Here is a 56,727-nt window from a genome sequence, read left to right on the forward strand (position 1 = left end):
CGGGCCTGGACATCGCCGGTATGGGCGAAGGCGGCGTGAGTGCGCTGGAGGGTGCGCTCGGGCTTCGTCCGACGTGGATCAACGGCGGCATGGACACGTTCGGTCCCGGCGGCTCGGTGATCGCGGCCATGATGGCAGTCGCCACCGGAATGGCCCGCCATGTGCTGTGTTTCCGCACGCTGTGGGAGGCGACATTCGGCCAGCTGGTCAAGGAGGGCAAGATGTCCCCTCCGATGGGCGGCCGCACCAACAGTTGGCAACAGCCGTTCGGATCCACCTCTGCGGCACATACATTGGCCCAGAACGCCGGCCGGCACTTCGACAGGTACGGCACCACCCGGGAGACACTCGGATGGATCGCACTGAACCAGCGGGCGAATGCCGCGCTGAACCCGACCGCGATCTATCGCGATCCGATGACCATGGACGACTACCTGTCGGCGCGCATGATCACGACACCGTTCGGCCTCTATGACTGCGACGTGCCGTGTGACGGTGCGGTGGCCGTCATCGTCTCGGCCGTCGACGTTGCGCGCGATCTGCCCAAACCGCCGATCCTGTTCGAGGCCGTCGGCACCCAGATCATCGAGCGGCTCGACTGGGACCAGACCACGCTCACCCACGAACCGCAGGTGCTGGGCCAGAGCGCACACATGTGGTCCCGGACTTCGTTGCGCCCCGGCGATGTCGATGTCGCAGAGCTGTATGACGGGTTCAGCTTCAACTGCCTGTCCTGGCTGGAGGGGCTGGGCTTCTGCGGTATCGGCGAAGCCAAGGACTTCCTCGAGGGCGGTCACAACATCGCCCGTGACGGTGTCATCCCGCTCAACACTCACGGTGGACAGCTCTCGCATGGCCGGACTCACGGGATGGGCCTGATCCACGAGGCCGTCACCCAGTTGCGCGGCGAGGCCGGCGAACGCCAGGTCAAGGACGCGCGCGTGGCGGTGGCCAGCAGTGGAGGCCTGACCCCGAGCGGCGTGCTGCTGATGCGCAGGGACGACTGAACCATGCGCACCCGATGAGTACGGCCGATCCGCACCCCAGGGTGGTGATGGTCGACGGCGTCCCGATGTCGGCGTTGGTCGCAGAGGCACCCGACCCCCGCGCGGTTGTGGTTGCGCTGCACGGCGGGGCCACCACATCGGCATACTTCGACTGCCCAGGTCACCCGGAACTGTCCCTGCTGCGCAGCGGAGTTGACCACGGGTTCACCGTGATCGCTCTGGATCGTCCCGGATACGGCGCGTCGGCGGCCTACCCCGACGCCATGATGCGTCCCGACCAGCGGGTTGCCCTCGCGGTCGGCGCGGTCCAGCGCATCGCCGGTGCGGCGGCCCTGTTCCTCATGGGCCATTCGATGGGCTGCGAGCTGGCCCTACACCTGGCCGTGGCGCGACCGGAGGTGGTCGGCGTGTCACTGGCAGGAACCGGCCGCCGGTATCACCCGGCGGCGCAGCAACTGCTGAAGGACGCGTCACCCGTGAACCGGCCACGTGGTCTACGCGAGCTGCTGTGGGAACCGGCCCGGCTGTACCCGCCCGATGTGATCGGCGCGGGGCTGTCCGCAGGCGGCACGGCATACGAGGGCGACGTCATCAAAACCTGGGCGCGACAGGACTTTCCGGCACTAGCCGGGCAGACGACAGTTCCGGTGCAGTTCGTGGCCGGCGAGTACGAGAACGTCTGGGAATCCGATCCCGACGCACTGGCCGCAATTGGTGCGATGTTCACCGCCTCGCCGCGGGTGCAAACCGACGAACTCGCCGACAGCGGACACAACCTCAGTCTGGGGCTGACCGCCGCGAGCTATCACCGCAAGGTGCTGGCGTTCGCCGAACAATGCATGGACGACCGCGACCGCGAGCCGGTCAAACGCACTGTGAATACCGAAGTGGAAGTGGAGGCAGGTTGATGCGAGTCGGATTTATCGGGCTGGGTAGCCAGGGGGCACCGATGGCCCGGCGGATCGTGGAGGGCGGCTTCGAGACCACCTTGTGGGCACGGCGACCAGCCTCCTTGGAACCCTTCGCCGACACCGGCGCGAAGACGGCGGGCTCGCCCGCCGAGCTGGCCGCCGCCAGCGATCTGGTCTGCCTGTGTGTCGTCGGTGACGACGACGTCCGCCAGGTGCTCGACGGTGAGACCGGTGTTCTGGCCGGGCTGGCCCCGGGCGGCGTCATCGCCATCCACTCGACCGTGCACCCGGACACCTGCCGTGAGCTCGCAGAGAAGGCTGCCGCGCAGGGTATTTCGCTCATCGACGCCCCGGTGAGCGGCGGCGAGCCCGCCGCTTCGGCCGGCACCCTGCTGGTGATGGTCGGCGGCGACGAGGAAGTCGTCGAGCGGGTTCGTCCCGTGTTCGCCACCTACGCCGACCCGATCGTGCACCTTGGCGGTGTCGGCGCCGGTCAGGTCGCCAAGATTCTGAACAATCTGCTGTTCAGCGCAAACCTGGGCGCCGCCATGAGTGCGCTGGAACTCGGTGAGGCACTCGGGGTTCCACGTCAGGCACTGTGCGAGGTGATCACCCGCGGTTCGGCTACCAGCAAGGCGCTCAACAGCATCGCCATGTTCGGCGGGACCCTGGACAACCTGGCGCCGATCGCCGGTGCGCTGCTGCAGAAGGACTGCCGGCACGCGGCCAGCCTCGCCGACGACGCGTCGGCCCCCCAAGGTGCAGTGTTTGACGCCGCCGACAATGCGCTCGCCATCATGAAGCACCCGCGCTGATGCGCGTAGGTTTCATCGGGGCCGGCCGGATGGGCGCGCCGATGATCCGTCGCCTGGCCGAGGCGGGCCACCAGGTGCAGGCTCTGGGGCGCGACGACGACAAGCGTGCTGCGGTGGCCGAACTCGGTGCACAGCCGGTGGATTCGGCGAGCGCGGCCGTCGCCGGAGCCGACGTGACGATCGTCTGCGTGTTCACCGACGAGCAGGTGCGCGCTCTCTGCCCCAGTCTGATCGACGAGATGCCCGACGGTTCGGTGCTGGTGGTGCACACCACGGGCAGCCCCCGCACGGCTGAGGCTCTGGCCGAACGCGGCGCGGCACGCCGCATCGCGGTCGTCGACGCTCCGGTCAGCGGCGGGCCGCATGACATCGCGGCCGGCACCGTCACGGTGTTCGCCGGCGGCGACGACGATGCGGTCGCCCGCGCTCGCGAGGTGCTCACGTCCTACGCCGATCCGATGCTGCACGTCGGTCCCGTCGGGTCGGGCCAGCGGGTGAAACTGGTGAACAACGCCTTGTTCGCCGCGCAGATCGGTGCGGTGGCCGAAGGCGTGCGGTTGGGCGGCCGACTCGGTATCGACGAGGCGACGCTACTGACCGCACTCACCCACGGCAGCGCCGCAAGCCGGGCCCTCGGCGGCATCGCCGCCACCGGGTCGGCCGACGCCTTCATCGCCCGGGTCGGCGAGTTCATCGGCAAGGACGTGGCCGTCGTCCGCAGAACAGCCTCTGAACTGGACAGTGACCTCGGTCGACTCGAGGGTCTGCTCGACGCCGCACTCAGCTGATTCAGCTCGACATCCCGACCTGATCAGCACGCATTTCGCGCTTTTCAAACGATCTCAAACGGACTACTGTTAGCGTTACAGTTCCACACTTTCCCGTAACGTGTCACAACACTTCCGGCCCAGCCCGCCGCGAAGGAGGAGCCCGCCAATGACCAAGGCCCAGGTGGTTTTCGATCCGTTCTCCGAGGAGTTCTTCAACAACCCGTTCGACATGTACCGGCAGATGCGTGAGGAGGCCCCGCTGTTCTACAGCGAGGAGCAGGACTTCTACGCCCTCACCCGTCATGAGGACGTCGCGGCAGCGTTGAAGGACCACGAGGCGTTTTCCTCGTCGCGCGGCTGTGATCTGGCCATGGTGCAGAGCGACGAGCCGCCGCAGAAGTCCATCATCTTCATGGACCCGCCCGATCACCGGCACATGCGCAGCCTGCTGAACAAGGCGTTCACCCCGCGCATGATCCAATCTCAGCGGGACACCGTCGTCGAGCAGATCGAGCACCACCTCGGATTGATCGACTCCGACGAATTCGATGTGGTGCAAGACTTTTCCGGTCCGTTCCCGGTCGAGGTGATCACCCGCATGGCCGGCGTCGAGCCCGAGTACCGCCAGCAGGTCCGGCACTGGATCGATACCAGCCTGTCCCGCGAGCCCGGACAGATGACCACCTCTGAGGCCGGCATGCAGGCCAACATCGATACCGGGATCTACTACTACGGGCTGGTGCAGAAGCGTCGCGAAAATCCGCAGGACGACATGATCAGCCGGCTCATCGCGGCGGAGATTCCCGGTGAGGACGGCCAGATGCGCCGCCTGGACGACATCGAGATCACGGGGTTCGCCACGCTGCTCGGCGGCGCGGGCGCCGAGACGGTCACCAAGCTCGTCGGCACCGCGATGGTGTTGTTCGCCAAGTTCCCCGAGCAGTGGCAGAAACTGCTCGATGACCGCGAGAAGGTCCACGCCGCTGTCGAGGAGCTGCTCCGCTACGAGGGGCCGGTGCAGTACAACGTCCGTTACACCCTCAAGGAAGCCCACGTACCCAGCGGCACCATTCCGGCGGGCAAGCCGGTGTTCCTGATCAGCGCGGCGGCCAACCGCGATCCCGATGCGTTCACCGACGCCGACTCGTTCGACATCGACCGTGATCGCACCGAAGCGCAGAACCTGGGCCTGGGTTACGGCATCCACAGTTGTCTCGGGGCGGCGCTCGCCCGCATGGAGAGCGTCGTCGCCCTTGAGAAGCTGCTCGACTTCATGCCTCGTTACGAGGTGAAATGGGATGGGCTGAAACGCGTTCAGATGCAGAATGTCGCGGGCTATTCCAATGTGCCGGTGCGGGTGTTGTCGCGATGAGCAAGAAAGTGCACGTCGACTTCGAGATCTGCGAGAGCAACGCCGTCTGCATGGGGCTGGCTCCCGACGTGTTCGACCTCGACGATCAGGACTATCTGCACATCCTGCAAGAGGATGTGACACCCGAGAACGAGGCGCTGATCCGCGAAGCGGTGCGTCAATGCCCCCGGCAAGCCATTTCGATCACCGACGAGTAGCCCGTGCGTTTCGTCTTCGTACACGGCGGTTTTCATGCTGCCTGGTGCTGGGAGCGCACGATTGCCGAACTGCGAACTCTGGGACATGACGGCGTCGCCGTAGACCTGCCCGGACATGGTGCGCGGCGGGCCGAGGAGTCCACGCTGGCCAACCGGCGCGCCGCGATTCTCGAGATGATGCAGCCGGGCGATGTGCTGGTGGGGCATTCGGGTGGTGGATTCGACGCCACTCTCGCTGCCGATGCGGCCCCGGAACTGGTGAGCCACATCGTCTATCTGGCCGCGGCGTTGCCCAGGGAGGGCAGGACGTATCCCGAGGCGATGGCCATGCGTTCGGCCGACGACGACTTGGGCACCGAGTTCGACGGAGACGTCGGGGAGATGTTGAGCTATCTGCATTTCGACGAGGAAGGCGCGATGCATTTCGCCGACTTCGAAGGGGCGTGCCGCTACTTCTACCATGACTGCGACGAGGCAACGGCCCGTTGGGCTTTCGATCAGCTGGGCCCCGAGCGGTTCGGCGATACCACGGTCACCCCGGTTTCGGTCAAGCAGTTCTGGGCGGCAGACCTGCCCCGCAGTTTCATCCGTTGCCTGCAGGACCGCTCGATGCCGCGCTGGTTGGCCGACACGGTCACGCAACGCCTGGGAGTCGATCAATTGACCATCGACGCATCGCATTCACCGTTTCTGAGCCGCCCGCGCGAGCTCGCCGAGCTGCTGGTGCACGCCACCACGACCACGCCGGTGTCGGCCCTCATCCCGGCCTGAGACCGTTGACTCTGCGCTGAGGGCGCGAAAGTGCGTGTGCACAACGCCCTCACCGCAGTGTCAACGGGACTAAGCCGCGGCGATGACCGTCTTGCCGAATTTTTCGGTGGCCTCCAGCGCATGGGCCAGGCTGTCGCCGGGCAGCGTCACGTGCAGCCAGGTCACGCCCAGCGCCTCGAGCTTGTCCACGCCGGCCAGGTATGCGTCGGCGGCGAAGTCGTCGTCTCCCGGGTTGCCGCCCTCGAAGTTGTTGAACACGATGTCGATTCCGTCAGGATCGCGGCCGGCTGCAGACATCCGGGTCCGCAAATCCTCGATGCCGGCAGCCAAGGCGTCCAGTGAATCGATCGCCGCGGTGCCCGCGGTCTTCGCCAGGCCCGGCGGCGCGGCGAACGGGCACCACCCGTCGCCGTGTGCGGCCACCCGCGCCCGAGCGGCAGAGGTGTTGCCACCGACCCAGATCGGCGGATGGGGGCTCGCCGCCGGCCGCGGGTGCGCGGTGATTCCGCGAGCATTGAAGTGCTTGCCTTCGAAGCTGTAGTCGTCGGTGGTCCAGATACCGCGGATCACCTCGAGTGCCTCGTCGAACAGCTCGGCACGCTCGTCGTAGGACACCCCGAGCGCGGCGAATTCCCGCTTGAGATAGCCGACTCCGACGGCGAGCGTGAACCGCCCGCCCGACAGCATGTCCAGGGTGGCCCCGGATTTGGCCACCACGAAAGGGTTTCGGTACGGCAGCACCACGATGTTGGGCACCAGGCGCAGCGTCGTGGTGTGTGCCGCGGCGAATGACATGGCCACGAACGGATCCACCGCGTCGTGACCGCCGGCATCAAGCCAACGTTGTGACGGCGCGGGATGGTCGGTGAACCCGAATCCGTCGAAGCCCGCCTTCTCGGCCGCAGCCGCCACTGCGGCAATCCCGCTGCCGCTCACCAGATCCGGATGATACGGGTGAGTGTGCATCGGATGCGTGATGCTGTAGCGCACTGCGGCCGCCCCGGGTCAGGAGGGGAAGCCGGAGAGGATGACGCCGTTGCACTCCGCGGCGCCTTGACGGACCTTGGCGGCCGCCTGGTAGGCATCGGAGTAGTACCACTCGCGCGCGGCGTCGACGGACTCGAACTCCAGCACGACGGTCTGGGTGCCGTGCCAGGAACCCTCGATCACCTCGGGCTTCTGGTCCACGGCCACGATCTTGGCGCCGCCCATCGCCTTCGAGGCCAGCTTGGCGTACTCGCCCATGCCGGCCGGATCCTTGATGTCCTCGGTGATGACGACGTAGCCCTTAGAAGTTCCAGCTGCCATTACGAATCTCTTTCTCTAGTTGCCGATTTCGCTGATCGCCCGTTCGGGGCAATTCTCTATCGCCTCGCGCGCCGCGCCTTCGAGTCCGGCCGGGACATCCTCCGGATCGGCGACAGCCCAACCATCGTCTGACATCTCGAAGACCTCGGGGCACAGCGTCAGGCACATGCCGTGGCCGGCACAACGGTCCTCGTCGACCTTGACCCGCATCAGCTGTCGAATTCCAGGTGCAGCTCGGTCAGGCCGCGCAGGATGAAGGTCGGGATGTAGTTGTAGCGCCGGTCGCCGTCCGAACCGTGTTGGGCCTCGGAGATCCGGATATCGGTGGTCCGGTCCAGCAGCCGCTCGATACCGACCCGGGTTTCGGCACGCGCCAACGGCGCGCCGGGGCAGCTGTGGATGCCGCGTCCGAAAGCCAGGTGCTGGCGGGCATTCTTGCGCGCCGGGTCGAAGGTGTCGGGATCCTCGAAGCGCCGCGGATCGCGGTTGGCCGCACCGTTGAGCACCATCACCGTGGTTCCGGCATTCAGCTCGGTGTCACCGATGGTCACGGGGCAGCGCGACAGCCGGAAGTCGCCCTTTACCGGGCTTTCGATCCGCAACGCCTCTTCGATGAAGTTCGGAATCAGGCTGCGGTCGGCACGCAGGCGCTGCTGAATCTCCGGCTGTTCACACATGATCTTCAATGCGGTGCTGAGCAGGCGCACCGTGGTCTCCTGCCCGGCCGAGAAGACGTTGGTCGCCACTCGTGCGACATCGCCGACGTCGGGAATGCTGCCGTCGGGGAAGGTGGCCTCGGCCAGCCCGGTGAGGACGTCGTCGCGCGGATTGGCGCGACGATCGGACACGTAGTCGGAGAACTGGCCGTACAGGAACTCCAGCGGGCTGTGGGACAGCGATTCCTTGCCGGTGCTTCCGACACCGCCGCCGGAATTCTGTTTGATGCCGTCGACGAAGGCTTCGCGGTCATCGGCCGGGATACCGAGCAGGTCGGCGATCACCAGCAACGTGAACGGTCCGGCGAAGCCCTTGATGAACTCTCCCCCACCGGGCGCGAGGTAGCTGTCGAGCACCTCGTCGGCCAACTGCCACATGGCGTCCTCGTTCTCCTTGAGGCGCTTGGGGGTGATCAGCCGCATCAACAGCGAGCGATGGTCGGTGTGAGTGGGCGGATCCAGCGTCGGCAGCTGATCGCTGAACGGCAGCTCGTCGCGATGCTTGTCGATGAGCTCGGTGACCTCTTCGGCGCTACGCCCCTCCAGCGGGACCGGGAAACCCGGGAAGGGTCCCGTGACCGAGAGGCAGGACGAGAAGGTCTCCTCGTCGTTGTAGACCTGGACGGCCTCGTCCCAGCCGGTCACCATGGTGACGTTGTAGTGATCCTCACGAGTGACCGGGCACTTGTTCCGCAGGGCCTCGAAGAACGGATACGGATCATCGACCAATCGTTCATCGCGGAAAAAATCGATACCGGTTGGGTCGATCGCCATCTGCTGCTCCCGTTCCAGCCGCACATATGAGAATGCGGCTCTCATCTATGAATAGCAGATTTCCATAGCCCCGGTTAACCGTCAACGCCGGCCCGTACCGAACTGCGGCAAGTGACAAGAATTGGATTCTCGTACGTTTCGCCGTGCGTCGGCCGACCAGGAAGCCGTCGTCACCCGGCTTTTCCGCATCATGAAAGCTAGTTAGACAGACGTCAACTATTCTCAACAGTCCGGCCCACTGTTACAGTGCGAATATGCCCAGAACAGCAGTGGCCGCTACTGCTGACAACAGTCAGCGCCGCGCCTCGTTCCAACGGGCCCGGTCGCACCAGACCAAGCGCGATCTGGTGCAGGCCGCGATGGCGCTCTGGCGTACCAACGGCTACGCCAAGACCACGGTCGCCGACATCTGCCGCGCCGCGGGGGTGTCCCGGGCGCTGTTCTACTTCTATTTCCCCGCCAAAGAGGACATCCTGTTCGAGGTGGGCCTGACCTCCACCCGTCTGGCACAGAAGCGGGTGAAATCGCTGCTCGTCGGCGATTACGACATGATCGCCGTCATCACCGAGGCACTTCGCAGCCTCGAACGGTCGATGGCGCGCAACCCACCCGAGTTGATCGTCGAGACGATCCTGGAGGGCTACCGGCACGAACACCGGATCCTGGCCGGCGATGTCGACCCGGAGGCCCGGGACGCCGACATGTTCGGCGAGTTGTTCGCCCGTGCCCAGGCCAACGGCAAGCTCGGCGCCCACGTCGACGTGACCCACCTGTCTCGGCTGGCCCAGATCCTGGTCAGCGAAGGCGTCCGGCACTGGGCCGGCGGCAGTTTTGGCGACCGCTCGTTCACCGACGTCGTCGCACGCGACATCGGTGCGCTGATCACCGGCTTCAACACCACCACCAACTAGATCGGAGGGCCCACGATGGCGTGGGATTTCGAGACCGACCCCGAATACCAGGAACTGCTCGACTGGGCCGACAACTTCGTGACCGAGCAGGTCGAGCCACTCGACCTGGCCTGGCCGCACCTGCAATTCACCCAGCTGGAGGGCAAGCGCCGGGAAGCGATCGACCCACTGAAGGCCCAGGTGCGCGAAAAGGGCTTGTGGGCCACGCATCTCGGTCCAGATCTCGGTGGGCAAGGCTACGGCCAGCTCAAGCTGGCATTGCTCAACGAGATCCTCGGCCGCTCACAGTGGGCGCCGATCGTGTTCGGCTGCCAGGCCCCCGACACCGGAAATGCCGAGATCATCGCGCACTACGGCACCGAGGAGCAGAAGCAGCAGTACCTGCATCCGCTGCTCGAGGGCGAGCTGTTCTCCTGCTATTCGATGACCGAACCGCACGCAGGCGCCGACCCGACCCTGTTCACCACCAGCGCGGTCCGGGACGGGGACGACTGGGTCATCAATGGCTGGAAGTTCTTCTCCTCCAACGCCGCAACCGCGTCGTTTCTGATCGTCATGGTGGTCACCAATCCTGAGGTCAGCGCCTACCAGGGCATGTCGATGTTCTTGGTGCCGACCGACACACCGGGCGTCAAGATCGTGCGCAATGTCGGCCTCTACGGCGAACCGGACAACGCGGGTTCTCATGCTCTCATCCACTACGACAACGTCCGGGTTCCTGCCCAGGCACTGCTGGGCGGCGAGGGCCAAGCCTTCGTCATCGCCCAGACCCGGTTGGGCGGCGGCCGGATTCACCACGCGATGCGCACCATCGGCCTGGCGCAGAAGGCGCTGGACATGATGTGCGAACGCGCGCTCAGCCGCGAAACCCAGGGCAGTCGCCTGTCCGACAAGCAGTTCGTGCAGGGCTACATCGCGGACTCCTACGCCCAGTTGCTGCAATTCCGGCTGATGGTCCTCTACACAGCGTGGGAGATCGACAAGTACAACGACTACAAGAAGGTTCGCAAGGACATCGCCGCAGTCAAGGTGGCCATGCCCACCGTGTTGCACGACATCGCCTGGCGGGCAATGCAGATCCACGGTGCGCTCGGCGTCACCAACGAGATGCCCTTCCTTGGCATGGTCACCGGTGCCGCGGTGATGGGCCTGGCCGACGGCCCGACCGAAGTGCACAAGACCACCGTCGCCCGGCAGGTGCTGCGCGATTACCAGCCGACCACCGACACCTGGCCCTCCGAGTGGATACCCCGCAAGCGCGAAGCCGCGAAAGCGAAGTACGCGGAATATCTGGAGGCTGAGGTGGGCAATCTGTGAGTGAGATAGACGTTGCGCGCCTTGCCGATTGGATGGACAACGCGGGGCTGCCCGGCAAAGCCGAGCCGCTGGAGGCTCGGTTCCTCTCGGGCGGCACTCAGAACGTCATCTACGAGATCCGCCGTGGTGAGCACACCTGCGTGCTGCGCATGCCGCCACCCGGGGCCCCACCGGACCGCGACAAAGGCATCCTGCGGGAGTGGCGCATCATCGAGGCGCTCGACGGGACAGAGGTCCCGCACACCGCCGCGGTCGGGGTGTGCGGCGATCCTGACGTGCTCGGCCGCCCGTTCTATCTGATGGGCTTCGTCGACGGCTGGTCCCCGATGGATACCCATGGCCGTTGGCCCGAACCCTTCAACTCCGACCTCAGCCTCCGCCCCGGACTCAGTTATCAACTCGCCGAAGGCATTGCGCTGTTGTCAAAGGTGGATTGGCAGGCCAAGGGCCTGAGTGATCTCGGCCGGCCCGACGGCTTCCACGAACGTCAGGTCGACCGCTGGATCGGCTTTCTCGACCGAATCAAGAACCGTGAGCTGGCGGGGCTTGAGGTGGCCACCGCCTGGCTGCGGGCCCACAAGCCGCTCGATTTCGTCCCCGGGCTGATGCACGGCGACTATCAGTTCGCCAATGTCATGTACCGCCACGGCGCCCCGGCCACGATGGCCGCGATCGTGGACTGGGAAATGGGCACCGTCGGCGATCCGAAGCTCGACCTGGGCTGGATGGTGCAGTCGTGGCCGGCCGACGTGAACAACCCGGAGCCGTCCGAGATGGGCTATGTCGACATGCGTGGAATGCCGTCGCGCGACGACGTGGTGGCCCACTATGCGGAGGTATCGGGACGCCAGGTTGATGACTTGGATTACTACCTGGTGCTTGCCAAGTGGAAACTGGCGATCGTGCTGGAGCAGGGTTTCCAGCGGGCCGGAGACGACGAGAAGCTGTTGGCCTTCGGGCCGGTGGTGACCGACCTGATGGCCTCGGCCGCCGAACTCGCCGAGTCCAGCGACTACCGGTGAAGGCCGCGGTATGCCCGGAGTACGGGCCACCGGAAGTGGTCGTCATCGAGGAACTTCCCACTCCCCCGATCACCGGCGGCCAGGTGCGGGTGCAGGTCGGCGCGGCCGCGGTTAACTTCCCAGACGTGCTGCTGGTTGCCGATCGATACCAGATTCACGTACCGGTGCCATTCGTACCGGGAAGCGAGTTCGCCGGCGTCATCACCGAAGTCGCGGAGAACACCGACGATTTCGCCGTTGGTGACCGGGTGACCGGCACCGGTTTGTTCGGGGCGTTCGCCGAGCAGGTATGCGTCCCGACGGCCGGACTGGCCCGGATCCCCACCGGTGTCGACGATCAGACCGCGGCCGCCTTCGGCGTCGCCCACCGCACCGCGTATCACACGCTGCGATCGGTGGCCCGGATCCAACCCGGCGACGACGTGATCGTACTGGGCGCCGGCGGCGGCGTGGGTCTGGCGGCGGTGCAGCTCGCGACGGCGTTGGGCGCGCGGGTGACCGCGGTGGCGTCCTCAGAGGAAAAGCTCTCCACCGCAGCACAATACGGTGCTGTCGCCCTCGTCAACCACGCCCAGGGCGATCTGCGGGCCGCCCTGCGAGAAGCGCTGCCCAACGGGGCGCATTCGGTCCTCGACCCGGTTGGTGGGGACCTGTCCGAGCCGGCCTTGCGGTCGCTGCGCCGTGGCGGCCGGTTCGTGACCATCGGCTATGCCTCGGGCGTCATCCCCCGCATCCCGCTGAACCTGGTCCTGGTCAAGGGGATTCAAGTGCTCGGATTTCAGTTCCAGGACATCGCCCCGGACGAGTTCACGCGTAACGAGGCCGAACTGCGGGACCTGTTGGCCACCGGCGCCGTGCGGCCCCACATCGGCGCGGTCTACCCGCTGGCCGACGCGCCCGCCGCACTTCGGACGGTGGCCGACGGACGGGCGGTCGGCAAGGTGGTCATCGCGGTTGGTTACGCGGAATCCGACGCAAGATCCTTGGGCGGGTAGAAGTACTCCCGCCAGGCCGTGATCTTGCCGTCTTTCACCTCGTAGGCGCCCATCACCGGCCAGCTCATCTGCTTTCCGTCCACGAGCCAATGATCGCTGCGCTCCATCAGCACGACGTCCCCGTCGACTGCGAGATACCGGATTTCGAGATCGACGCACGTGCCCCCGGCGAAGAACACCTTCATCATCTCGTGGATCGCCTCGCGTCCGGCCAGTTTCGGCCACTCGGGGCCGATGTCGAAGGTGGCGTCTTCGGCGAAGTGGCTCATGATTTCGTCGACGTCGTTGTTCCCCCATGCGGCGATCTCGGCACGCACGATCTCCTCAGCGGTCATCGTCTTCCCGTCGGCATGTTGTGACAGCATATTGACACCTTTCTTCGAAATTGTAACGAGGTTCTGGTTCACGACACCACCATGGGCAGTTGTTCCCAGCCGCGCACGGTGGAGGTGGGCGACAGGTTCGCGGCCTCGAGATCGACGTCCCATTCCGGGAACCGGGTCAGCATCTCCTCGAGCGCGATACGCCCCTCGAGCCGGGTCAGTGCCGCACCCAGGCAGAAATGCGCACCCATCCCGAAGGTGAGCGGCGAGGAAACCTTGCGGTGGATGTCGAAGCGGTCAGGGTCGGCATAGACGCGGTCATCACGATTCGCCGCCCCGGCCACGAAAAGGATTGCGCTGCCTGCTGGAACGGTCCGGCCGTGAAATTCTGCGTCGCTCGCGACATATCGGCCGATGTGCGGCGCGGGCGTCTCGTAGCGCAGGATCTCTTCGATGGCGTTGGGGATCAACGAATGGTCCTCGACCAGCTCCCGGCGCTGATCGGGATGTGCGGCAAGCACCTTGGCCGTCCAGCCGATCAATCGCGTGGTGGTTTCGTTGCCCGCACCGGCGACAACCTGGACATAGGCGAGAATCTCGTCTCGGGTCAGGCGCCGCTGGGTACCGGTCTCGTCCACGAACTCAAGGTGCAGCAGTTCGCTCATGATGTCGTCGGACGGATTGTCCACCCGCCAATCGAGGTATTCGGCGAACACCCCGCCGCGAACGAGAGTGTCCTGCTTGAACTTCATGGCCTTGCCGGGCGCGACCCGTAAATTCGCGTCGCTGCGGTCACGGATCTGCTCTTGATCCTGCTCGGGGATGCCGAGCAGCATGCCGATGACCCGCATCGGCATCTTGGCGGCGAACTCGGCGATGAGGTCGAACCGATTCGACCCCACCAGCGGGTCGAGACAGGCCGCTGAGAAAGCCCGGATCTTCGGCTCAAGGGATGCCACGGTCTTCGGCGTGAACATCTTCGAGACCAACTTGCGGTGGATGGTATGCGTGGGCGCGTCCTCGTAGATGACCAGACCGGGTGGCATCTCGATCCCCGACTTGATCAACTCGAGAATGTTGCCGCGGCCCGACTTGAACGTGTTGCGGTCCGACAGCCCCTTCGCCACATCCGCGTGGCGGCTCACCGCGTAGAAGTCGTGCCGCTCGTTGTGGTACAGCGGCGCCTCGTCCCGCAGCCTGCGGAACGTCGGGTACGGGTCCCGGTTGATCTCCAGGTCATACGGGTCGTAATACACGTCTCCGGCGGGCACTGACTGCTCAGTGGACACTTGGCTGGACACTTGGCCGTTCCCTTCGGTGGGTCTGCAGGATTTGACGCGGTTCACGCCCCCATACCGCCGTCGACCGCGATCGCCTGACCGGTGAGGTAGCCCGGGGCGTCATCACACAGCCACACGGCGATGTCGGCGATCTCCCCGGCCTCGGCCAGGCGGCCGACAGGGGTTGCGGTGAGCAGGTTTTCGATCACTTCGGGCGACATCGACGCCCGGAACATCGGGGTGTCGACCGTGCCGGGGCAGATGGCGTTGATGCGCAGGCCCTGGCTCGCGTACTCCCGCGCGGCCACCTTGGTCAACCCGACGACACCGTGTTTGGCCGCGGTGTAGGCCGATACGGTCGGCGCGGCCCGCAGCCCGGCCACCGAGGCACAGTTGACGATGGCACCGCCGCCCGTCTCGATGATCGCGGGAATCTGATAGCGCATGCACGACCACGTTCCGGTCAGGTCGACGGCGATCACCCGGTTCCAGTTCTCCATGGTGGCTTCGGCGGTCGGCTTCCCGTGTTCGCCGTCGATGCCCGCGGAGTTGAACGCCGCATCGAGGCGACCGTACGTCGCGACGGTTCGGGCCACCGCGTCGGCGACGACCGCGTCGTCGGTCACATCACATGGGATGAACGTCGCTGTACCCCAATGGTTCAGCTCCGCCTCAACCTTGGCGCCGGCCTCTTCGTCGACATCTCCGAGAGCCACCGCGTAGCCACGGCGGGCGAACGCCTCCGCCGCGGCCCGTCCGATCCCGGAACCCGCACCGGTTACGAAAGCGACCTTCTGATCTCTCACTGTGGACACAGTTCCTCGTTTCTGGAGTGCACGCGTTCGCTCATCCGGTCGATCACCACCGCGCCGTCGCGGATGACGGCGCGCAGGGCTTCGGCGGGACGGGCGAGCAACGAGAGGTCGGCGACGGGATCGCCGTCGACGATGATCAGGTCCGCCAGGGCGCCGGACTCGATCACTCCCACCCGCGCCGGCGAATCCACCAGCAGCTGACCGGCGTTGAGGGTGCCCCAGCTGAGCACAACTTCCGGCGAAAGGCCGTCGATCTGGCCGTAGTACGCGAACTCGCGACCGTAGTTTCCGACCTGATGGTCCAGCGGATCGTCGTCCATCATGTCGCGGAAGACCCCGCTGTAATCGTCACCGATCAGGATGCGCACGCCGGCCTCCTGGGCCGCCGGCAGCATGGCGCGGACGTGGTCGTACTGCTCCCGGCGCACACCGAGGTTCTCGCCGAGGCCGAGCTCGAGCACACTGCGGAGAAAGATGAGGCTCGGCACCCAGAAGGTTCCTGCCTCCACCATGGCAGCGATGACTTCCGCATCGACCTCGTCGCCGTGATCGACGACATCGAGGCCGAGTTCGATGCACTCCATGATCATCGCCTTGTCGGCGACGTGCGCACGGACCTTGGCGCCGCGTTCGTGGGCGGTGTCGATGATCGCGGCGATCTCGTCACGCGACATGTTGCGGGTGGTCCGATTCGGCTGGCCGTGGCCGGCACTGGCGAAGATCTTGATGGTTTCGGCACCGCGGTTGATCTCTTGGCGCACCAGCCTGCGCAGGGCATCGGGACCGTCGGCGCAGACATCGGTTCCCGGTGTCTGGTAGGCCTTCCACCATCGGCCGCCGTTGTTCATGTCACCCGTGGTACCGAGATGGTGTCCGCACGCGCGGATCCGTGGCCCCGGGATGATGTCCTCGTCGATGGCCATCTTGAGTTGCGCGTCGATGTCGTTGGAGCAGGAGGCGCCCGAGTATCCGGTGAACCCGCTCTCCAACAGCACCCGGCAGGTGCGGATCCCGATCGCCATCAGAACCCCCGGCGGGCGTTCCTTGCCGAGCCGGTCGCTGTCGGCGATGTCGAACTTGTAGAAGTCCGGGTGCAGATGGCTGCTGATCAGGCCCGGCATCAGGGTCATGCCCGCAGCGTCGATCACATCGTCGGCCGTGGCGGGCGGGGCGTCGATCGCGGCGATGGTGTTGCCGTCGAGCGTGACACTACGCAGGCCGGAAAGCATTGTGCGGCCGTCGAAGACCTTGGCATTGGTGATCACCAACATGTCTGGATCTCCTAGCGCGCGGCCCGGCCCCGCCGGCTCAGGCGCCAGTCCGGGGGAAACTGACTGTCGTTGTCCTTGACCGTGTCGGTCAGGTTCTCCAGCGTCTCCGAATCCAGTTCCATGCCCCGGGTGTCGGGGTCGGGCCGGAGCTGATCGAGGGTGGACTCCAACAGGCCGGCGACGATACTGCCCATGTATTCACCCTGATGCTGCTTGTAGATCTCGAAGAAGGTCTTCTGGGCGAACACCGTGTCGGTGGGACGACTGCGAGAACAGGCCAGCGCGTACTTGTCGGTCATCGCCTCGAGCTCGTCGAAGGGCACCACGGCGTTGATGAAGTTGCACTCGTACATCTCCTTGGCGGTGAACGGCCGGCCGGTGAACACCATCTCCATGAACTTGCGCGCGCCCATCGTGTTGCACCACTGCCATTGCCGCGCAGCGAATCCCGCGTAGCGCCAGGCGGCATGACCGAACAGTGAATCTTCGGACGCGACCACGATGTCGGCGTCGGCAGCCTGGTAGAAGTGCCAGCCGTAGCAGTACCCACGCACCTCCAGGATGCTGATCTTCTTGAAGTCCTGAAGGCTGCGCATGCCGGCGCTCGGATCGGTGTAGAACTGCACCGTCGACGCCCGGCGGCGGTAGGTCCCCACCGGCGGATAGACCACGTCCGCATCCTCGGGAACCCGAACCGCATGGTTCATGCTGCCGTCACCACGGCCGGCCATGGTGTCCAACAGTTCGGTGAGATCGGCGCCGCTACCCAGGTTGGGTCCGTTCGCTCGGATCACCAGCACCTTCACCTCGTCATCGATGCTGGCGTTGTGGACGAGGTCCGCGTAGCGGTGCTGGGCATCGATCGTCATCGCGTTGAGTTCGTCGGCACGGTCGAGGGTGATCGTGGCGATCTTGGTTTCCGGGTTCTTCTCGTACAGCACAATCTCTTCCGCCGGAGGCCGCTGCTTGGGCTGTGCTTGCTCTACCTGCTCTGACATGTGCCGCGTCTCCTTGTCGGTGTTCACCCGCCGGCCGCAGTCACGTGATGGGTACGTGCCTGCGCCGCGAGGTGGGCTGTGATGAGTTCGGTCAGTTCGGAGAGCCGCACTTTTCCGGTCGGCGTTCTGGGGACGTCGTCGTGGGTGATGAAGACGATCCGGCGCGGGATCTTGAAGCTGGACAGTGTTTCGCGCAATGCGGCACGCAGGCTCGCCTCATCGGGTTCGCTGCCGGCGGCGGGAACGACTGCAGCGGCCACGATTTCGCCGAGTTCCGGATCGGGCAGACCGGCGACGAGAGACAACTCCACCTCGGACAGTGAGTTCAGCGCCGCCTCGACCTCGAGGCGAGACACGTTGGCGGAGTTGGTCTTGATCATGTCGCTGATCCGGCCGACGAAGAAGGCGTAACCGTCGACATCGATCCGGACGAGGTCTCTGGTCGGGAAGAAACCGTCTGCGGTGAACACCTCGTGCCGCGGCACCTTGTAGAAACCCGTCATCAGTGCGCCACCGCGCAGTTGCAGTTCGCCGACCTCGCCGGGCGCCACCTCGACGCCGGTGTGCGGGTCGACCACCCGCCGTTCGATGCCGTTGACCGCACGGCCGGCGGCACCGGCCTTCGACTCGGGCAGGCGCCTGTTCACCGGCTCCGCGCTGTGCGGCGCGAAGCTCTCCGACATCCCGAGCATCCGGGTCTGCAGGTGGCGCGGGATGGGGTCGCCGTTCTCGTCCCACGTCGGCCCGGTGGTGATCTTGACGGCGTCGAGATCGATACCACGAACTCGTGCGGCCGCCTGGAGTTTGGCCAGCATGTGCCAGACCACGATGTTGGTGACCTGATGGCGTTCGATGGTATCGAGCACGACATCGATGTCCGGACTGGTGGAATACACCAATGTGCTTCCGGTACTGAGCACTTGCAGTGCCGCCGAGATGCCACCCATCCAGAAGGCAGGCAGTAGGCACAAGGTCCGATCGGTGGGTTGGACGTCGAAATACGTGGCCAGGACCGGGGGCTGGCGGGCGACTGCCCACTGGCCGTGGACCACGGCCTTGGGTGTGGCAGTGCTGCCCGACGTATAGACGACGAATGCCTCGTCGCCTGGGGCCACCTCGGACTCGACGGCTGCCAGCAGTGCGGCGTCCGGCGCGTCGGGCGTGTCGGCGCGCGCCTGCAGATCGTCAATCGAACGGGCCCAGGGCAGTCCGGCAGCATCGTCGAGCCACACCGACCTCAGATACGGCGCGGCGGGCAGGCGAAGGACCTCCGGCCTCGCGTCTCCGAGCCCGGGCAGGGCTGCTTCGAGGTTGCGTCCGTAGTCACGGGTCAGGAACCGGCGCACGCCGATCAGGATCTGCGCATCGCTGTTCCGAATGATGTGGGCAAGCTCGTTGGGTGTGGTCAACGTGCTGATCGGGGTGACGAGTGCACCGATGCGCAACGCCGCGTAGAACGCAGTGATCAGCAGTGCACTGTCGGGCGCCAGCAGCGCGATCCGGGTGCCTTTCGCGGCGCCGATCGCCAACAGAGCGCGTGCCATTCGCGCCGAACGCTGTTCGAGTTCCCGGTAGGTGAGCGTCTGGCCGGCGAAGATCAGCGCGTCTTGGTCCGCGCGAGCGGCGACCACCTCGGCGAACAGTTGCGGGAACGTCGAAGCCGGTTGCTTGCCGTCAACGTCGTCTGTGTCGTCCATGAGCCGCGTCCGCTTCAGAACCTGGTGATGGGATCGGCGCCGTCCCAGGACTGCGCGGCGGCACGCATCGCGGCGAATCCGGCCTCGCGGGCCGGGCTCGGCTCGAGTAGTTCGACCATGAAACCGAGCGTGGGTGTGGTGTCGACCCAACACGTGCGGCTGTTGCCGATCTGACCCTCGAACGCGAGCTCTGCTCCCGCCTCGATGTACGTGTCACGTTCGGATTCATAGTCGGTGCAGACCAATGCCATGTGGTGCAGCCCGGACTGTCCGGCCTCGAAAACGTCGCGGAACACGCCCGGTTCGTCGTTGTCCTGGCAGACGAGCTCGATCTGAAGGTCTCCCGCGTAGGCGATGGCGGCGGTCACCGCGGGAAACTCGGCGGGCACGCCACGGTGGCGTCCCCCGACGCACCCCACGCCGTCGAACCAGAAGAACGGGCCCACTCCCGCACTACGGGACCAGGATTCGATGGCGAGGCGAAGGTCCGGAACCACCCAGCACACCTGCATGAAGTTCCGGTTGGGAAAGGGGGAAACGGTGCTCAACAACGTGCCCTTCAGCCGATCAGCGGGAATCGCTCGTCGTTCAACGCGGTCCACTGCGCCATGTCCGTGGTGTCGAAGTTGGGGCACGGCGACCCGTTCCAGCAGACATCTTCGGGCTGGACGATCAACAGATATCCCCATCGCGGACGGTCCATCGCGTTCGCGCCGGCGCCGTGGATGGTCAGGTGGGTGTGCACGGTGATGTCGCCCAGCTCGTAGTTCATCTGCTCACTCATGTCGAGTTCGCGTAGCTCCGGGAACACCTCAAGGGCGTCCGCGCCGCCATAGGTGGTGTAGTCGCCGAGCACACCGAGGCGGTGTGAACCACTGACGAACGACATGGTTCCGGCTTCGGGCCCATAAGGTTCCAACGGAATCCAGAACGTCATACCGCCGGTCCGGTCCACCGCAAAGGTAATGTAGTCCTGATGGAACGCCGTCGCTCCGTTACCGCCATGCCGGGAAGACTTCGTGGAAGGCAGCTTCGGCACGAAGAAGTCGTTGTAGTACCTGACTCCGACAGCCGAGCCGGTGTTGGTGCGCCGGCCCAACAGCAGAGTTGCGCTCTTGCCGATCTCTTCGATCAGGGGTCGCAGCACCGGGTTGCCCAGACCACCGCTGCGCTCGGCGTTGAAGTAGGCCAGCACACCTTGGGCCTCCCCGTCCGTGGCCGGCGCCATACCCGCTTTCAACGGGTTGCTGTCCGCATCCTCCCCCATTTTCTCGCGGGCGAGCTCGAGCATCCTGGCAAGCACATCGGGATCCACGAAGCGCTTGAGCTTCACCCAGCCGTGCTCATTGAGATGCGCGACCTCCTCGGGCGTGACCAGGCGGCACGGCGCCTTGAGGCCAGTGGTGTCGTCCATGTTTGGGAATCCTCCTCCGACAGGGGAATTGGCGTTGGGTCCGGACCGGTATCGATCAGACGAAGATTCCCGGCCCGGTCCGGAATGCGTAGAGGCCGACCACGGCGTCTTCGGGGAGCGTGTACGGCGTCGCAACCTGGTCGACCGTGGGACCGATCCGGTCGGCGACCTTCGTCAACTTCTCGCGATCCAATCCGTACAGATCGATGGCCGTCTCGCCCAGGAACTTTCGCGTGTGAGCGGGATCTACATCGGAGAAGGTGAAGCGCATGGCCTCCCGGGTGTCCGGGAAGGTCCCCTCGGCATGCGGATAATCGTCGCCCCACATGACGTTGTCGACGAGATCATGCTCCACGGCCAGTTTGGCTTCGCCATTGGACATGAAACTCGCACCGATGTAACAGTTCCGGCGGAAGTACTCCGACGGCGGCTTGGGCAGCTTGGCCCGGATCGCGGCGCCGGTCGGGCCGTGGTAGAGCCCATCCATGTTCGCCATGGCCTCCGGCGCCCAATCCACCCACTGCTCGGTGAGCACCAGTTTGAGATTCGGGTAGCGCTCGAACACGCCACTGAAGATCATCACCCACAGCCCCCGGCGGGTCCGGAACGGCGTCTCCATCATGTACATCATCTGCGCGCCCTGACCCTCGTACGGGTAGTGCTCACCGCCGCCGCCGTGCGTGTTCACCGACATTCCGGTCTCGTTGCAGGCAGCCCAGATGGGTTCCCACGCAGGATCATTGAGCATCGGGAAATCGCCACGGGGTGCGGGCAGATTGATGCCCTTCAGGCCCGCCCCGGCCGCCCACTCGATTTCCTCCGGGCACGCGCTCAGATCGGAGATCGGTATATGCGCGATGCCGGCGTGCCGTTCCGGGGCCAATGACACGAAGTCCGCCAACCACCGGTTGTAGATGCGCACCCCGACGCGCTCGAGATCGTTGTAGGCGGAGTCCCCCCAGCTGATGAGCCCGGTGGTCGAGAACGGGATCGATTGGCCGTTGAGGCCACCGTGGAAGATGACATCCGCGGCCACACCTTGTTCATCCATGTCGGCGATCCGCGCGTCATGGTCCTGCAGCCCGGGCGCCAGGCTGTGCTCATAGCTGCGTTGCAGGAATCGCGCGCCGACCTGGTCGGCATTGCGGATACCGGCCTGCTTCCCGAACCGCTCAGCCTGGGCCTCGTCGAGCTTCTCCGCACCAGCCTTACCCTGGGCGGTCGGCGCCTTCTCGGCTTGCGCCTTACCCCGTTCAGCCTGGGACTTCCCCAGCGACCAGCTCTGCTTCCCACCGGAATTCGCCTCCGACGACCGCCACGACAAGAGGCCCTGGCTCTCCATCTCGGCCACGAAGCGGTCGAAGTCATCGAGGTGCTTCGCGTCGCAGTACGGGCGCAGCTGGTCTTTGACCGACGGGCCGACATGGCTGTCGATCGACACCGTGACGTAGGGCCGGTCGTCGGAACTGGTGTCGACGAAACCGGGCTGATCTTGCGACATGTCTTCCCCTTGGTCATCGCACAGGTGGGCAGATGTGAGCCGTCGCGGAGCCAGAGTGCCCCGCGCTTCGGGCGGTTCGTTGGGGAGATGTTAAGCACCATCGTGCGGAATTTGCAACGGTGTTGTGTTTTTGCACCAGCGTGGCAAGGTAATGAACAAACCGGCACGTCCGAGTATTGACCAGGGCGTTCAGCTCGCGTTGCGCCATCGTGCAGTGGAATGCGTTGCGCACCAGACTGATCTGGGCGTCAATCCGCCCGATTCCTTGACCCCGCGACCGCTCGTCTGCTAGGCAGGTGCTCAGCACTTTCAATCCGTTCAGGAGATCACCCGTGCCCACATCACGCCAACATCAGCAAACTCTCGTCGCGGCGAAGCAGTCATGACCGCACCGGCCGCGGCCGATCTGTACTACGACCCGTACAGCGTCGACCTCAACATGAACCCCTACTCGGTGTTCGCCCGGATGAGGGAAGAAGCCCCGCTGTACTACAACGAGCAGCACGACTTCTACGCGCTGAGCCGCTACGACGACGTCAACAAGGCGGTGATCGACCACGAGACGTTCATCTCCGGCCGCGGAGCCGTGCTGGAGATCATCAAATCCGGGATGGAGATTCCCCCGGGGACATTGATTTTCGAGGATCCGCCGATCCACAACATCCACCGCAACCTGCTGTCGCGGATGTTCACGCCGCGCAAGGTACTGGCGCTGGAACCGCAGATCCGCGAGTTCACCGCACGCTGCCTTGATCCGCTCGTCGGGGGGAACCGCTTCGACTTCGTCAACGATCTCGGCGAGCAGATGCCCATGCGAGTCATCGGCATGTTGTTGGGCATCCCCGAGGAACGGCAGCGACAGATCACCGACCACGGTGAGGAGATCCTGCAGGGCCAGACGGTCGACGCGCTGGCGACCGGTGAGGTGTTCGCCGAGTTCATCGACTGGCGCGCTGAACATCCCTCCGACGACATCATGACCGACCTACTCAACGCCGAGTTCGAAGACGAGACCGGCACGGTGCGCAAGCTGCGCCGCGACGAGTTGCTGCTCTACCTGACCGTCATCGCCACCGCCGGTTCCGAGACCACCACCCGACTGATCGGCTGGGCCGGCAAGACACTGGCCGAATACCCGGATCAGCGGCGCGACCTGGTGGAGAATCCGGGGCTGATCCCCCAGGCGATCGAGGAGATCCTGCGGTGGGAGCCACCGGCTCTGCAGATCGCCCGCTATGTCACCCGCGACGTGGAGTACTACGGCCGTACCGTGCCCGAGGGTTCGGCGATGCTGATGCTCGTCGGCGCGGCCAACCGCGACCATCGCCGGTTCGCGCCCGACGGCGATGTGTTCGACATCCACCGGGAACAGCACGCGCACATGACCTTTGGCGCGGGAACGCACTTCTGCATGGGCAATGCGCTGGCCCGGCTCGAAGGCCGCATCGCGTTGGAGGAGATCCTCAAGCGCTTCCCCGAGTGGGAGGTCGACTGGGACAACGCGGTGCCGTCGGAAACCGCAGCGGTCCGAGGCTGGGCCGCGATGCCGACCCTCATTTCCGGGTAGGGAAGCCCAGATGCATCGCATCCTTCTGAACACACTCATCATCGACGCTCCGTCAGAAGCCCAAGACGCAACCGCCGAATTCTGGGCCGGAGCTCTCGACGCTGAGCAATACCGTCCACGGCAGGCCCCCGACTACTGCATCCTCCAGGGTGCGTCGGAGGATTTCCGCGTCGTGGTCCAGAATGTGCACTCCGGCCAAGCGGGAGTGCATCTCGACATCCACACCGATGATCTGGATGCCGAGGTGCAACGCCTCAAAGGTCTGGGCGCCGAGGTGATCGACGATTCGTTCGTCGACCATCCCGGGAAGTGGGTGGTCATGGCCGATCCCGCAGGCAAGGAATTCTGCGTGGTGTACGCGCTGAATCCGCTGCGACCGCAGGCAGACCGCGACGCGTTCGAGCGAAGGGCAAAACCGGTCGGTTGACGCACCCGGCTCAGGGCGCAGAATTTCGACTCTGGGGCACCGCAAGCCCACTGGATCGTCGGCCGGCGAAGAACTCACGGCTGAATTCTCGTTGGCCCGTAACGCTCCAGTTGTCATGGTCTTCGCCGAACGCGGTGATCCCGTCCCACGTCCATTCGGTGAGACAGTTCCATGTCCACAGGTTCGGATTGATGGCAAAACCCAGACGGTTGAGAGCCTTTCCCGACGCCTCGACGTTGCGCCCGTGCTCATCGACCGCGGTGATGACGACGCTGGTGGGCGCACCCGAGACGTGGTCGCGGTCGACCACCTCGCGCCGGCCGCTGATCAGTTTGCCCCAAGCACCATCGCGCAGCAGGTAGCCGTGGATGACCTGCGCGGTGCCGTCGCCGAAGTCCATGGTGATGGCGTGGAAACCGGCGTCCTCCGAAGCCGTGGCATAGCTGTAGCCGCCGCGCTTGCTCGGCGTGGCGTGTATACCCACGCCGTGCTGGCTGCGAGGTCCCCACGACCGGTCGCGGAATCCATACGCGTCCACGGGGATTCGCTCGCCCCGCAGCACGATCTCTCCCTGGAAGCGGCCCGGCTGGTCCAGGTGGCTCTCACCGAGCAGATGCGGCCGACTCGTGCCGGTGAAGGTGAGGTCGACGTGGATCTCGTCTCCACCGTCGGGATCGTCGTAGCCGATGTGGTAGCGGGAGCCCGGCTCCAGCACCGCGTAGCACGATCCGTTGGCCACGTTCAGGTTGGACAGCGGTTCTGACGGCATCGGAAGGTGCCAGAAGTTCTTCGCGTACAGGCAGTTCCAGATCTGGTCGCCGGTATCGTCCCAGAAGTATGCCCCGGCCGACATCACGCCGAGCGTGGGCTTGAAGAACGGGTAGAGCTGCCCGGACAGTCTGCGCTCCGGCACGGTGAAGGTAAACCAGCAGGTTTCGCTCCACTCAGGGTCGGCGGGGTCCGTCGGCGGATGGAACTCGTCGTCGGTCGCCGCGTACGGTCCAGTTGTCATGCCGGTGCCTGTGAGTGTTCGTCGAGTATTGCTGCGATGAGTTCTGTCGCCGGGTTGTCCCGCCAGATCGTGTGGTCGGACGGCACAGCACCGGATTGCTCCCAGCGGTTCATCACAGAAACCACCGTCGATGCGAAACGATAGGCCGCGAACAGCTCGTACCAGTGCAACTCTCGCACCGAAGTACCGGCGCTGCGCTCGTAGTGAGCCACCTGCTCGGCGCGGGTCGGCTCTCCGTCCAGGCGCGCCACATCGGAGCCTTCGTGCATCCACCGGTCGGCCATCAACCACCAGCCCAGGTCCAGCTCGCGCTCCCCCACCGCGACACCTTCGAAGTCGGTGAGGCACAACGGTGTACCCGCAGTGCGGTCCCAGATGATGTTGCCGGGTCTGGCGTCACCCCAGAGCAGTACGACGTCGTCGGAGGCCGACGGCATAGTCGAATGCAACACCTCGGACGTCCGGTCGAAGACGTCGGCGCGCCGCCCTCGCAGGCCCTGCCGCAACTGCGCCTCCCACAGGTGCAGCTGCCGCTGCGCCCCCGGCGGGCTGGATCCGTCATCGAGCATCGACAGCCCCGACTCCCGCCATGGCGCGGTGTGCAACCGGGCCAGTGCGTCGAGGCCGGACTGGATCACGGTGCGGCGAAACTCCGGTGCGGCCACGGCATAGAAACCCTCCGTTGTGCACGGTGGAACCTCGACCGGCACGGCGCCGTCGATGAAGTCCATCACCAGAAATGGCACACCCAAAATGCTTGGGTCGGGCTCGAATTCAACCCCGGTGGCCACCGGCAGCACATCCGCAAGCGCCCGCATGACCGTCGACTGCAGGGCGACGCCGGTGCCGATGCCAGGTGCCTGCTCGGGATACGGTGAGTCCTCGGCACTTTCGCGCCGCAGGACATGCTTGCTGGTGCGGCCTCCGACGGTGGCGGAGAAGACGACATTGTCGGCGGAGAATCCGCTACCGGGCCGGTCGTGCACGGTCACCGTGAGCGGGCCGCCGAGCCGTGACTCCAGCCAGGCTTCCAGTCGAAGCACCAGTTGCTCGTCGTTCATCTGCCATCCCGTCCGGCAAGGCGGCCGAGAACAACCCGGCGCCGACCTGTCTCCAGTGACACGCAACGCCAGGGTATACAAATTTTGCAATGTGTCTACAGATGATCTGCACATCAGGTTTGATGACCCGACAGGTGTTGTCTCGACACGAGGGAAGGACGACTGTGAAACCACTGTCCGGGTCTCGGATCCTGGTGGTCGGCGCATCCTCCGGCATCGGACGCCAGGTCGGTTTGCAGGCGGCCACCGCCGGTGCCACCGTGGCATTCGCGGCCCGCCGGGTCGAACAGCTGACGCAGGCGGTGGCCAACGCACCGGGGGATGGTCACCTCGCCATCGAATGCGACGTGAGGGACGAAGCCCAATGCGTCCGCGCCGTCGACGCGGTCGTCACGGCGTGGGGCGGGCTGGACCACCTCGTGTACGCCACCGCGATCGATGTCCTCACGAGGCTCGTCGATGCTTCGAATGACGCCTGGACCAACACTTTCGGCACCAACGTGTATGGCGCAGCGGCGATGACCCGTGCGGCGCTGCCGCATCTGTTGGCATCCAAAGGGCGGGCGATCTACCTCAGCGCCTCTTCGGTGCCGCGCCCGCTGCCGGGCATGGGCGTGTACGCCGCCAGCAAGGCCGCACTGGAGACGATGGTCACCGCCTGGCAGCACGAACACCCGGATCTGGCCTTCACGACGGTGCGGATCGGGTCGGTGTTGGGCACCGGCGTCACCGACAGCTGGAGCCACGAACTGCTCGCCGAGCTGGCGCAGGAGTGGACCACCGGCGGGTACTTACCGTCGAACGGACCCGGCGGAGCGATGACGGTCGAGCAGGCAGCGGCGTCCGTTCTGGCGGTGCTGACAAGCCCGGCCTGGCTGCGGGAGGTCACGGCGGTGTCGGACCCTGGGCGGGACAACTACCAGTTCGACCAAGCCTGATCCCACCGACACACAGGCTGGTATCGGCCCGCCCCGGCAACGGCCTCACACCGCCGAAATGCTCTCGCTGGGGTCAGACGGTCATCTCGAGGATCTTGTCCCCCTGGGCGTTGCCCTCGAAGTAGCCCAGACCGTAGTCGCCGCGGATCGTGGTGCGGTGCATGATGCGCGGCTCGTCTGGGTCGTGGCCACTGACGGCGTGCAGCATCCGCAGGTTGTCCCAGATCACCATGTCGGTGGCACGCCATTTGTGGAAGTACGGGGCGATGTCGGCGAGCATCTCCTTGCATACCGATTCGAGCAGCGCGTCGCCCTCGGGCGTCTCGTCGCCTTCGATGCCCTCGGCCATCCACGGCGAGATGTGCAGCACCTTTTCTCCGGTAGCGCGCGTCCACACCGCGGGATGGACGGCACGGGGAAGCTGCTTGCCGTAGTCGATCGTCCGCTGCAGGGCGGCGTGCGGCTGGATCTCACGGAATCCGTCGGCCAGGCCGAACCGCATCTCTGCGAATCGCAGATTCAGCGTGTACACGATATTGCGTTCTTCAATCTGGCGACGCAGCGCCGGCGACAGCCTCTTGTAGAGGCCGATACCGTCGGCGAATCCGGTCTCGCCACCCTCACTGACACCGGTCACGCAGCGCAGCACCCCGGCCAGGTTCAGTTCATTGTTGTAGCAGTGATCGAAATGCCAAGGCAGCCAAGAGGTCACCTCCTTGCCGTCGATCTCGACGATATTGCCCTCACGCGGCTTCTGGCCGATTTCGATGACACCCGGGTACAAGGCCCCCCCGGCTCGCGGCACCGTCGGAACCGGATGGTCCTTCAACGGGCCGAACACCTTGCTGATCTCCACCTGCAACCGTGCGTCGGGTTCGACCTCCTCGAACAGGATCATCCCCCGCTCCTGGAAGACCTGTCGCAGCCGCTCGCGCACCTGGAAGTCTTCGAGGACCGCGAGCGTGACGCCGGCGACCCTGGCACCGAACGACAGATCATCCCGAAGTGGTTGGACCTGAATGGATGACATGACTCATTCCTCCCGCATCGGCGCTCGACCGAATTACTGCGTATCATTATTTGATATAGTGGATCACTATTCAACATTAGTGAGGTGTGCCAATGGCCGTCAAGGGCAGTTCGACCGCTGCGCGTGTGCTGACCGTGTTCGAGGCGGTGGCAACCCATGAACCGGTCGGCGTCGCCGACCTCTCCCGAATGCTGCAGATCGACAAGAGTGCGGTGCAGCGTGCGCTGGTGACGCTGGCGGAGCAGGGCTGGATCCAGGCGCACGGAGAGCACCTCACCCGATGGGAAACCACCCCGCGGATTCTCAGCATCGCCCACAGCTCACGCGCGAAGGCCGACCTGCGCCAGACGATTCAGCTGGCGCTTGAACAGTTGGCTGCGCAAACCGGCGAAACTGCGATGTTCAACGAGCCGGACGGCCCGCGGCTGGTGGTGTCTCAGGTGGCGGAGAGTCGGCAGCCACTGCGGATGGCGCCGCGCATCGGTGCCAATGTCCCGACCCGCGACAGCGCCACCGGCCGTATTCTTTTGCCATTCCTCACCTTTGAACGACAAGTCGAACTACTCGGCGAACCACCCGACGCCGAGTTTCTGGCCCTGCTCGACGCGTGCCGGGACCAGGGCTACGCCGCCAGCAACGAAGTGAACGGGCCATCCATGACCATCGCGGCACCGGTGTTCGACGTTGGCGGCCGTCCGGCCGGTGCGATTGCAATCAGCGGGCCGGCCGAGCGCATGCCGCCCACGAGTCACCCCCGCTTGGCGGAATTGGTCTGCCAGACCGCAGATTCGGTGTCGCGTAACGCTCGCGCGTAATCGATTCCGTCCCTGGACTCGGGGTCCGTCCGTAGCCCCGAGTCACCAGTAAACGGGGTGGTCGGTATGGACCGCTGTCAGCTGGCTGGAATCAGATCGGCAGGCACCGAGCGGCTTACCATCGTGCCGCAGCGGAATGCCTCGGTATTGCCGACAAGCGCGGCCTCTGGATCGTTGACGGCTGCGAGGGCCTGGGCCTTGAAAGCACGTGCCGCAGCGGACAGTTCGTGACGCACCGGATCCACGCTGAGATCGGCCGGACACTCGTCACCCCACAGCGTCACCTCGGTATACCCCTGCTCGAGGGCGCCCAGGACACCGCGTCGCACCCGCTCGTCACTGTTGAACAGGTCCGCGGCCACCGCGACGGTTTGCGGATGTGGGCGGTCCTCCCACGACTCCAGCACCGACTCCAGGGCCATGGTCTCCACCCCGAGGATCGTCAGCGGCCGGATGTCTTCGTCGGCGCCGATCAGCACCGTGACATCCCACCCCGCCATCACCCGGTCGACCAGCCAGCCACCGGCGAACCGGACCGCGTCAACGACGCAGGGGGCGACCACATCGAGCCGATACCGCATGTCGTCCTCCAATCTCACTGGCCGGCCGCCCCGTTGCGGCCGTCCGGCTGCTCTGTGCCCCGCGCCAAGTCCCTCGCCAGCGTCTCCGCGTAGCCCTTGAACACGTCCGTCAACGGGAGCGAGGGATCGAGCAGCCATGAGGTCTCCATTCCATTGATGAATGCCAGGATCTCCACGGCCTTGGTGGCCGCGTCGAAGTCGGAGCGGTAGCGGCCGCTGAGCTGGCCGCGGGTGATGATGCCGGTGACGATGTCGCGCGCCGCCTGTTGTCGTTTCAGCAAACGATCGTGCAGTGGCGCATCGGGTTGGATGTTCTCGACCAGGAGCACGGTGAAGGTGCCGACCAGCTCAGGCGCCCGGACGAACCGTTCGGCTACCCGCTTGATCTCCACGGCGAGATCACCGGAGCGGTCGGCGTGGGTGTCGTCATCGAGATCGCGCGCATCGAGCACTGCGTTGAGCAGTTGCTCCTTGGACTCGAAATGATGCAGTAGACCGGCCGGCGTGACGCCGACTTCCCTGGCGATCTGAGCCAGCGACGTGTTGCGCCAGCCATTGCGGGCGAGCAGCTTCTCGGCCACGGAAAGTATCCGCTGCCTGCGGTCTTCCCCCTTGGCCAGGAGCGTCTCATAGGGCCGTGCGCCCCCAGAAGACGCCTCTGCCCCTGCCACTGAAGTCACCGGACTCCTTCGTTCGAACCAACCTAGTGAACACACAGTAGGTTGGTTCGATCGTTGTGACAAGGGTCTCAGGTGAAGAATTTTCCGGCGGCTGTCACAGCCGCTTGATTCACCCCGTCAGAGCCCGAGTGACTTGGCGATGATCACCTTCATGACCTCGCTGGTGCCGGCGTAGATGCGCGCCACCCGGGCGTCCGTATACAGCCGGGCGATGGGGTACTCCATCATGTAGCCGTACCCACCGAAGAGTTGCAGGCAACGATCGATGACTCGCGCCTGCATCTCCGTGCAGAACAATTTCACCCGGGCCGCATCGGCACCCGACAGCTCGCCGTCGACATGTAGTGCGACCGCCCGGTCGAGCATCGCCTGGGCCGCCTCGACCTCTGTCGAACACGCCGCGAGCTCGAACTTGGTGTTCTGGAATGACGCCACCGGTTGACCGAACGCCTTCCGGTCCTTGGTGTAGTCGATGGCCGCCGCGATCGCCGAACGGGCCTGGGCCACCGAACCGACCGCCACCGTGAGCCGCTCCTGGGCCAGGTTGTGGCCGAGGTAACTGAACGCCTCGCCGTCGGCCCCCAGCACGTTGGCCACGGGCACCCGCACGTCGGTGAACGACAGCTCCGCGGTGTCCTGGACCTTGCAGCCCATCTTCTCCAGCTCGCGGCCCCGTTCGAAGCCGGCCATCCCGTCCTCGACGACCAGCAGCGTCAAACCCTTGCGCCGGTTCTCCGGATCGGTGGAGGTTCGCGCCACCACGACGACCAGATCGGCCTGGATGCCGCCGGTGATGAACGTCTTGGCGCCGTTGAGCACGTACTCGTCGCCGTCACGGACCGCGGTCGTGCGCATCCCGGCCAGATCCGAACCGGTCCCGGGCTCGGTCATGGCGACCGCGGTCAGCAGCGTGCCCGCAGCCAGACCGGGAAACCACCGCTGCCGCTGTTCCTCGTTCGCGTAGTGCAGAAAGTACGGCAGGATCACCTCGAGCTGCGTGCGCACGGTCGACAGAGTCACCAGCGCCCTGGCCGCCTCCTCTTGCAGCACCACGTTGTAGCGGTAGTCGTCGACGCCCGCGCCACCGTACTCCTCGGGGATCGCCATACCGAGCATGCCGAGTTCACCCATGTGCTTGAAGACGTCACGGGGCATCCGGCCGCCCTTCTCCCATTCGGGATAGGCGGGCACGACTTCCTTTTCGATGAAATCCCGGGCGAGCGCGCGGAATGCCTCGTGGTCTTCGGTGAACAGATTGCGTTGCACTACTTCTCCCTAGCGTCAGTCGATGAGCTCGACCAGCGTGGCGTTGGCGGTGCCGCCGCCCTCACACATGGTCTGCAGGCCGTACCGAATTCCGTTGTCGCGCATGTGATTGATCATCCGGGTCATCAGCACCGCACCTGATGCCCCGAGTGGGTGCCCCAGTGCGATGGCGCCGCCGAGGGGGTTCAGCTTGGCCGCATCGGCTCCCGTGTCGGCCAACCAGGCCAGCGGCACCGGGGCGAAGGCCTCGTTCACCTCGAACACACCCACTTCGTCCAGACGCACGCCGGCCTTGTGCAGCACCTTCTCGGTGGCCGGGATCGGCCCGGTCAGCATCAGCACCGGATCGGCACCCGTCACCGCCCCCGCGCGGTACCGCGCGATCGGCGAAAGACCCATCGTCACAGCGCTTTCAGCTGTCATCACGAGCAGCGCCGCGGCCCCGTCGGAGATCTGTGAGGAGTTGCCGGCGTGGATGACACCGTCCTCGGCGAAGGCAGGCTTCAGGCCGGCGAGCTTCTCCACCGTGGTGCCGCGACGCACCCCTTCGTCGGCGACCACCGGGTCGAGGTGATCGGCCGGATCGGGAAACACGGTGATCATCTGGTTCTCGAAGGCACCGCGATCCTGAGCGGCCGCGGCCCGCTCGTGCGAGGCGACGGAGTATTCGTCGAGCTGGGTCCGGCCGAAGCCCCACTTCTGCGCGATCATCTCGGCCGAGATGCCCTGATTGAACGCGAAATCCTGGTACCGCTGAAACACTTTCGGTCCGTACGGAGTGCCGGTGGCCCGGGCTGCCCCCAGCGGGACCCGGCTCATCACCTCCACGCCACCTGCGACCACCACGTCCTGCTGTCCGGACATCACGGCCTGTACCGCAAAATCCAGTGCCTGCTGACTGGACCCGCACGCCCGGTTCACGGTGGTGCCCGGGATGTGTTCGGGCCAGCCCGCGGCCAGCACCGAATACCGGCCGATGTTGCTGGATTGATCGCCGACCTGGGAGACGCACCCCCAGACCACATCGTCGATGATGTCGGGACTGATACCTGCCCGCTCCACCAGTGCGTTGAGCACCAGCGCCGACAGGTCGGCCGCGTGGAATCCGGACAGGCCGCCGTTGCGCTTGCCGACCGGGGTGCGGACGGCCTCGACGATGACGGTTTCGCGCATGGGATTCTCCTCTGGAACTAGGACGTGTAGGCCGGGCCGATGGCGCCCTGCTCACGGAGGCCGGCGATCTGCTCGGCACTCAGGCCGAGCCCACTGAGGATGGCATCAGTGTGCTCGCCGAGCCCTGGCACGGCACCCATGCCCAACTCCAGGCCACTGATCACCGGTGGCGGCAGCAGAGCGGCGATCTCACCTTCGGGGGTGCCGACCTGACGCCACCGGTCCCGCGCCTTCAGATGCGGATGGGCGATGACCTCGCTGGGCAGGTTGTAGCGGGAGTTGCCGATCCCGGCGGCGTCGGCGATCCGCTGGATCTCGTCGAGATCATGCTCGGCACACCATGATTCGATGGCTTTGTTCAGCTCGTCGCGATGCGCACAGCGGTCGGAGTTGGTGGCGAAACGCGGATCGTCGGCGAGATCGGGGCGTTCGACGATCTCGCGGGCCAGCCGCTGCCATTCCCGGTCGTTGGTGGTTCCCAGCACCACCGTCTGCCCGTCGCGAGTATCGAACGCACCGTAAGGCGCCACCGCGGGTGAGCTCATCCCCAGTGGGATTTGATCGATACCGGAGTGCTGCGTGTAGGTCAGCTGGTACCCCATGATGTCGGTCATCGTGTCGAACAGGCTGACCGCGACGGCCGGTGCGGCACCGGTGTCCCCCTTGCGGGCCCGGCCGAGCAACAGCGCCATGATGGACAGCGCCGAATACAGCCCGGTGGTGATATCGGCAACCGCTGCACCGGGTTTGGCCGGCATCCCAGCGTAGCCAGTGGACGCACACGAACCGGATTCTGCCTGCACCAGCAGGTCATAGGCCCGCTTGTGTGACAGCGGGCCACCGGGACCGTAGCCGTCGATCTCGACCGGGATCACCTGCGGGTGCCGCACTTTGAGGTCTTCGGGCCCCAGTCCGAGCCGCGCGGTCGCACCGGGCGCGAGGTTGGACACGAAGGCGTCGGCGCCGTCGAGCAACCGGTGCAGCACCTCCATCCCCTCCGGGGACTTCAGATTGAGGGTGACAGATTCCTTGCCCCGGTTCGCCCAGACGAAATGAGCCGCCTGGCCCAGCACGACATCGTCGTAATCGCGGGCGAAGTCACCGCCCTTGGGGTTCTCGATCTTGATCACCCGGGCGCCGAAATCGGCGAGCACCCGGGTGCACATGGGCGCGGAGACCGCCTGTTCCATCGCGATGACGGTGATACCGGCCAGCGGAAGGCCGGACCCGTCCGTGGTCGGTGGTCCGCTCGTTGACTCGCTCACAACGTCACATAACCATGCCGCCATCGACGGGCAATACCTGCCCGGTGATGTACGACGCGGCGTCGGAGGCCATGAAGACGAACGCACCGGCGACCTCGTCGGCCTCGGCCCACCGTTTCAGCGGGATGCGGTTCATCATGTTGGCCGCGAACTTCTCGTTGGTACGGATGGTTTCCGTCATCGGTGTCGCAGCCAGCGGCGCCAAGGCGTTGACCATGATGTTCTTGGTCGCCAGTTCACGTGCCAGGGATTTGGTGATGCCGATCAGTCCGGCCTTGGCTGCCGAGTAGTTCACCTGGCCTAAGGTGCCGGTGATCCCGGCGGCCGAGGTGACGTTGATGATGCGTCCGGTTCCGTCGGTCGGGATGTGCGGCAGCGCGGCCTGCGTGACATGGAACGTGCCCATCACGTGGATGTCGAATGTGAGCCGAAACGTCTCGTCGGTCAGTTTGGGGAACATGGCCGGTGCGGTCACGCCGGCATTGTTGACGACGATGTGCAGGTTGCCCTCGGTGAGTGCGGCGGCCTGCGCGGCGGCGGCTTCCGCGGCGCCACGGTCACTGACGTCCAGCGCGGCACTATCGGCCTTGCCTGCCGCGGCGGTGCTGGATTTGCCGCCTCCGGCAGCGTTGATCCGGTCGGCGACCTTCGCCGCCGCCTCACCGCTGATGTCGGTCACCAGTACGGACGCACCGGCAGCGGCCAGTGCCTCCGAGACGGCGGCGCCGATCCCGGCACCGGCCCCGGTCACCAACGCCGAGCGGCCGGTCAGGTCGAAATAGGTCCTCATCGAACGGATCTCCTCAGTAACTCTTGGGCAGGCCGAGAACGTTGGCGGCAAGGAAGTTCAGGATCATCTCCTGGCTCACCGGTGCGATCTTCATCAGTCGGGACTCCCGGAAGAACCGGGAGATGTTGTATTCCTCCGAGTAACCCATCCCGCCGTGGGTCTGCAGTGCACGATCGGCAGCACCGAAACCGGCGTCAGCACACAAATATTTGGCCATGTTGGCTTCGCGCCCACAGGGCTTGCCGTTGTCGTACAGCCAGGTGGCCTTGCGCAGGATCAACTCGGCGGCATCGAGGCGGGCCAGCGAGTCCGCGAGTGGGAACTGGATGCCCTGGTTCATGCCGATCGGCCGGTCGAACACCACCCGCTCGTTGGCGTACTTGACCGCACGGTCCAGAGCCACGCGACCGATACCGAGGGCCTCGGCGGCGATCAGCATGCGCTCCGGGTTGAGCCCGTGCAGGATGTACTTGAACCCCTTGCCTTCCTCGCCGATCAGGTGCTCGGCGGGCACCCGCAGGTCGTCGATGAACAACTCGTTGGAGCTCACCGCATTTCGACCCATCTTGTTGATGGGCCGGATCTCGACGTGATCGCGGTCGAGATCGGTCAGGAACAGCGAGAGCCCGTCGGTCGGCTTTCCTCCCCGCTTCTCGACATCCTCGCGGGACTCGGTGCGCGTGAGCAGCAGAATCTTCTCGGACTCAAGGGCTTTGGAGATCCACACCTTGCGGCCGTTGACCACATATTGATCGCCGTCCCTCTTGGCGAACGTGGTGATGCGCGAAGTATCCAGGCCCGCACCGGGTTCGGTGACTCCGAAGCACACGTGCAGATCACCGTTGACGATGCGCGGCAGCGTCTCCTTCTTCATCTCCTCGGAGCCGAACACCACCACCGGCTGCATGCCGAAGATCGACATATGGATCGCGCTGGCGGCGTTCATGGCCCCACCCGAGCGGGCCACCTCCTCAGCCAGGATGGTCGCCTCGGTGATGCCGAGGCCATGGCCGCCGTACTCCTCGGGGATGGTCATGCCGAGCCAGCCTCCACCGGCGATGGCGTCGTAGAACTCCTGCGGGAATTCGTGCGCCTGGTCCTTCTCCATCCAGTAGTGGTCGTCGAACTTGCCTGCCAGCTCCGCGACAGACTTACGGATCAGCTGCTGGTCCTCGGTCAGCTCGAAATTCATACCGCCCGACACTTGTGTTCTCCTAGCTGTTCTGGTGGATCAGTCTTGCGCGCCGGCAACGGCTTTGGCGTTGGCCTGGAAGTCGGCGAAGCTGGTGCCGGTCTTCTCCTTGTGGCTCAGCGCCCGGATCTCCACATCGTGTCCTTCCGCCTGCTTGCGCAGCGCGGCCACGGTCGCCTGATCCTTGGGGACGTGGACGAACGGGTCGAAGTGGTAGAGCCGCATGGCGTTCTCATGGGTGATCTTGTTGATCTCGTCGTCGGGTACGTCGTAGGTGTCGAACACCGCGGCCAGCTCCTCGGGAGCTCCCGGCCACATCGAGTCACTGTGCGGGTAGTCCATCTCCCAGCAGATGTTGTCGATGCCGATCATGTGACGGTTCTTCACCCCGACCGGGTCGGAGATGAAGCAGGTCATGAAGTGCTCGCGGAACACCTCGCTGGGCAACTTGTCGCCGAAGTCCTGATGCGTCCACGTCGAGTGCATCTCATAGGTGCGGTCAACCCGGTCGAGGAAGTACGGAATCCAACCGGTGCCGCCCTCGGACAACGCGATCTTGAGGTCGGGGTAGGCCTTGATCGGCGCCGACCACAACAAGTCCGCGGCGGCCTGCACGATGTTCATCGGTTGCAACGTGATCATCACGTCCATCGGCGCATCCGGGGCGGTGATCGCCAGCTTGCCCGACGACCCGATGTGCACGTTCATCACGGTGTCGGTGTCGACCAGGGCCTCCCACAACGGCTTCCAGTACTCCAAGTCGTGAAAGGACGGGTAGCCCAGCGTCGACGGGTTCTCGGTGAAGGTCAGCGAGTGCACGCCTTTCTTCGACACACGTCGCACCTCGTCAGCGCATAATTGCGGGTTCCAGATCGCCGGGATGGCCATCGGGATGAAGCGGCCCGGGTTGGACCCGCACCATTCGTCGATGTGCCAGTCGTTGTACGCCTGGACGAGTGCCAAGGAGAATTCGTCGTCGTCGGTGGCGAACAGTCGGGCGGCGAAACCCGGGAACGACGGGAAGTTCATCGTGGCCAGCACGCCACCGGCATTCATGTCCTTGACACGCTCATCGGGGTCGTAGCAGCCCTTCCGGATCTCGTCGAGGCCCTGGGGTTCCAGGCCGTACTCCTCCTTGGGCCGGCCCGCCACGGCGTTGAGCGCCACGTTCGGGATCACCGTGTCGCGGAACTGCCAGGTGTCGCTGCCGTCAGGGTTGTGCACCAGCCGCGGCGCCTCGTCGCGGTACTTCGCCGGCAGGTGATTCCGGAACATGTTGGGCGGCTCGATGATGTGGTCATCGACGCTGATCAAGATCATGTCGTCTTTGTTCACTGCCTCACTCCGTTCGATCCGCTGTCACATTGGTTCTCTATGAGAGAAAACTAGCTTCTCGTCTGAAGAGAATCAATGTGTGATGCCGCTGACGAGGAGATTTGGCCAGGTCACCGCGCAACCTCGCGCCTTCTTGTTGACCATCGCCACAAAAGATGGAAACCTGTTAGTCGGAAATGAGAACCTGATTCTCCTCATCGAGAGTCAGCCGGATCACCGAGAGGAGAACCGCCCCGTGCGCATGGCCCCCCTGCCCGCCGAAGAGTGGGACGACGATGTGCGCCGAGCACTGTCGGTCATGCTTCCGGCGGAGCGGCTCAATCCCGAGGGAGCGGGCACCGCGCTGTCGACCCTGGCCCGCCACCCCGCGCTGACCAAGGCCTTCCTGCGGTTCAGCAATCACCTGCTGTTCCGCTCGACGCTCGACCCGCAGATGCGAGAGCTTGCCATCCTGCGGATCGCCCACCGCAAGCAGTGCGAATACGAGTGGGCGCACCACGCACTCATCGGCAAGGCCGAGGGACTCACCGATAAGCAGATCGCCGGCAGCGCGAGCGGCGAAGGCACTACTCCCCTCGATCAGCTCGTGCTCGACGCCGTCGACGAACTCGACGGGCAGGCGAAGATCTCGGACGTCACGTGGGCCGCGCTGTGCGAGCACCTCTCCGAGCGCCAGCGCATGGACCTGGTTTTCACGATCGGCGGTTACGGCTTGATGGCCGTGGCTTACAACACCTTTGGAATCGCGCCGGAATCCGGCCACTGACTCAAGAAGAAAGTAGAGGTAGATGATGGCGTTCTTCCCGAAGCCAGATGCCGGCAGCTGGACCGAGAACTGGCCTGAACTGGGCACCGGCCCGGTCAATTACGAGGATTCGATCGATCCCGAGCACTGGAAGCTGGAGCAGCAGGCCATCTTCCGCAAGACCTGGCTGCAGATGGGCCGGGTGGAGTTGATTCCCAAGAAGGGCAGGTACATCACCCGTGAGCTGCCGTCGGTCGGTCCCGGCACCTCGATCATCATCGTCAACGACGGCGAGCAGATCCGCGCCTTCTACAACCTGTGCCGCCACCGCGGCAACAAGCTGGTGTGGAATGACTACCCGGGCGAAGAGGTCTCCGGCAGCTGCCGGCAGTTCGTCTGCAAGTACCACGCCTGGCGTTACGACCTGAAGGGTGACCTGACGTTCATCCAGCAGGAGCAGGAGTTCTTCGACGTCGACAAGGCCGACTACCCGCTCAAGCCCGTGCGCTGCGAAGTGTGGGAGGGCTTCATCTTCGTCAACTTCGACGACGACGCGGTGTCGCTGGAGGAGTACCTGGGCGAGTTCGCCGAGGGCCTCAAGGGTTATCCCTTCCACGAGATGACCGAGCACTACAGCTATCGCTCGGAGATCAAGGCCAACTGGAAGCTGTTCATCGACGCGTTCGTCGAGTTCTACCACGCGCCGATCCTGCACATGAAGCAGGCGGAGAAGGAGGAAGCCGAGAAGCTGGCCAAGTTCGGCTTCGAGGCACTGCACTACGACATCAAGGGCGATCACTCGATGATCTCGTCCTGGGGTGGCATGAGCCCGCCGAAGGACCTGAAGATGGTCAAGCCCATCGAGCGCATCCTGCACAGTGGTTTGTTCGGGCCATGGGATCGCCCCGACATCAAGGGCATCCTGCCCGACGAGCTGCCGCCGGCCATCAACCCCGGCCGGCATGCGACCTGGGGCCAGGACTCGTTCGAGTTCTTCCCGAACTTCACCCTGCTCTTCTGGGCACCGGGCTGGTATCTGACCTACAACTACTGGCCGACCGGTGTGGACAGCCACATTTTCGAGGCCGACCTGTACTTCGTGCCGCCGAAGAACCTGCGCGAACGCCTGTCCCAGGAACTGGCCGCGGTGACGTTCAAGGAGTACGCCTTCCAGGACGCCAACACGCTGGAAGCCACGCAGACGCAGATCGGCACCCGCGCCGTGCTGGACTTCCCGCTGTGCGACCAGGAAATCCTGCTGCGCCACCTGCACCACACCGCGCACAACTACGTCGACCGGTACAAAGAGTCCTTGGCGAACGGGAATGGTTCAACGAACGGCAAGCACGCCCCCGCGAGTGCCAAGTCCGCAGAGAAGGATGCCGCAAATGTCTAAGCTGCCTGAAGAATTCGCCGACCTTGAGCGGTTCAGCGACTGGTGCCTGCCCACCGAGGAGGAGCGCTACCAGAAGCGTCTGAACTCGACGATGGACGAGATGCAGGAACTCTACGACGCCGGCTTGGCGCGCCTCGAGGACATCATGGTCTACGTCGATGCCCGCTTCCCGCTGGCGAGCATGCCCGACGATGCCAAGGCGCTGGTACACCTCGGGCAGTCGATCGTCATGGTCAGCTTCCCGATCGAGGTGTGGAAGCAACCGCGGGTGCTCGACAGCGGTGCGGCTTACATCAACCTCATCAAGGAGCCGGTGGTCTAGTCGTGTCGGACGTACTGACCCTCAAAGCCGCGGGTCTGGTCGACGTCGATGCCGGGACGATCATTCGTCCCGGCATTGTCCGTGTCGACGGCGACCGCATTGTTTCGGTCGGAGGTGAACCGGATCAATCGGAGTCATCGACTGTGATTGATTTAGGCGACTCCTACCTCCTGCCCGGCCTGATGGACATGGAGGTCAACCTGTTGATGGGTGGCCGGGGTGAGAACCCGGGCTTGTCCCAGGTGCAGGACGATCCGCCGACGCGGGTGCTGCGCGCAGTCGGTAATGCCCGCCGCACCCTGCGCGCGGGGTTCACCACGGTGCGCAACCTCGGGTTGTTCGTCAAGACCGGCGGATACCTGCTCGACGTCGCACTGGGCAGGGCCATCGACGCGGGTCTGATCGACGGTCCCCGCATCGTCCCTGCCGGCCACGCCATCACCCCCACCGGCGGGCACCTGGATCCGACCATGTTCGCCGCGTTCATGCCGGGTGTGCTGGAACTGACCATCGAGGAGGGCATCGCCAACGGTGTCGATGAGATCCGCAAGGCGGTGCGCTACCAGATCAAGCACGGGGCCCAGCTGATCAAGGTGTGCTGTTCGGGCGGCGTCATGTCCCTCACGGGTGAAGCTGGGGCACAACACTATTCGGACGAGGAACTTCGCGTCATCGTCGATGAGGCGCATCGGCGCGGGTTGCGGGTTGCGGCCCACACGCACGGTGCCGAAGCGGTCAAACACGCGGTGGCCTGCGGGATCGACTGCATCGAACACGGATTCTTGATGGACGACGAGGCCATCCAGATGCTGGTGGACAACGACCGGTTCCTGGTCACCACCCGACGCCTGGCCCAGGCCATGGACGTCTCAAAGGCACCGAAAGTGTTGCAGGACAAGGCTGCCGAGATGTTCCCGAAGGCCGAGACGTCGATCAAGGCGGCATATGAGGCCGGCGTCAAGATCGCCGTCGGCACCGACGCCCCGGCCATCCCGCACGGCAAGAACGCCGATGAGCTTGTCACCCTTGTCGAGTGGGGCATGCCTCCGGCCGCGGTGCTGCGCGCTGCGACGGTGGTGGCCGCCGATCTGATCAATGTCACCGACCGCGGCCGACTGGCCGCGGGCCTGCTGGCCGACATCATCGCGGTGCCCGGCAATCCCCTCGAAGACATCACCGTTACACAACATGTGGATTTTGTAATGAAAGGCGGTAAGGTCTTCCGCAATGAGCACATCAACTGATTCCCAGACGCGGACCGAGGATCTGATCGAGATCCAGCAGGTGCTCGCCAAATACGCGGTGACCATCACCCAGGGCGACATCGACGGTCTGATCAGTGTTTTCACCCCCGACGGCACCTACAGCGCATTCGGCGAGACCTACACGCTCAATCGCTTTCCGGTATTGGTCGACGCCGCACCCAAGGGCCTGTTCATGACCGGCACCGCCCTGATCGACCTGGTGGAAGGTGCTGATACAGCGTCGGGGACCCAGCCGCTGTGCTTCATCGAGCACTCCAAGCACGACATGCGGATCGGCTACTACCGCGACACCTATGTCCGGACCTCCGAGGGCTGGCGAATCAAGACCCGCGCGATGACCTTCATCCGGCGCAGTGGCGATCACGACCACGGCCGCCCGCACGCGATCGGCAGGCCGGAAGCCGGATGAGCGAGCGAACCGCAGATCTGAAATGCAGGAGCCGAGCATGCGAGGCAACCGCATGACCGACCTGTTCGAGCCCGCGACGTTCCGTACCGCGCTACGGAATTGGCTCGCCGAGAATGACCTGACGCCGCCGGATGACCATTCACTGGAAAGCCACATGCGCCAGTTCGCGCGGGTGCAGAAGGCGCTGTACGACGGCGGCTGGAGTCGCTACGGCTGGCCCGAGCATGCCGGCGGGCTCGGCGGTCCGGCGATGCTGCGGGCCATCGTCGGTGAGGAAGTGGTGGGCCGCAGACTGGTCGAACCGGGCCCGTATTCGATGCTCGAAGTCCTGACGCCGACGATGATCGACTACGCGCCCGAAGAGCTGGCCGCAGAGATGGTGCCGAAGCTGCTGTCCGGCGAAGAGCAGTGGTGCCAGGGCTTCTCCGAGCCGGGCTCGGGCAGTGATCTGGCCTCGTTGACCACCCGCGCCGTGCAGCGTGGTGACAAATGGGTGATCAACGGCCAGAAGGTCTGGACCAGCTTCGCGCAGTTCTCACACCGGTGCATTCTGCTCACCCGTACCGGCGATGCGGACGCCCCCAACCACCAGGCGATCACGGCGTTCTTCGTCGACACCGATTCGCCGGGCATCACGGTGCGCCCGTTGCGCACCATGCACGATGTCGATGAGTTCTGCGAGGTGTACTTCGATGATGTCGAGGTCGACGCCGGCCGGATGCTCGGCAAGCCCGGCGACGGCTGGCAGCTGGCGATGGACCTGTTGCCGTATGAGCGCTCAACCTGCTTCTGGCAGCGCATCGCCTACCTCTACTCACGATTCGACGCACTGGTCGAAGCAGTAAAAAGGCAAGGGCAAAGCGTGGATTCGGATCTGGGTGATGTCTACCTCGCCCTGCATACTCTGCGCTGCCGCTCAGCGGCGACACAGCACCGGTTGGCCGACGGCCACAAGCTGGGACCGGACACCTCGATCGACAAGGTCCTGCTGGCCAGTGCCGAGCAATTGCTCTACGACACCGCGCGCAATCTCATGCCCGGCGTGATCGAACTCGAAGATTCCGAATGGCGTACCGAGTACCTGTATTCGCGCGCTTCGACCATCTACGGCGGCACCGCCGAAGTGCAGCGCAACATCATCGCGCGGCGACTGCTGACCCTCGGGAAGGAGTGAGGCGTGGATTCCACACCTGATACCGGAATCGATGCCGATTCGCTCGGCCTGCTCGAAGACACCCTGCGCAAGACCATGCTGTCGGCCTCGGGCGCCAAGCTCGACGCCGCGCTGGCCGAACTCGGCTGGGCCGAGATGCTGACCGACATGTCTGAGGTCGCCTTGCCACTGGTGTTCCGGCTACTGGGCGAAACAGGCTCGCACGCCTCGGTTCTCAACGATGTGCTGCTGGAGACCATCGGTGGACTGCCCGGTGGCACCCCACCGATGCCCTATGCCGGAGGCACCTGGGTGGTATGGGAACGCGGCGAGAACCCAGCAAGCGCCGACCAGACCATGGGTGGACTGCCACTTCGGGAGGTACCCGACGGCCAACTGCTCCGGATATCGGAGGCGCGCCGTGCGCTGGGTTGGTGGCTGGTCGGCTCAGCTCGCGCAATGCTGGCCCTGGCGCGACAGCACGCCCTGGACCGCGTTCAGTTCGGCAAACCGATCTCGTCCTTCCAGGCCGTGCGGCACCGCCTGGCTGAGACGCTGGTGGCGATCGAGGGCGCAGAGGCCACGCTGAGCCTGCCCAGTGCGGACAACGTCGACCTGAACTCTCTGTTGGCCAAAGCCGCCGCGGGTAAGGCCGCGTTGACCGCCGCCAAGCACTGCCAACAGGTGCTCGGCGGCATCGGGTTCACCGCTGAGCACGAACTGCACCATCATGTGAAGCGCGTGCTGGTGCTCGACGGATTACTGGGCAGTTCAAGAGAACTCACCCGAAAGGCCGGAGCGGGACTGCGTGCTCGCGGAACTGTGCCGCGCCTGGTCCAGCTGTAACTTTTCGCAATTTTCCTCTCGCGGGCTAAGGGGTGACCGGTTCGGCGAAGACTGTCGCGGTCGAACGGCCGCGCAGTACCGTCGAACCGCGCACAACCCAGTGCTCGCCTTCGTCGGCATCGGCATGGGCCAGCGCACTGCCCGAGCACAGCACTGTCGACTCGCGGTCCTTGGCATGGTCGGCAAGTCGCGCCGCCTCGTTCACCGCATCACCGATCACCGTGTACTCGTAGCGGTTTTCGGCACCGATGTTGCCTGCGAACACCGAGCCGCACGAAATGCCCACGCCGAACTCGATATCCGGCAGTTGGTGCAGCCGCGGCACCAGCGCCCGCGCGGTGGCCAGCGCCGACGAGGCCGGGTTGTCCAGTCGCAGAGGCGCACCGAACACGGCGAGTACGGCGTCGCCCTCGAACTTGTTGATCAGGCCGTGATGCCGCTCGACGGTATCCACCACGATCTTGAAGAACCCGTTGAGCAGCTGGGCCACTTCCTGCGGCGGGCGCGAGGCGGCCAAGGCCGTCGAGCCGACCAGGTCGACGTACAGCACAGCGGCCTCGCGGACATCGCCGGTGACCGCGCTCCCCTGCTGTAACGCGTGGCGGGCCACGTCGACCCCGACGTAGCGACCGAAGAGGTCGCGCAATCGGTTCCGCTCGGCCAGCCCCGCCAGCATTCGGTTGAACCCGTACTGAAGCCGGCCGATCTCCGATGATTCGTACACCTTCACCGACACTCCGGACCAGCCCTGTTCGACAGCCTTCATGGCGAGCACGACTTCCCCGACCGGATCGGACACCGACCGCGCCACCAGAAACATGGACCGAAGCCCGAATACCAGCGAGACGAGGGCGAGCACCAGCACCGCGGCCTCGACGGGCGCCGTCTTCTGCACGAACCAGCCGTTTGCGCGGGCCAACACGATCAAGGCGATACCCATGATGGGCAGCCCGCTGAACAGGATCCAGATGGTGATCAACCGGGCCAGCACACCGGGCATCCTGACCAGAACGGCGGACGAGGCGGTCAGCGACGCGGCGACGATCGGCCGCAACATCCGTTGGGTGACCAGATATCCCATGCACGCCGCTGCCACTCCGCCGAACAAGATCGCGCCGCCCATCACGTAGGCGACGCCTCCCCCGGCGTCGAGGTTCAGCAGCGTGTACACGAGCGCGCTCACCGCCCAGGTGGTGAACTGGATGATGGTCTGCCGGGGTGCGATCCGCATGGCGGCCCGCTGCTGTTGTGCTGTCGGATTGTCACCCGCCGCAAACCATTTGAAGGTCGGATGGACGTTGACCCAGCCCACGACGGTATCGACGATCGCCGCCGCGACCATCAACGCGATCAGGGCGATCAGGTTGGCCTCGGTCATCAATTGGCGCGCGTCGCCCACCGTGTTGCGGCTCAGCGCCAGCACCACGAAGATCACCGCGACCGCGGCGGTGGTCTGCGCGTAGATCTGTCTGGCCGCGTAACTCACGCTGAGCCGGATCGCCCCCATGCCGAGAGGCCCAGGCCTACTTGATGTTCTGTTTCATTCCATCGATGCCCATCAACACCGGCCAGCCACTGACGCTGAGCGCGTTGCCGTGACCGGTCTGGTGGATATCGAACACCGATTGGATCGCGGCATAGAAGCCCTGTACATCGAGGGTCTGATTGACCGCGCGCTTGGCCTGACGGAGCGCGAACGCCGGCATCTGAGCGATCTGCGCGGCCAATTCAGCCGCCTGGGCGTCGAGTTCATCGCGCGGCACCACGCGGTTGACCATGCCGGTGCGCTCGGCTTCCTCGGCGGTCAGCGCACGGCCGGTGAACAGGATCTCCTTGGCCTTGCGGGCGCCCAGTTCCCAGGTGTGACCGTGGTACTCGACACCGCCGATGCCCATCAGTGCCACCGGGTCGGAGAACAGCGCATCGTCGGCGGCCAGAATCAGGTCGCAAGGCCAGCAGAGCAGGAGACCGCCGGATATGCAGCGACCCTGCACGGCCGCGATCGACGGCTTGGGCACGTTGCGCCACCGCAGCGTGTATTCGAGGTAGCGCCGCGACTCGTGTTCGATGAGGAATTCCAGCGTGATCTTGTCGGGCACCGGCCCGCCACCACGCAGGTCGTGGCCCGCGGAGAAGTGCTTGCCGTTGGCCCGGAGCACGATCACCTTCACTTCGCGGTCATCGGCGGCCCTGGTCCAGGCGGCGTCAAGCTCGTCGAGCAGCTCTGGGTTCTGGGCATTGGCCGCTTCGGGCCGGTTCAGCGTGATCGTGGCGATCGAATCGGCGACGTCGTAGTCGATGTACACGTTGTTCCTTCTGTTCACAGCTGCCACCCGACAGCCGCCTTCGCGACCGCGGCAGCCACCCACAAACAGCCCCCCGGGCGGCGCCAAATCTGATGCGAAACCCTTCTTCTCAAAGGACTTCTATAATTCCCATCATGAGAATACTATTCTCATAGTACGAAAGTTACAATCTCCGACACGTTGGCCGCGAGGGGGTCTGGCACCACAATGGCAAGGCGTTCTCCGGTACAGTCAGTTCATGTTCTCCCCACTCGACAAGCGTCGGAGCAGCCAGTGACCACGGCTGGCGAAGAACCGGCCTGGAAGCAGCGAGCTGTCGAGCGGTCCATCAAAACCGCGAAGTTGCGCGCCGCGCAGCGCGTACAGCGGTTCCTCGATGCAGCCCAGGCGATCATCATCGAAAAGGGCAGCACCGACTTCACCGTGCAAGAGGTCGTCGACCGCTCCCGGCAGTCGCTCCGCAGCTTCTACCTGCAGTTCGACGGTAAGCACGAGCTCCTGCTCGCCTTGTTCGAGGACGCGTTGAGCCGCTCGGCCGATCAGATCCGGGCGGCCACCTCGACGCAGGGGGAGCCGATCGAGCGACTGAAGGTCGCCATTCAACTCCTGTTCGAATCGTCCCGGCCCGATCCGGCCGCCAAACGGCCCCTTTTCACCGACTTCGCGCCCCGTTTGCTGGTTTCGCACCCGTCGGAGGTCAAGGTCGCCCACGCTCCGCTGCTGGCCCTGCTCACAGAGCTGATGGAAGAAGCCTCCGAGGCCGGCCAGCTGCGCTCCGGGATCAACCCGAAGCGGATGGCCGCAATGACCATGCAGACGGTGATGTTCGTGGCCCAGTCGAGCGGTGGCGCCGACGAAGCATCGGTTCATCCGATCACCGCGGATGAAGTGTGGGATTTCGTCGCCAACGGATTCGCCGTCAGCTAGCTGAGAATTTCGTTCTCCTAACGAAAGAATTCTCCTCACGGTCAAGTGTGTGACCGATCTCCGGATTCGGCGCCGCCCCGTCGCGGCAGAGCGACGGTCACCGTCTAACCGACGCATTGCGCTCGATCATCGGGTATCCGCCCCTGCGCCTGAGCGCTGTTCATGTCTTCGACGCCGACACGCTCGCCACTGGACCAGAGAACTTTGTTCGATTCCGCTCGGCGCCGGCTCTACCACAGAGCAGCACGGCAATGGGCGTTGGAGAACTGCATTCTTCTAAGCAGAGAGTACAAACTGTCTGAAACGTATCTGTCGTTGACACGATGGGCGGCCCGGTGACAGAGTGCTGAGCAGCTGCACAGAATTTCGCCGAATACGCAGCACACACGAACAAAGAACTGGGGACAATCAATGACTGGACGGGTGGAAGGCAAGGTCGCGTTCGTCACCGGCGCGGCCCGCGGCCAGGGACGTAGCCACGCAGTACGGCTGGCACAAGAGGGCGCCGACATCATCGCGATCGACATCTGCGGACCGATCCGACCCGGCGTGGAGACCGCCATCCCCGCGTCCACCTCTGATGACCTCGCCGAGACCGCGAACTTGATCAAGGGGCTCAACCGTCGCGTCGTGACGGCCGAGGTCGACGTGCGCGATGCCGATGCCATCAGGGCCGCTGTGGACAGCGGCGTCGAGCAGCTCGGTCGCCTCGACATCATCGTGGCCAACGCCGGCATCGGCAACGGCGGTGATGTCCTGCACGAGACCAGTCAGCTGGACTGGGACGAGATGATCGACATCAACTTGTCAGGCGTCTGGAAGTCGGTCAAAGCCGGTGTGCCGCATTTGATCAAGGGCGGCAACGGCGGCTCGATCATCCTGACCAGCTCCGTCGGCGGTCTCAAGGCCTATCCGCATTGCGGTAATTACGTCGCCGCCAAGCACGGCGTCGTCGGCCTCATGCGTGGATTCGCAGTCGAGCTGGGACAGCACAACATCCGGTGCAACACCGTGCATCCCACGCACGTCGCGACCCCGATGCTGCACAACGACGGCACGTTCAAGATGTTCCGACCTGACCTGGAGAACCCGGGTCCCGACGACATGGCGCCGATCTGTCAGCTCTTCCACACCCTGCCCATCCCCTGGGTCGAGGCCGTGGACATCAGCAACGCCGTGCTGTTCCTGGCCTCCGACGAGGCCCGCTACATCACCGGCGTGACGCTGCCGGTCGACGCGGGAAGCTGCCTCAAGTAGATCCGGATCACTGACCCGGACCGAGCGTCGCGGCTCCGGTCTGCGGGTGGCGGTACCAGCCGCCCGCAGCCCGGGTGCCACCATCGACGTGAATGGTCTGTCCAGTGATGTAGCCGGACAGGCCGGAGGCCAGAAAGACTGCTGTCCCTGCGATCTCGTCGACGTGGCCGGCGCGCCCCATCGGGATACCATTCGCGATCCCCGGTGGCAGGCCGTCCGGCGAGAGGGCCAAGAGGCCCTCGGTGACGGTCAGGTCGGGCGCGATCGCGTTGACCCTGATGTTGTGCTGCGCGAGTTCGAACGACGCGGTCTGGGTGTAGTTGATGACGCCCGCTTTCGCAGCCGCATATGCGGCGTAGCCGGGTGCGGCGCGCACTCCCTCGATCGACGTGAGATTGATGATGCTGCCGGGCAATTCATCGGCAACGAGCCGACGCGCCACCCGCTGCGTGCACAGCAGCACGTGGCGCAGATTGCTCTTGTACAGCGCGTCCCAACCGTTCTCGCTTGTCTCCAGCAGCGGCGAGGAGAACACGCCACCTGCGTTGTTGACCAGGATGCGCACGGGCCCCAACTCGGCGGCGGTCTGCGCCAACGCCGCATCCACCTGCTCGCTGTCGCGCACATCGGTGACGATGCCGAGGCCACCGATGGATTCGGCGGCTTCCGCACAGTTGTCGGCGTTGCGCTCCCAGATCGCCACCGAGGCACCGAAAGCCGCTAGGCCGGCGGCGATACCCCGGCCGATGCCGGTGCCGCCGCCGGTGACAACAGCCACCTGTCCGGTGAGCAGAACGTCAGAAGGATTGATAGCCATGGTTGTTGAGGCTAGATGCAACGCTCGCTGACCGGAGACGATACCGACCCGAGAGTTCAGCGAGCCGCCTTCCGGCGACCACCCACGCCGGGTTGGTTGCCGATCACGCCGTCCTCGACCAGTTCGTCGATCTCATCGTCGGACAGACCCAGCTCGGCGAGCAGTTCGTGATTGTGCTCCCCGAGCAGCGGTGCCGCCCGCCGGTGCAATTCCCTCGGGCCGTTGGCCAGCGATACGGGCAGGGTGCTGTGGGCTGCGGCCATGTTCACCGGGTGACCGACATGTTCGAAGAACCGGCGGAACCGCACCTGTGGCAGTTCCAACTGCCGGTGCGGTTGCATCACCTTGGCCACCGGAATACCAGCAGGCCAAAGTGTTTCGACGATCTCGTCGCCACCGCGCGAACGGCACCAGGCCGCCAGCTGCGCGTCGATCAGGTCGTGGTGTGCCCTCCGCCCCTCGGCGGTGTCCAGGCGCGGGTCCATGGCCCATTCAGGCTGTCCGATCGCCCCTCGTAGTGCGACCCATTGGGCATCGGTGCTGACCGCGATCGCCACCCAACTGTCGGCACGGCCGAATTCGTCGATCTCGGCGCTCTGGTAGATGTTCTGCGGTGCTGCCGCCGGGCCCCGATTGCCGTCGCGCTGCAGCAGGGCACCGTATGCCGAGAACTCGATGACCTGCTCGGCGGCGATGTTGAGCGCCGCGTCGACCATCGCCGCCTCGACCAGCACACCCCGCCCGGTCCGGCGTCGGTGTTCCAGCGCCAACAGCAATCCGGACAACGCATGCACGCCCGCGTTGGGGTCACCGATCGAATACGGTTCGAAGGGGGCGCGATCCGGATATCCGGTGAGCCAGCTGAGCCCGGAGGCGTCTTCGATGATGTAGGCGAATGCCGGGTTGTCTCGCCACGGCCCGTCCAGTCCGAAGCCCGGCATGCGGACCATGATGATGTCCTCGCGGAGCGCGCGCAGTGAGTCGAAGTCGAGTCCGATCTGTTCGATCACCCTGGGAGTGAAGTTCTCGACCACCACGTCACAGGTGGCGATGAGGCGGCGCAGCAGATCCCGGCCCTGTTCGGTCTGGAAGTCCAGCGTCAGGCTCTTCTTGTTGGTGTTGAGCGCGCTGAAGATCGGCGAGCGCTCCCACCACTGTTCGACGGTGGCCGGAATCCCGGCGATCAACCGGGTGCCGTCCGGCCGGGGAGTCGACTCCAGGTGGATCACCTCGGCGCCGAGCATCCCGAGTGGGTGCGTGCATGACGGCCCCGCCCAGAACGTCGTCATGTCGAGCACCCGCAGACCGCTGAACGGCAGCCGGTCCCCCTTCGGTCGGCCGGATGGGGCGTCGCGGGGGGTCAACCGGGTCGCACGGATCTCCTCGGTGTGCTCCCCGAGGCGCGGAGCCGGCGATGGCTCGCGCAGGCCGACACCGGACAACCGGTACGGCAGGGCCGGCTGGGTGAATCCGTCCCGAGGATTGCGCACGAATGCCTGACGCTGCAGGAAATGATCCATGGCGGTGACATTCTCGCCGTTGCCGACGGGCGAATTCGGGATCCGGAACGCCGACGCCAACTCGCGAACGTCGTCCACTTTCTGCTCGCGCAGCCACGCGTACAACTCCTCGGCGTGCAGATTTGCCTGCTCGGTGATGGTGAGCTCCGAGGTCTCGTCGATCCAGTCGTCATGCCCGGACATCGCGCACAAATCCCACCACTGTTGAGCCGTACCGCATCCGAGTGCCACCAGACCGTCGGCGGCCTGAGCGACGCCGGGCACGGTCGGCTTGCGCTCGGTGCGCCATGGCCGTTCAAGCATTTCGAAGTACGTCACCGGGTAATACGTCAGGCCCAGGATCTGGGACTCGAGCTGGGAAAGGTCGATCAACTCGCCATGCCCGTCGCGCAGCGCCCTCACCCGGAACGCCAGTGTCATCGCCGCGGCGAACGCGCCGGCCAGCCACTCACCGACCTGGCCGCCGATGGATACCGGCGCCCGGTCCTGCACGCCCCGGCCAATTCCGATGGCACCACCCGACCACGCCTGCAGGGTGAACTCGGTGGCCGCCCGATCACTCCACGGGCCGTCCAGCCCGAAAGGGGTGATGGTCGTGACGATCAGATGCGGATACCGGCGGAACAGGTCCTCCGGCGCAATCGATTGGGCCACGGCCGATTCCGGAGACCAGATCACCGCATCAGCTGCGGCCAGCAATCGCTCGATCAGCTGCGCGTCACCAGGTTGGGCGACCACACTGCGTTTGCCGCCGGCCAGGAAGGCAAACAGTGCACCGTCCTCCTGCGGACCGATCTGGGCGCCCGACGCCGACCAGCGGCGCAGCGGATCGCCCTCGGGTGCTTCGACTTTGATCACGTCGGCGCCGCCGTCGGCGAGAATCTTCGTGGCGTATGCGCCGGCGATGCCCGACGACAGGTCGACCACGGTGTACCCGTCAAGTGGTGCAGTCATATCCGCTCTCTCGCCGAAATGGCGTTCCGGCAGGCCATCACTCGAAATCTTCCCGCTATTCGGGTTTGGCCCGGTTCTTCTTGGACAGCCGGAAGTCTGGCGGGAATCTGCTGTCGTTGTCGTTGACGGCGGCCGACAGCCCGGAATCGATCGATTCGAACATGTCCAGGTCGGCATCGCTGTCGTTGGCCACGCCGTTGCCCATCGATTCGAAGAATGCGCTCAGCAGGCTGCCCATGTACTCACCCTGCTGCTGTTTGAAGATCTCGAAGAACATCTTCTGCTGAAAGACCGTGTCCACCGGGCGGTTTCGCGTACACGCCATGGCGTACTTGGCCACCTCGGCCTCAAGCTGGTCGCGTGGCACCACCTTGTTCAGGAAATTGCAGTCGTACATCTCGGCGGCGGTGAACGGCCGGCCGGTGAACACCATCTCCTGGAACTTGCGCAGTCCCATCATCTGTACCCACGTCCACATGCGCGGGCCCCATCCGTGGTACCGGAAGGACGGGTGACCGAACAGGGCATCGTCCGACGAGATCACCAGATCGGCATCCGCGCACTGATAGAAGTGCCAGCCGTAGCAATACCCCTTCGCCTCGACGATGCTGATCTTCTTGAAATCCTGCAACGCACGGTTGCCGGCCTGGGAGTTGGCGTACCAGGAGCTGATGGTGGCGCCGTTGCGGAATGTGCCCTTCGGCGGGTAGGTGACCTCACCCACACCGTCGTCCTCCAGTCGCAGTTCGGCCAATCGCACCGCCGGATTGTCGTTGCCCTCCATGAACTCCGGCAGATCGGCCCCGCTGCCGAGGTTGTCGCCGACACCGCGGATGATGACGACCTTCACGTCGTTGTCCGCGTTGGCCGCGCGCAGTACGTCGGCGTAGCGCAGCCGGGCCATCGACGTCGGGGCATTGAGAAACTCCGGCCGATTGAACGTGATGGTCGCGATCTTGGTCTTGGGATCCTTCTCGTAGAGGATGATCTCTTCAGGTGTGGGCCGCTCTGCGGCGGCGGGCTGCTCAGGCATGTGCCGCCTCGCTGTCTGACGGGGCCTGGGTCAGTACCTCTGGGCCGTTGGCACCGACGACAACGGCATCGCGGGTGAACACCGCACCGACGCCCGGCTCCCATACGTAGCTGGTGATTGCGAGCACCATGCCCTCTTCGAGGAGGTCCGCCTCGGTGGTCTCCCGCAGGCTTGGCGTCACCACCGGCGGGTCGAATCCCAGACCGAGGCCGTGCGCCACCGGCATCGCCGGCAACGCTTCGCCTGCCTGCTCGTACGCGTCCAGCAGAGCACTGGTCGGCGTGCCCGGTCGGCAGGTGTCAACCAGCCTGTCCCACAGGTCATCCCGGCGCCGGTACAACGATCGAACCGCATCCGACGCTTCGCCGACGCACGCGGTGCGCGCAACCTCGGCGACGTAACCATCGGCGAGCACTCCCGCCGACAGCGCCACCAGGTCGCCCTCGCGCACCCGGCCGTCGCCTTCGGCACGCCGCCACGGATGGTCCTTCGATGTCACCCATGCGGCGTCCTGCGTGGCCGGGGTGCTCACCCCACCAGCCGCCTCGGCCTCCAACACCGCACCGGCAAGGCGCTTCTCGGTGGTCCCGGCGACCAGCTCGGCCATGCCCTTGGCCAGGCCTTCCTCGGCGACGGCCAGCGCGCGCCGCAGTGCCAGGATCTCCTCGGGCGTCTTGACCCGGCGGGCCGCACGCATTGCCTGCTCGCCGTCGACCAGCTCCGCGTTCGGGAATGCCATCGGCAGCAGCTTGGCGAACGTCGGTGTCAGGGCATCGGTTCCGACGCGGCGTGCGGTTTCGGCACCCTTGATGTCCTGTAACACACTCATCAGGGTCATCGGGTTCCACGCCAGACCGTAGAGATTCTCGTGCGGAATCTCCTCCGGTATCCCCTCGTCCCAGGTGCTGTTCAGGTGTATCTCACCGGTGGCCCGGACAAAGGTGCAGATCGGCCCGAACGGTCGGGTACCCACCACCCACAACTGCGGGGCGCCGGAGATGTAGCGGACGTTGGCCTGCCGACCGAGCACCAGCACATCGAGGTCGTGGACCTCCATCTGTGCGAGGGCGCGCTCCCGACGGCTGGTGCGCAGGGCGCGGCCATCGGCCTCGATTTCAGTTCCCACTGGACACCTCGTAGGGGTCGTACGGATATTCGGTCAGCGGCATCCAGCCGCCCTCGGTCACCACAACGATCTCCTCACCGCGGTAGCCTCCGGTGCCGTCCTGCCACACCACCGGTTCGAAGACCAGCAGCATGCCGTCCGGGAAGACGAAGTTGTCATCCCACTCTTGTCCGAGATCTGTTCCGATCATCGGCATTTCAGCTGCGCTCGTACCGATCCCGTGTCCCAGGTAAAAGTGCGGCAGCCACGGCTTCTGCCCGCCCGCGGCGGCCGTCGCCGCACGGCCGAGGTCACCACAGGTGGCACCGGCCTTGGTCACCGACAGCACCGCGTCGACGATCGCGCTCCACTTGTCGAACTGCTCCTGCTGGGCGGCGGTCGGATCCTCACCGACGATCCACGTGCGTCCATGGTCAGAGCAGTAGCCGTGATAGGCGATCGACACGTCGGTCCACAGCACATCGCCCCGCTGCAACTCGCGCTCGGTGGTCAGCAGGGGAAGCGCGAGATCGCCGGTGGTGGTCCAGGCGCCTTCGGCTCTCGAGGCGGGCATGGCCTGCCAGATCGAGTCGAACATGTTGGTCGTGGCACCGAGTTCGAAAGTACGGCGCACGAATTCGGCGGACAGATCGATCTGCCGCACACCGGGCACGACCGATTTGTGGATCTCGGCAATGGCCTGCTCGGTGATCTGGCAGGCCCGCCGGACACACGCGATCTGGTCGGGAGTCTTGACGAGTTTCGCCGCACCGACCACCGGCGCGGCGTCCACCGGGGCGCTGGGGAACAGTGCACTGCCCGCCCGGCGCATCGCTCCGGTCAACTCGTCGGTGGCGATCGTCGCACCCGCGGGTACCAAGCCGGACAGGGTCTTGGCGAATTGTGCGACACCTTCGTCGAATTCGAGATAGACCGGGCCGTGCAGATGGTCGGCGGGCAGGCCCGACTCCATGGCCACGCCCTCACGGAACGGCAGGAACAGGTGCGGATGTTCGTCATCGGCCAGCACCACCGCGATCGGCCGCTCGACATGCGACAAACCCGCGTCGGCCAGCGGCCAGGCGATGCCGGTGGCGTACATGACGCTGCCGTTGCCGAGCAGCACCAGCGCGTCCACTCCCTGCTCGACCATCGCGGCACGCAGACGCGCACCGACCTCACGACGCATCCGGGCGAGGTCGGGTTCGTCGGGAATCTCCAGCGGGGTGTATCCGGTTCGGGCGATCTGTGTCACGCCCGTTCGCGTCGCAGTGCTCATGCGGTTGCCTCGCAAGTCAGATCCACGATTCGCTTGCACGCTGCGCTCAGATCCACGATGCGCTTGCAAGCTGCGCTCATGCCAACCCCAGGAACTTCTGGATGTTGGTCGACACGATCTTGGTCGCGTTCTCCGGGCCGACCGCCTCGACGACGGTGGCCAGCGACTTCTCCGAGTATCCGAAGGTGCTCTCGTTGTGCGGATAATCGCTGGACCACATCACGTTGTCGACACCGATCTCGTCGATCAGCCGCAGCCCGAGCGGATCCACCATGAACGAGGCAGCCATGTGCTTGTCCCAGTAATGCCGCACATCGTGCTGCAGCTCGTGGTTGAACATGTGCCGGTAGGAGGCCAGCATGTGCTCGGCATCCTGCAACGCGGTGGGCACCCAGGCGATTCCGCCCTCGAACCAACCGATCTTGAGCTTCGGATGCCGATCGAGGATCCCGGAGAAGACGTACTTGGCGAACTGCTCGCGGAATGAATCGACGTTGACCATCATGCCGACCACGACGCTGTTGTTCTCGCACGGCGTCTTTGGCGGCGTCTCGCCGATGTGGTGGCTGACCGGAATTCCCGACGCCTCGATCTCGTCCCAGACCGCATCCATGGCCGTGCTGCCGTAGTCGTAGATATTGCCCTCGTCGTCCTTACCGGGGTTCAGCGGCAGCAGGAACGTCTTGAGGCCCAGCGACTTCAGCTGCTCAAGGCTGCTGCGGGTGCCGGCTGGGTCCCACCAGTTGATCAGCCCCACCCCGTAGAAGTGGCCGTCGCTGTTCTCCTGCAGTTCGGCCATCACCTCGTTGTAGATCCGGAAGACCCGCTCACGGATCGCCTTGTCGGGGTAGTGGAACAGAGCCAGAACCGCGTTGGGGAACGCGAGCTCCTTGTCGATGCCGTCCTCTTTGAGCTCGCGGATCCGGGCAGCGATGTTGTTCGATGCGGCACCGGCGAGATCGTCGTACTGCATCAACACGCGGCCGAAATCGCCTCCGGTCCAGGCTTTGCCCTTCATCCCCACCATGTAGGCGCCGTCCTCGTACCAGATGCGCGGAGCGGCACCCTTGAGGTCATCGGGGAAGCGCTCGTAGAAGATGTCGTCGGCCACCGAGATGTGGTTGTCGGCCGAGAAGACGGTGGTCCCTTCAGGAAGCCCGGGCAGACCGCCCTCTGCCGCGTGGCCGCGCCGATTCTTCGGTGCGCCAAAGCCTTCCGGTGGATAGAGGGTCGTCGAAGCAGTCATTTGTCGTACTCCAATCGGGCTGTAGGGGCTGAGGGCCGGCTGATCGGCAACTACCAGGCAACGGGAAGTTCGTAGACGCCGTAGGCGAGGCGGTCGTGCTTGAAGGGCACCTCGTCGAGCGGAATGGCCAGGCGCAGGGTCGGAATCCGGCGCAGCAGGGTGTGGAACACGATCTGCAGTTCGGCCCGCGCCAGCTGCTGACCGACACACTGGTGGCGGCCGTAGCCGAAGCCCAGTTGCTGGGAGGCGTCGCGGCTGAGGTCGAGCTTGTCGGGCTCCGGGTAGGCCTTGGCGTCCCAGTTGGCCGGGGCCAGGTCGATGATCACGCCGTCACCCGCGCGGATCGTCTCGCCGCTGATCTCGATATCCTCCAGTGCCACCCGGCGCTGGCCGGTCTGGATGATCGACAGATACCGCATCAGCTCCTCGACCGCGTTGGCGATCACCTTCGGATCCTCGGCGTTGCGCAGGAAGTCGGCCTGCTCGGGGTTCTCCAGGAGCGCCAGGATGCCGATGCCGATCATGTTCGCGGTCGTCTCGTGCCCGGCGATCAGCAGGCCGGTGCCCAGCTGGGCGGCCTCCTTGACGCTGATCTCGCCGGCGGTCACCCGCTCGGCCAGATCGGACACCGCGTCCTCGGACGGATTGGCCTGCTTCTCCTCCACGAGATTGATCAGGTACTGGTGCAGGCTCATCGCGCCCTTCTGCATGGCGTCCGCCGCGGCGTAGCGAGCCAGGCCGGCGTTGGCGTGCTCCTGGAAGAACTCGTGATCTTCGTATGGGACACCGAGCATCTCGCTGATCACCACGGTGGGCACCGGCAGAGCCAG

The 56,727-nt window shown here is 65.1% G+C and carries 57 protein-coding genes (2 of these 57 cut by a window edge); 24 read left to right on the forward strand and 33 right to left on the reverse strand.

The features are described 5' to 3' along the window. From QQ25_RS21810 to QQ25_RS21840, 7 genes are all read left to right on the forward strand, one after another. On the forward strand, positions 1-1,007 hold the 3' portion of the coding sequence (locus tag QQ25_RS21810; protein ID WP_039322667.1) for a thiolase C-terminal domain-containing protein. It extends 649 nt beyond the left edge of the window; the window shows 1,007 of its 1,656 coding nt (coding positions 650-1,656); its start codon lies beyond the left edge, outside the window; it ends in the stop codon at positions 1,005-1,007. A 14-nt stretch (positions 1,008-1,021) separates the two neighbouring features. Next, entirely contained in the window at positions 1,022-1,915 is an 894-nt protein-coding gene (locus QQ25_RS21815) for an alpha/beta fold hydrolase (protein WP_039380948.1), read from the forward strand. Further along, entirely contained in the window at positions 1,843-2,733 is an 891-nt protein-coding gene (locus tag QQ25_RS21820) for an NAD(P)-dependent oxidoreductase (protein ID WP_324607900.1), read from the forward strand. The genes QQ25_RS21815 and QQ25_RS21820 overlap by 73 nt, the downstream gene beginning before the upstream one ends. Beyond that, on the forward strand, positions 2,733-3,521 hold the full coding sequence (locus QQ25_RS21825; RefSeq protein WP_039322674.1) for an NAD(P)-dependent oxidoreductase: 789 nt from the start codon (positions 2,733-2,735) through the stop codon (positions 3,519-3,521). Before QQ25_RS21820 ends, QQ25_RS21825 begins: the two co-directional genes overlap by 1 nt. Positions 3,522-3,669: 148 nt before the next feature. After that, a complete protein-coding gene (locus tag QQ25_RS21830) occupies positions 3,670-4,875 on the forward strand; it encodes a cytochrome P450 (protein WP_039322677.1) in 1,206 nt (401 codons plus the stop codon). After that, positions 4,872-5,072 carry a ferredoxin gene (locus QQ25_RS21835; RefSeq protein WP_039322680.1) on the forward strand — a complete coding sequence of 67 codons (201 nt, stop codon included), beginning with the start codon at positions 4,872-4,874 and terminating at the stop codon, positions 5,070-5,072. The genes QQ25_RS21830 and QQ25_RS21835 overlap by 4 nt, the downstream gene beginning before the upstream one ends. 3 nt (positions 5,073-5,075) lie before the next feature. Continuing rightward, positions 5,076-5,843, forward strand: a complete 768-nt coding sequence (locus QQ25_RS21840; protein ID WP_039380950.1) for an alpha/beta fold hydrolase — start codon at positions 5,076-5,078, stop codon at positions 5,841-5,843. 69 nt (positions 5,844-5,912) lie between these two features. Here the strand turns inward: QQ25_RS21840 and QQ25_RS21845 are convergent, their stop codons facing one another. The 4 genes from QQ25_RS21845 to QQ25_RS21860 are packed head-to-tail and all read right to left on the reverse strand — an operon-like array spanning position 5,913 to position 8,641. After that, a complete protein-coding gene (locus QQ25_RS21845) occupies positions 5,913-6,833 on the reverse strand; it encodes an LLM class F420-dependent oxidoreductase (protein WP_039322684.1) in 921 nt (306 codons plus the stop codon). A 15-nt stretch (positions 6,834-6,848) separates the two neighbouring features. Beyond that, positions 6,849-7,151 (reverse strand): DUF1330 domain-containing protein, encoded by a 303-nt coding sequence (locus QQ25_RS21850; RefSeq protein ID WP_039380952.1) that lies wholly within the window; start codon positions 7,149-7,151, stop codon positions 6,849-6,851. Positions 7,152-7,166: 15 nt separating this feature from the next. After that, complete coding sequence (locus tag QQ25_RS21855; protein WP_039322690.1) at positions 7,167-7,361, reverse strand: ferredoxin; 195 nt, start codon at positions 7,359-7,361, stop codon at positions 7,167-7,169. Beyond that, positions 7,361-8,641, reverse strand: a complete 1,281-nt coding sequence (locus tag QQ25_RS21860; protein WP_039381183.1) for a cytochrome P450 — start codon at positions 8,639-8,641, stop codon at positions 7,361-7,363. Before QQ25_RS21860 ends, QQ25_RS21855 begins: the two co-directional genes overlap by 1 nt. Before the next feature lie 254 nt (positions 8,642-8,895). On the opposite strand from QQ25_RS21860, the gene QQ25_RS21865 reads away from it, so the two are divergent. Genes QQ25_RS21865 through QQ25_RS21880 form a run of 4 tightly spaced genes read left to right on the forward strand, consistent with a single transcriptional unit; the run spans position 8,896 to position 12,886 of the window. Beyond that, positions 8,896-9,552, forward strand: coding sequence for a TetR/AcrR family transcriptional regulator (locus QQ25_RS21865; protein WP_169748646.1), 657 nt, complete (start codon positions 8,896-8,898; stop codon positions 9,550-9,552). Positions 9,553-9,567: 15 nt separating this feature from the next. Continuing rightward, positions 9,568-10,869 carry an acyl-CoA dehydrogenase family protein gene (locus QQ25_RS21870; protein ID WP_039322693.1) on the forward strand — a complete coding sequence of 434 codons (1,302 nt, stop codon included), beginning with the start codon at positions 9,568-9,570 and terminating at the stop codon, positions 10,867-10,869. Positions 10,870-10,901: 32 nt separating this feature from the next. After that, a complete protein-coding gene (locus QQ25_RS21875) occupies positions 10,902-11,891 on the forward strand; it encodes a phosphotransferase family protein (RefSeq protein ID WP_052235951.1) in 990 nt (329 codons plus the stop codon). Next, positions 11,888-12,886 (forward strand): NADPH:quinone oxidoreductase family protein, encoded by a 999-nt coding sequence (locus QQ25_RS21880; RefSeq protein ID WP_052235952.1) that lies wholly within the window; start codon positions 11,888-11,890, stop codon positions 12,884-12,886. Before QQ25_RS21875 ends, QQ25_RS21880 begins: the two co-directional genes overlap by 4 nt. Here QQ25_RS21880 and QQ25_RS21885 read toward each other — a convergent pair. The 9 genes from QQ25_RS21885 to QQ25_RS21925 are packed head-to-tail and all read right to left on the reverse strand — an operon-like array spanning position 12,850 to position 22,185. Then, complete coding sequence (locus tag QQ25_RS21885; RefSeq protein WP_052235953.1) at positions 12,850-13,251, reverse strand: limonene-1,2-epoxide hydrolase family protein; 402 nt, start codon at positions 13,249-13,251, stop codon at positions 12,850-12,852. The genes QQ25_RS21880 and QQ25_RS21885 overlap by 37 nt on opposite strands. 38 nt (positions 13,252-13,289) lie before the next feature. After that, a complete protein-coding gene (locus QQ25_RS21890; protein WP_234711950.1) occupies positions 13,290-14,510 on the reverse strand; it encodes a cytochrome P450 in 1,221 nt (406 codons plus the stop codon). A 41-nt stretch (positions 14,511-14,551) separates the two neighbouring features. Continuing rightward, complete coding sequence (locus QQ25_RS21895; protein WP_039322699.1) at positions 14,552-15,304, reverse strand: SDR family oxidoreductase; 753 nt, start codon at positions 15,302-15,304, stop codon at positions 14,552-14,554. Then, positions 15,292-16,575, reverse strand: coding sequence for an amidohydrolase family protein (locus tag QQ25_RS21900; RefSeq protein WP_052235954.1), 1,284 nt, complete (start codon positions 16,573-16,575; stop codon positions 15,292-15,294). Before QQ25_RS21900 ends, QQ25_RS21895 begins: the two co-directional genes overlap by 13 nt. 11 nt (positions 16,576-16,586) lie before the next feature. After that, positions 16,587-17,573, reverse strand: coding sequence for an enoyl-CoA hydratase/isomerase family protein (locus tag QQ25_RS21905; RefSeq protein WP_039323220.1), 987 nt, complete (start codon positions 17,571-17,573; stop codon positions 16,587-16,589). 23 nt (positions 17,574-17,596) lie between these two features. Then, complete coding sequence (locus tag QQ25_RS21910) at positions 17,597-19,270, reverse strand: class I adenylate-forming enzyme family protein (RefSeq protein ID WP_052235955.1); 1,674 nt, start codon at positions 19,268-19,270, stop codon at positions 17,597-17,599. A 14-nt stretch (positions 19,271-19,284) separates the two neighbouring features. Further along, a complete protein-coding gene (locus QQ25_RS21915; RefSeq protein ID WP_157847838.1) occupies positions 19,285-19,818 on the reverse strand; it encodes a VOC family protein in 534 nt (177 codons plus the stop codon). Between the two features lie 11 nt (positions 19,819-19,829). Continuing rightward, the gene (locus QQ25_RS21920; RefSeq protein WP_039322704.1) at positions 19,830-20,684 is read right to left on the reverse strand and encodes a phytanoyl-CoA dioxygenase family protein; all 855 of its coding nucleotides are present in this window, start codon (positions 20,682-20,684) and stop codon (positions 19,830-19,832) included. Between the two features lie 55 nt (positions 20,685-20,739). Continuing rightward, positions 20,740-22,185 (reverse strand): amidohydrolase family protein, encoded by a 1,446-nt coding sequence (locus QQ25_RS21925; protein WP_039380957.1) that lies wholly within the window; start codon positions 22,183-22,185, stop codon positions 20,740-20,742. Positions 22,186-22,567: 382 nt separating this feature from the next. On the opposite strand from QQ25_RS21925, the gene QQ25_RS21930 reads away from it, so the two are divergent. Both QQ25_RS21930 and QQ25_RS21935 read left to right on the forward strand, forming a co-directional pair. Beyond that, entirely contained in the window at positions 22,568-23,752 is a 1,185-nt protein-coding gene (locus QQ25_RS21930) for a cytochrome P450 (protein ID WP_039322710.1), read from the forward strand. Positions 23,753-23,762: 10 nt separating this feature from the next. After that, positions 23,763-24,179, forward strand: coding sequence for a VOC family protein (locus QQ25_RS21935; protein WP_039322712.1), 417 nt, complete (start codon positions 23,763-23,765; stop codon positions 24,177-24,179). A 10-nt stretch (positions 24,180-24,189) separates the two neighbouring features. Here QQ25_RS21935 and QQ25_RS21940 read toward each other — a convergent pair whose 3' ends face one another. Both QQ25_RS21940 and QQ25_RS21945 read right to left on the reverse strand, forming a co-directional pair. After that, complete coding sequence (locus tag QQ25_RS21940) at positions 24,190-25,191, reverse strand: DUF7064 domain-containing protein (protein WP_052235956.1); 1,002 nt, start codon at positions 25,189-25,191, stop codon at positions 24,190-24,192. Further along, positions 25,188-26,252, reverse strand: coding sequence for a phosphotransferase family protein (locus tag QQ25_RS21945; RefSeq protein ID WP_039380959.1), 1,065 nt, complete (start codon positions 26,250-26,252; stop codon positions 25,188-25,190). Before QQ25_RS21945 ends, QQ25_RS21940 begins: the two co-directional genes overlap by 4 nt. 164 nt (positions 26,253-26,416) lie before the next feature. On the opposite strand from QQ25_RS21945, the gene QQ25_RS21950 reads away from it, so the two are divergent. Then, positions 26,417-27,190 carry an SDR family oxidoreductase gene (locus QQ25_RS21950; RefSeq protein ID WP_052235957.1) on the forward strand — a complete coding sequence of 258 codons (774 nt, stop codon included), beginning with the start codon at positions 26,417-26,419 and terminating at the stop codon, positions 27,188-27,190. Positions 27,191-27,263: 73 nt separating this feature from the next. On the opposite strand, the gene QQ25_RS21955 is transcribed toward QQ25_RS21950, so the two are convergent. Further along, positions 27,264-28,220: a TauD/TfdA dioxygenase family protein gene (locus QQ25_RS21955; RefSeq protein ID WP_039322719.1), complete on the reverse strand. Its 957-nt coding sequence runs from the start codon at positions 28,218-28,220 to the stop codon at positions 27,264-27,266. A gap of 92 nt (positions 28,221-28,312) precedes the next feature. On the opposite strand from QQ25_RS21955, the gene QQ25_RS21960 reads away from it, so the two are divergent. Continuing rightward, positions 28,313-29,035: an IclR family transcriptional regulator gene (locus QQ25_RS21960; RefSeq protein WP_039322722.1), complete on the forward strand. Its 723-nt coding sequence runs from the start codon at positions 28,313-28,315 to the stop codon at positions 29,033-29,035. A 77-nt stretch (positions 29,036-29,112) separates the two neighbouring features. Here QQ25_RS21960 and QQ25_RS21965 read toward each other — a convergent pair whose 3' ends face one another. The 8 genes from QQ25_RS21965 to QQ25_RS22000 all read right to left on the reverse strand — a co-directional run bounded on the left by QQ25_RS21965 (position 29,113) and on the right by QQ25_RS22000 (position 37,317). After that, positions 29,113-29,616, reverse strand: coding sequence for a hypothetical protein (locus QQ25_RS21965; RefSeq protein ID WP_039323231.1), 504 nt, complete (start codon positions 29,614-29,616; stop codon positions 29,113-29,115). A gap of 14 nt (positions 29,617-29,630) precedes the next feature. Continuing rightward, a complete protein-coding gene (locus tag QQ25_RS21970; protein WP_407661817.1) occupies positions 29,631-30,296 on the reverse strand; it encodes a TetR/AcrR family transcriptional regulator in 666 nt (221 codons plus the stop codon). A 117-nt stretch (positions 30,297-30,413) separates the two neighbouring features. Beyond that, the gene (locus QQ25_RS21975; RefSeq protein ID WP_039380961.1) at positions 30,414-31,562 is read right to left on the reverse strand and encodes an acyl-CoA dehydrogenase family protein; all 1,149 of its coding nucleotides are present in this window, start codon (positions 31,560-31,562) and stop codon (positions 30,414-30,416) included. Between the two features lie 15 nt (positions 31,563-31,577). Continuing rightward, entirely contained in the window at positions 31,578-32,735 is a 1,158-nt protein-coding gene (locus tag QQ25_RS21980) for a thiolase family protein (protein WP_039322729.1), read from the reverse strand. 17 nt (positions 32,736-32,752) lie between these two features. Beyond that, positions 32,753-34,000 carry a CaiB/BaiF CoA transferase family protein gene (locus QQ25_RS21985; RefSeq protein ID WP_264020192.1) on the reverse strand — a complete coding sequence of 416 codons (1,248 nt, stop codon included), beginning with the start codon at positions 33,998-34,000 and terminating at the stop codon, positions 32,753-32,755. A gap of 4 nt (positions 34,001-34,004) precedes the next feature. Next, the gene (locus QQ25_RS21990; protein WP_039322732.1) at positions 34,005-34,790 is read right to left on the reverse strand and encodes an SDR family NAD(P)-dependent oxidoreductase; all 786 of its coding nucleotides are present in this window, start codon (positions 34,788-34,790) and stop codon (positions 34,005-34,007) included. Positions 34,791-34,803: 13 nt separating this feature from the next. Continuing rightward, positions 34,804-35,982 carry an acyl-CoA dehydrogenase family protein gene (locus QQ25_RS21995; RefSeq protein WP_039381196.1) on the reverse strand — a complete coding sequence of 393 codons (1,179 nt, stop codon included), beginning with the start codon at positions 35,980-35,982 and terminating at the stop codon, positions 34,804-34,806. A 39-nt stretch (positions 35,983-36,021) separates the two neighbouring features. After that, complete coding sequence (locus QQ25_RS22000) at positions 36,022-37,317, reverse strand: amidohydrolase family protein (RefSeq protein WP_039322735.1); 1,296 nt, start codon at positions 37,315-37,317, stop codon at positions 36,022-36,024. A gap of 235 nt (positions 37,318-37,552) precedes the next feature. Here QQ25_RS22000 and QQ25_RS22005 point away from each other — a divergent pair, with 235 nt between their 5' ends. From QQ25_RS22005 to QQ25_RS22035, 7 genes are all read left to right on the forward strand, one after another. After that, the gene (locus QQ25_RS22005; RefSeq protein WP_039381197.1) at positions 37,553-38,083 is read left to right on the forward strand and encodes a carboxymuconolactone decarboxylase family protein; all 531 of its coding nucleotides are present in this window, start codon (positions 37,553-37,555) and stop codon (positions 38,081-38,083) included. A 25-nt stretch (positions 38,084-38,108) separates the two neighbouring features. Further along, positions 38,109-39,458 (forward strand): aromatic ring-hydroxylating oxygenase subunit alpha, encoded by a 1,350-nt coding sequence (locus tag QQ25_RS22010; RefSeq protein WP_039323236.1) that lies wholly within the window; start codon positions 38,109-38,111, stop codon positions 39,456-39,458. Further along, the gene (locus QQ25_RS22015; protein WP_029109974.1) at positions 39,451-39,780 is read left to right on the forward strand and encodes a hypothetical protein; all 330 of its coding nucleotides are present in this window, start codon (positions 39,451-39,453) and stop codon (positions 39,778-39,780) included. Before QQ25_RS22010 ends, QQ25_RS22015 begins: the two co-directional genes overlap by 8 nt. A 2-nt stretch (positions 39,781-39,782) precedes the next feature. Next, positions 39,783-41,024: a metal-dependent hydrolase family protein gene (locus QQ25_RS22020; protein WP_039322741.1), complete on the forward strand. Its 1,242-nt coding sequence runs from the start codon at positions 39,783-39,785 to the stop codon at positions 41,022-41,024. Continuing rightward, positions 41,008-41,454, forward strand: a complete 447-nt coding sequence (locus QQ25_RS22025; RefSeq protein WP_039380963.1) for a nuclear transport factor 2 family protein — start codon at positions 41,008-41,010, stop codon at positions 41,452-41,454. The genes QQ25_RS22020 and QQ25_RS22025 overlap by 17 nt, the downstream gene beginning before the upstream one ends. Positions 41,455-41,506: 52 nt before the next feature. Beyond that, the gene (locus tag QQ25_RS22030) at positions 41,507-42,628 is read left to right on the forward strand and encodes an acyl-CoA dehydrogenase family protein (RefSeq protein WP_039381199.1); all 1,122 of its coding nucleotides are present in this window, start codon (positions 41,507-41,509) and stop codon (positions 42,626-42,628) included. Between the two features lie 75 nt (positions 42,629-42,703). After that, positions 42,704-43,453 carry an acyl-CoA dehydrogenase family protein gene (locus tag QQ25_RS22035; RefSeq protein ID WP_234706173.1) on the forward strand — a complete coding sequence of 250 codons (750 nt, stop codon included), beginning with the start codon at positions 42,704-42,706 and terminating at the stop codon, positions 43,451-43,453. A gap of 25 nt (positions 43,454-43,478) precedes the next feature. On the opposite strand, the gene QQ25_RS22040 is transcribed toward QQ25_RS22035, so the two are convergent. Both QQ25_RS22040 and QQ25_RS22045 read right to left on the reverse strand, forming a co-directional pair. Then, positions 43,479-44,960 carry an adenylate/guanylate cyclase domain-containing protein gene (locus tag QQ25_RS22040; protein ID WP_039322749.1) on the reverse strand — a complete coding sequence of 494 codons (1,482 nt, stop codon included), beginning with the start codon at positions 44,958-44,960 and terminating at the stop codon, positions 43,479-43,481. Between the two features lie 16 nt (positions 44,961-44,976). Continuing rightward, positions 44,977-45,759, reverse strand: coding sequence for an enoyl-CoA hydratase (locus QQ25_RS22045; RefSeq protein WP_039322752.1), 783 nt, complete (start codon positions 45,757-45,759; stop codon positions 44,977-44,979). A 207-nt stretch (positions 45,760-45,966) separates the two neighbouring features. On the opposite strand from QQ25_RS22045, the gene QQ25_RS22050 reads away from it, so the two are divergent. Both QQ25_RS22050 and QQ25_RS22055 read left to right on the forward strand, forming a co-directional pair. Then, complete coding sequence (locus tag QQ25_RS22050) at positions 45,967-46,686, forward strand: TetR/AcrR family transcriptional regulator (RefSeq protein WP_082017631.1); 720 nt, start codon at positions 45,967-45,969, stop codon at positions 46,684-46,686. A gap of 411 nt (positions 46,687-47,097) precedes the next feature. Further along, positions 47,098-47,943, forward strand: coding sequence for a mycofactocin-coupled SDR family oxidoreductase (locus QQ25_RS22055; RefSeq protein WP_039322757.1), 846 nt, complete (start codon positions 47,098-47,100; stop codon positions 47,941-47,943). 7 nt (positions 47,944-47,950) lie between these two features. Here the strand turns inward: QQ25_RS22055 and QQ25_RS22060 are convergent, their stop codons facing one another. The 7 genes from QQ25_RS22060 to QQ25_RS22090 form a co-directional block, all read right to left on the reverse strand. After that, positions 47,951-48,760, reverse strand: coding sequence for an SDR family NAD(P)-dependent oxidoreductase (locus QQ25_RS22060; RefSeq protein WP_039322760.1), 810 nt, complete (start codon positions 48,758-48,760; stop codon positions 47,951-47,953). Between the two features lie 56 nt (positions 48,761-48,816). Next, complete coding sequence (locus QQ25_RS22065; protein WP_039380964.1) at positions 48,817-51,234, reverse strand: CaiB/BaiF CoA transferase family protein; 2,418 nt, start codon at positions 51,232-51,234, stop codon at positions 48,817-48,819. A gap of 55 nt (positions 51,235-51,289) precedes the next feature. After that, the gene (locus QQ25_RS22070; RefSeq protein ID WP_039380966.1) at positions 51,290-52,267 is read right to left on the reverse strand and encodes an enoyl-CoA hydratase/isomerase family protein; all 978 of its coding nucleotides are present in this window, start codon (positions 52,265-52,267) and stop codon (positions 51,290-51,292) included. Further along, on the reverse strand, positions 52,260-53,393 hold the full coding sequence (locus QQ25_RS22075) for a M24 family metallopeptidase (RefSeq protein ID WP_039380967.1): 1,134 nt from the start codon (positions 53,391-53,393) through the stop codon (positions 52,260-52,262). The genes QQ25_RS22070 and QQ25_RS22075 overlap by 8 nt, the downstream gene beginning before the upstream one ends. Beyond that, a complete protein-coding gene (locus QQ25_RS22080) occupies positions 53,383-54,651 on the reverse strand; it encodes a M24 family metallopeptidase (RefSeq protein ID WP_039380969.1) in 1,269 nt (422 codons plus the stop codon). Before QQ25_RS22080 ends, QQ25_RS22075 begins: the two co-directional genes overlap by 11 nt. A 76-nt stretch (positions 54,652-54,727) precedes the next feature. Next, positions 54,728-55,897, reverse strand: coding sequence for an amidohydrolase family protein (locus QQ25_RS22085; protein WP_039322773.1), 1,170 nt, complete (start codon positions 55,895-55,897; stop codon positions 54,728-54,730). 50 nt (positions 55,898-55,947) lie between these two features. Beyond that, positions 55,948-56,727 carry the 3' portion of a cytochrome P450 gene (locus tag QQ25_RS22090; protein WP_276015263.1) on the reverse strand. Its footprint extends 396 nt past the window's final position, so only the last 780 of its 1,176 coding nucleotides appear in the window; its start codon lies beyond the right edge, outside the window; the stop codon is at positions 55,948-55,950.

Origin of the sequence: Mycolicibacterium setense, assembly GCF_000805385.1 — a bacterium.
Taxonomy (GTDB): Bacteria; Actinomycetota; Actinomycetes; order Mycobacteriales; family Mycobacteriaceae; genus Mycobacterium; species Mycobacterium setense.

Coding starts and splice junctions, on each gene's coding strand:
- QQ25_RS21910 (WP_052235955.1), bottom strand. CDS start 19,270: ATGGACGACACAGACGACGTTGACGGCAAGCAACCGGCTTCGACGTTC.
- QQ25_RS21955 (WP_039322719.1), bottom strand. CDS start 28,220: ATGTCATCCATTCAGGTCCAACCACTTCGGGATGATCTGTCGTTCGGT.
- QQ25_RS21900 (WP_052235954.1), bottom strand. CDS start 16,575: ATGTTGGTGATCACCAATGCCAAGGTCTTCGACGGCCGCACAATGCTT.
- QQ25_RS21920 (WP_039322704.1), bottom strand. CDS start 20,684: ATGGACGACACCACTGGCCTCAAGGCGCCGTGCCGCCTGGTCACGCCC.
- QQ25_RS22060 (WP_039322760.1), bottom strand. CDS start 48,760: ATGGCTATCAATCCTTCTGACGTTCTGCTCACCGGACAGGTGGCTGTT.
- QQ25_RS21865 (WP_169748646.1), top strand. CDS start 8,896: ATGCCCAGAACAGCAGTGGCCGCTACTGCTGACAACAGTCAGCGCCGC.
- QQ25_RS21940 (WP_052235956.1), bottom strand. CDS start 25,191: ATGACAACTGGACCGTACGCGGCGACCGACGACGAGTTCCATCCGCCG.
- QQ25_RS22030 (WP_039381199.1), top strand. CDS start 41,507: ATGACCGACCTGTTCGAGCCCGCGACGTTCCGTACCGCGCTACGGAAT.
- QQ25_RS22035 (WP_234706173.1), top strand. CDS start 42,704: ATGCTGTCGGCCTCGGGCGCCAAGCTCGACGCCGCGCTGGCCGAACTC.
- QQ25_RS22040 (WP_039322749.1), bottom strand. CDS start 44,960: ATGGGGGCGATCCGGCTCAGCGTGAGTTACGCGGCCAGACAGATCTAC.
- QQ25_RS22025 (WP_039380963.1), top strand. CDS start 41,008: ATGAGCACATCAACTGATTCCCAGACGCGGACCGAGGATCTGATCGAG.
- QQ25_RS21965 (WP_039323231.1), bottom strand. CDS start 29,616: ATGCGGTATCGGCTCGATGTGGTCGCCCCCTGCGTCGTTGACGCGGTC.
- QQ25_RS21885 (WP_052235953.1), bottom strand. CDS start 13,251: ATGCTGTCACAACATGCCGACGGGAAGACGATGACCGCTGAGGAGATC.
- QQ25_RS22015 (WP_029109974.1), top strand. CDS start 39,451: ATGTCTAAGCTGCCTGAAGAATTCGCCGACCTTGAGCGGTTCAGCGAC.
- QQ25_RS21870 (WP_039322693.1), top strand. CDS start 9,568: ATGGCGTGGGATTTCGAGACCGACCCCGAATACCAGGAACTGCTCGAC.
- QQ25_RS21925 (WP_039380957.1), bottom strand. CDS start 22,185: ATGTCGCAAGATCAGCCCGGTTTCGTCGACACCAGTTCCGACGACCGG.
- QQ25_RS22055 (WP_039322757.1), top strand. CDS start 47,098: ATGACTGGACGGGTGGAAGGCAAGGTCGCGTTCGTCACCGGCGCGGCC.
- QQ25_RS21815 (WP_039380948.1), top strand. CDS start 1,022: ATGAGTACGGCCGATCCGCACCCCAGGGTGGTGATGGTCGACGGCGTC.
- QQ25_RS21935 (WP_039322712.1), top strand. CDS start 23,763: ATGCATCGCATCCTTCTGAACACACTCATCATCGACGCTCCGTCAGAA.
- QQ25_RS21835 (WP_039322680.1), top strand. CDS start 4,872: ATGAGCAAGAAAGTGCACGTCGACTTCGAGATCTGCGAGAGCAACGCC.
- QQ25_RS21875 (WP_052235951.1), top strand. CDS start 10,902: ATGGACAACGCGGGGCTGCCCGGCAAAGCCGAGCCGCTGGAGGCTCGG.
- QQ25_RS21960 (WP_039322722.1), top strand. CDS start 28,313: ATGGCCGTCAAGGGCAGTTCGACCGCTGCGCGTGTGCTGACCGTGTTC.
- QQ25_RS21850 (WP_039380952.1), bottom strand. CDS start 7,151: ATGGCAGCTGGAACTTCTAAGGGCTACGTCGTCATCACCGAGGACATC.
- QQ25_RS21860 (WP_039381183.1), bottom strand. CDS start 8,641: ATGGCGATCGACCCAACCGGTATCGATTTTTTCCGCGATGAACGATTG.
- QQ25_RS21905 (WP_039323220.1), bottom strand. CDS start 17,573: ATGTCAGAGCAGGTAGAGCAAGCACAGCCCAAGCAGCGGCCTCCGGCG.
- QQ25_RS21995 (WP_039381196.1), bottom strand. CDS start 35,982: ATGAATTTCGAGCTGACCGAGGACCAGCAGCTGATCCGTAAGTCTGTC.
- QQ25_RS21945 (WP_039380959.1), bottom strand. CDS start 26,252: ATGAACGACGAGCAACTGGTGCTTCGACTGGAAGCCTGGCTGGAGTCA.
- QQ25_RS21820 (WP_324607900.1), top strand. CDS start 1,843: ATGCATGGACGACCGCGACCGCGAGCCGGTCAAACGCACTGTGAATAC.
- QQ25_RS21930 (WP_039322710.1), top strand. CDS start 22,568: ATGACCGCACCGGCCGCGGCCGATCTGTACTACGACCCGTACAGCGTC.
- QQ25_RS22010 (WP_039323236.1), top strand. CDS start 38,109: ATGGCGTTCTTCCCGAAGCCAGATGCCGGCAGCTGGACCGAGAACTGG.
- QQ25_RS21980 (WP_039322729.1), bottom strand. CDS start 32,735: ATGCGCGAAACCGTCATCGTCGAGGCCGTCCGCACCCCGGTCGGCAAG.
- QQ25_RS21855 (WP_039322690.1), bottom strand. CDS start 7,361: ATGCGGGTCAAGGTCGACGAGGACCGTTGTGCCGGCCACGGCATGTGC.
- QQ25_RS21825 (WP_039322674.1), top strand. CDS start 2,733: ATGCGCGTAGGTTTCATCGGGGCCGGCCGGATGGGCGCGCCGATGATC.
- QQ25_RS22080 (WP_039380969.1), bottom strand. CDS start 54,651: ATGAGCACTGCGACGCGAACGGGCGTGACACAGATCGCCCGAACCGGA.
- QQ25_RS21830 (WP_039322677.1), top strand. CDS start 3,670: ATGACCAAGGCCCAGGTGGTTTTCGATCCGTTCTCCGAGGAGTTCTTC.
- QQ25_RS22070 (WP_039380966.1), bottom strand. CDS start 52,267: ATGCCTGAGCAGCCCGCCGCCGCAGAGCGGCCCACACCTGAAGAGATC.
- QQ25_RS22050 (WP_082017631.1), top strand. CDS start 45,967: ATGGCAAGGCGTTCTCCGGTACAGTCAGTTCATGTTCTCCCCACTCGA.
- QQ25_RS22085 (WP_039322773.1), bottom strand. CDS start 55,897: ATGACTGCTTCGACGACCCTCTATCCACCGGAAGGCTTTGGCGCACCG.
- QQ25_RS21990 (WP_039322732.1), bottom strand. CDS start 34,790: ATGAGGACCTATTTCGACCTGACCGGCCGCTCGGCGTTGGTGACCGGG.
- QQ25_RS22065 (WP_039380964.1), bottom strand. CDS start 51,234: ATGACTGCACCACTTGACGGGTACACCGTGGTCGACCTGTCGTCGGGC.